This is a genomic window from Streptomyces sp. NPDC086835, assembly GCF_044745705.1.
Lineage (GTDB): Bacteria > Actinomycetota > Actinomycetes > Streptomycetales > Streptomycetaceae > Streptomyces.
This window is the reverse complement of sequence record NZ_JBIVAU010000003.1, coordinates 68,344-126,014: the sequence shown is the minus strand read 5'-3', so window position 1 is coordinate 126,014 and position 57,671 is coordinate 68,344. Positions and strand designations below refer to the sequence as shown.

Genomic DNA, 57,671 nt, shown 5'->3' with positions numbered 1-57,671 from the left:
CCCGGTGACGCCGATCCGGCGCACCGGCAGGCCGTTCGGCTCACCTCCGTCACCCCTGCCGTGGACACGCTGTGCGACCAGCCGGTGCTGGAGGTGACCTGGGCCGCACAGGACGCGCTCACGTTCCCCGTGTGCCTGTCCACCCGCGGCGGCAGGGACTGCGAACCGGTCGCCGACGTGAGCGTGGCGCGCGGCAATGTGACGCTGGTCGACCACGGCCGTTCCCTCACGTTCTGCGGCGGCATCCCACAGACGGTGACGGTGCCCACCGAACCGGCCCTGCTCGGTTCGTGCGATCCGTCCGGCTTCGGCTGCTGGGACGAGGACGCGGGCAACGCGGTCGCCGATCTGATCGGCGCCCGCCTGGACCAGACGCGGCGGGGAGGGTTGCTGACCGCCGGTCAGATACGTGAGCTGTTCGAGGTCGCCGGCGAGGAGGAGACGGGCCGGGCGGGACTCGGTCTCGAACTCGCGGGCCGCCGGCGGGAGAAGGTGGTGCCGGGTACGGCGTACGAGCAGGCGGAGGCGCTCGAGACGCTGCTGGCGCAGCTGGTGTACCCGGGCATCCGGCGCCGGTTCCGTCCGGCGCTGCACCGCTCCCCCGTCGTGCAGGCCGTGCCGTTCCCGCTGTCCGCGCATGTGTCCGCCGGTCAGGCGGACCGGCTCGCCGCCGTCCCGGGACGGGTGCGGCACCGGCTGGTGGAACTGTGGCGCAGCGCCCGTGACTGCGACGGTCTCACCGAGGCGGAGATCGGCGAGTTGACGGTGCTGTTCGGGCTGAGGGTGCTCGAGCGTTTCGAGTTGCGGCGTCATCCGGTGGCGGCGCTGCGGGAGTTGCTGCACCGCAGCGAGCGGCTGCTGGCCGCGAAGCTGCGCCGGCTGGAGGTGCTGACGGCGCGGGCCCGTGCGGGCGCGGTGCTGGACGGCGGCATCGCCTGGGAGGTCGCGCACACCTGGGGCCCGGCGTACGCGTCGGGTCTCCATCCGGACGAGCCGGAGCTGCGCGGCCCGGCCGCCGCGCTGCGGCAGGATCCGCGGGAGGCTCTGCCGGCGGTCAGGGTCGTCGACCGGGACGATGTCTGGTCTCCGCGGCGGGACCTGCTGGGCAGTGGGCCGCGGGAGCGGCACTTCGTCGGCGAGCTGGAGGACGACGGCCGGATCGCGCTGCGGTTCGGCGACGGCCGGCACGGGGCGCGGCCGCGGCCGGGAGCCCGGCTGGAGCTGCACTACCGGCTCGGCGGCGGTACGGCCGGCAATGTCGGCGCGGAGGCCGTCAACCATCTGGTGCTGTGCCGTGAGCCGGACGCGTCGGACTCGGGCGAGGCGATGCCTGTCGCCGGGGTGCGCAATCCGCTGCCGGCGGTGGGCGGCACGGAGCCGGAGCCGCTGGAGCAGGTGCGGCAGCTGGCGCCGCTCGGTCTCAAACGTTCGCGGCTGCGTGCGGTCACCGCCGAGGACTATGCCGCGCTGGCGTCGGCGGTACCGGGTGTGCAGCGGGCGGCGGCGGAGATCCGCTGGACCGGCAGTGTGCAGGAGGCGCATGTGGCGGTCGACGCGTCGGCGGCCGGGGAGCCCGGCCCGAAGCTGCTGGACGCGGTGGCGTACGCCCTGGAGGGCTGCCGGCGTATCGGGCACGACCTGGTGGTGGGTCCGGCGCGCAGTGTGCCGCTGGACGTCGCGATCGAGGTGTGCGCGGCGCCCGGTCATCAGCACGGTCAGATCCTCGCCGAGCTGTACCGGCTGCTGGGGAGCCGGCGCCTGCCCGGCGGGCGGCTCGGCTTCTTCCACCCGGACGCGCTGACCTTCGGCGAACCGGTGCGGCTGAGCCGCCTGGTGGCCACGGTAGCCGCCGTGCAGGGAGTCGAGAGCGTGCGGGTGACACGGCTGCAGCGGCTCTTCGAACCGACCGCTTCGTATCCGGACCACATCGACGACACGGCACTGGAGGCAGGCGTGCTGCGGCTCGGCCCGCTGGAGATCGCGCGTTGCGACAACGACCCCGACCGGCCCGAGAACGGGCGGCTGACCATCGAGCTCGGCGGAGGTGCGCGATGACCGGCGCATGCGGCTGCGGCTGCGGCGGCCACGACGAGCGTCACGCGCCGAGGGCGGTGTACACCCCGCCGGGCCGCAGCGCTCTGGAGTACCGGGTGGGCGAGTACGGCTCGTTCCTGGCGGCCATGCTGGACCGGCTGGCCTCGCCCGCCTACCCGGCGCTGCGCGGCCTGACGGCCCGTACGCCCGACGATCCGGCCATCGGCCTGCTCGACTCGTGGGCGGTGGTCGGTGATCTGCTCACCTTCCACTCGGAGCGGATCGCCGACGAGGCGTATCTGCGGACCGCGAACGAACACCGTTCGCTGGCCCTGCTGGGCCGGCTGGTGGGGCACCGGCCGAGGCCGGGGGTCGCCGCCGACACCCATCTCGCGTACTCGCTCGACCGCGATCCGCGGGACCCGGACGTCTCCGTGGTGATTCCGCGGGGTGCGCGCAGCAACAGCGTGCCGACCACGTCGGGCGAGGACTCGCAGGTCTTCGAGACGAGCGAGGACCTGACGGCGCGGGCGTCGTGGAACACGCTGTCGGTACGCAGGCGCAGGCCGTCGCTGCTGACGCCTCAGGATCTGACACGGCGGTCGGAGATCTTCGTGTCGGGCACGTCCACCGCGCTGACGGCGGGCGACCGGCTGCTGTTCGTCTTCGCGGGCGAGGAGGGCGGGCCCGAGGGGCGGCGGCTGCTGCTGCCGGTGGCCCGGATCCGTACCGACCGCGAAGACGACGTGACGGCGATCGGGCTGCCGCAGTCGGCGCCGCCGATGCTGGCGGAGCTGGTCGACGAGCTGCGCGAGTGGATCACGGAGGACGAGCGGGAGGTCGAGGACGGGGAACCGACGCCGGCCAACCCCAATCCGCGTCCGGTCAGCCGGTACATCGAGGAGTTCGACGCCCAGGTGCTGGCGCCGCTGCGGGCCGACCTGGACGCGATCGGTACGCCCGCCGCGTTCGCCGCGCGTCTCGCGGAGCCGCACGACCGGCTGGCGGAAGCACAGGCGGTGGCCGCCGCCCACGAGGACGTGGCCGCCTGGTTCGAGCAGTTGGAGGCGGTGGTCGGCGAGCTGCGGGAGCGGGCGGCCGGCCTGGAGCCGTCCCGTCCGGCCCCGTCCGACGGGACGCGACCGTCAAAGGGGGCGTCGGCGCTGCGGGCGCTGGGCGCGGTGCTGCCGGCCCTGCGCACCCGCGAGGTACGGCCCGGTGCCGGCCTCCGGCGGGCGGCGGGCCGGCTGCCGGTCGCCGGCTCGGAGCTGGGCGCGCAGTTGCTGGGAGCGCTCGATCCGCGTGTGGCGGACGGAATGTACGCGGCTTGGCGGCAGAGCGCCCCGACGGCGCCCGCGCTGCTGCGTGAGCTTCAGGCGATGCGTTTCACGGGGGCGCCGTTCGGTGCGACGGCACCGCTGCGGCCGGTGCAGGACGACCGGGGCCGGGTGATCCGGCAGGCGGACTGGCCGCTGACGGGCGCGGCGCTCACCACCATGCGCGTGGTGTACGACCCGGCGGGACGGGTGCCGGTGCGCGCCGAGTTCCAGCACACCGAGACCGGTTCGTCGGTGCAGGTGTCGGAGAACCTGCCGTCGGAGAAGTCGTTCGACCTCGGTCCGGGCCGGATCACGCTGCGTACGCGGGCCGCTCAGGACCACGATCTGAGCTGGCTGAGCCGAAGGCCCGCGGACTCGCAGGAGCCCGGGGTCACCGCGCAGTTGTACGACGGTCTGCCGGACCGGACGCTGTTCGTGTCCCGTCCGGGCGAGGACGGCCGGGTCCATGTGGCGGTGAACAACGGTGACACGAAGGCCTGGCACCTGGCTCCCGGTGAGCACCACCAGATCCGGCACGGTGACTTCGAGCTGACGGTGTCCTACACGGTCGGCAGCGAGCCCGCGAACGTCGTCATCGGCATCGCGACGGTGCCGGGGCCCGCGAACCGCCATGTCCTGCCCCTCGACTCGGTCCGGGACTCGATCGCGGTCGGCAGTTGGGTCGCGATCGAGCGTCCCGGCAAGGGCGCCGAAGGCCCGGACGGGATCCCGGGCGACGAGAGGCTGAGGTTCGTCACCACGCGGGTCACCGCGGTGCGTACGGCTGTGTACACCAACTACGGCATCACGGGCCGCGGTACGGAGCTGACACTCGCCGATCCGTGGCTGGACGAACACGATGTGCTGCTGTCCAACATCCGCGACACCACGGTGCACGCCGACGGGCAGCCGCTGCGCCCCGCCGACGAGCCCCTCGGCGAGGACGTGCACGGCGACGAGCTCGAACTCGCCGAGCTGTACGACGGGTTGCGGCCCGGACGGCATCTGATCGTCTCCGGTGAGCGGACGGACGTGCTGCCCGGCTCCCCGGGCGCTTCGGGAGTAGCGGGCACGGAGCTGGTGGTCGTCGCGGGGGTGGAGCAGGTCATCGATCCGCGGCTGCCGGGCGACCACGTGCACACCCGGCTGCGGCTCACCTCGAAGCTGGCGTACCGCTACCGCCGTGACACGGTGCGGGTTCTGGGCAACGTGGTGGCGGCGACGCACGGCGAGAGCCGCGACGAGCCGATCGGCAGCGGGAACGCGGGCCGGCCGAACCAGACGTTCGCCCTGTGGCAGTCCCCGCTGACGTGGCTGCCCGCCGGCAATCCCCTCGGCGCGACACCGGAGCTGGAGATCCGCGTCGACGGGCTGCTGTGGCACGAGGTGGACAGCCTCGCCGGGCGCGGGCCGCGCGACCGTGTGTACGTCACGGGCACCACGGCCGACGGCCGTACGACGGTCACCTTCGGCGACGGGGTGCACGGCGCCCGGCTGCCCACCGGGAGCGAGAACGTGCGGGCCCGCTACCGCTTCGGCACCGGCCGGGCGGCGAACGTGCGGGCGAACCGCATCACCCAGGCGGTCACCCGCCCGCTGGGCGTCACCGGGGTGACCAACCCGCAGGCCGCGACCGGCGGCGCGGACGCCGACGGGCCGGGCCTGACCCGGCGCACGGTCCCGCTCGCCGTGTCGGCGCTCGACCGGCTGGTGTCGGTGAAGGACTACGAGGACTTCGCCCGTTCGCGGGCCGGCATCGGCCGGGCCGTCGCCCGGGAGGTCTTCGACGGCCGTCGCCAGGTGCTGCATGTGACGGTGGCCGGCGTCGACGACATCCCGGTCGCCGGTGACTCCGACGTCCTTCGGGCCCTGCGTTCCTCGCTGGCCCGGTACGGCGACGGGCGGCTGCCCGTGCGGGTCGACGTCCGCGACCTGGTGCTGCTGCTCCTCGCGGCGAAGGTGAAGGTCGCACCCGACCACACCTGGTCGATCGTGGAACCGAGGCTCCGGCAGGCCCTGCTGCGCACGTTCGGCCCTGAAGGCAGGGAGCTCGGCCGTCCGGCACGGCTGTCGGAGGTGATGGCGACGGCCCACCGGGTGCCGGGGGTGGACCACGTCGACATCGACGTGTTCGGCGGCGTCCCGGCCTCCGTCACCGCGGACGGACTGGCCGGCCTGGCGGAGCGCCTCGGCGGGCCGGCGGCCACGGTCCCGGCCCGGCACGCCGAGTACGACGAGGTGGTGCACCGCGTCACCGCCGACGGCGGCGAGACGCTGACGTCGGTCGCGGGCCGCCACGGCATCCCGCTCGCCGAGCTGCTGCGTCTGAACCCGGACATCACCGACACCCGGCGGCTGGAGAAGGGGCGGCGGGTGTTCGTCTTCCGCGGTGTCCGGCCGGCTCAACTCGCCCTGCTGACACCGCAGGTGCCCGACACGCTGATTCTGACGGAGGTCACCGCATGAGCAGGGAACCGGACGGTCTCGCGGAGCTGCTGCCGCAGTGGCACCGGCTGCGCGACGCCGAGCGCGGGGAGCCGCTGCGTGCGCTGCTCGCGGTCATCGCCGAGCAGGTCGATCTGGTGCGGGACGGCGTCGAGCAGGGGTACGAGGACCTGTTCGTGGAGACGGCGGCGCCCTGGGTGCTGCCGTATCTCGGCGACCTGGTGGGCTACACCCCGCTGCCCGGGTACGAGCGGGTTCCGACCGGCGGCCTGGGCGGCGCCGGCGGGGAGGAGTCGCGTCGGCGGCTCGCCGAGGCGCTCGCCCCGCGCCGTGACGTGGCCGCCACCGTCGCCCACCGGCGCCGCAAGGGCACGCTGCACCTGCTGGAGGAGATGGCGCAGGAGATCGCGGGATGGCCCGCCAGGGCCGTCGAGTTCTCCCGGCTGGTCTCCCACCACCAGCCGGTGCGGCTGTACGGGTCGGGGTCGTCCGCGGCCGACTCCCGCCGACTGGAGCGCGGCCGGCTGGCGGACGTACGGGACGGTGCGCAACTCGACCTGGCGGGAACCCCGTTCACCGGAACGGCCCGGTCCGTGGATGTGCGCAGGGCGGGCTCGGCGCGGCGGCAGGGCGGTCCGTCCCCGGCCGGTCTGGGGCTGTTCGTGTGGCGGCTGAAGCCGTATCACGTCACACGGGCCCCGGCGTACTGCATCGACCGTGCGCGCAGCCTGTACACGTTCTCCATCCTCGGCAACGACAGCCCGCTGGTGACGAAGCCGGTGCCCGAGCCGTCGGCGACGCACATCGCGACGATCGACAACGTGCCCGCGTACATCCGGCGCCGGCAGCTCGCCGACCGGCTCGCGGACCTCTACGGTCCGGGCAAGAGCTTCACGATCTGGCGGGACGGGCAGGACGAGCCGGTCCCGATGTCGGACATCGTCGTCGCCGACCTCTCGCAGTGGCGCTACCGGCCGCGGCGTGGCCAGGTGGCGGTCGACCCGGAGCTCGGGCGGATCGCCTTCGGTTCACGTTCCGCGCCGCGGCAGGGCGTGTGGGTCACGTATCACTACGCGTTCGGGGACGACACGGGCGGTGGCGAGTACCCACGCGAGCGGGACACCTCGCCGGCGGCGGAGTTCTACCGGGTGGGACCCGGGCAGCGCTTCCAGAAGATCATGGACGCGTACGAGGAGTGGCGCGGCGACCGGCGGGCCGGCCGTTGCGGCCCCGAGGGCGTCATCGAGATCACGCACAGCGGCGCCTACCAGGAGCAGCTGGACTTCGACCTGGAGCGCGGCGACCGGCTGGAGCTGCGGGCCGCCGAAGGATGCCGTCCGGTGATCCGGCTGCTCGACTGGTACAGCAACCGTCCCGACGCGCTCAACATCCGCGCCCAGGACGACTGCCCGCCGGGACGGGACGCGCCGCGGATCGTCCTCGACGGGCTGCTGGTCGCCGGGCGCGGGCTGAACGTGAGCGGCCCGGTCGGTGCGGTGGTGCTGCGGCACTGCACGCTGGTGCCCGGCTGGTCGCTGGAGCCGGAGTGCGATCCGCACTCGCCCGAGGAGCCCAGCCTGGTCCTGGAGCGGACCACCGCCTGTGTGCAGATCGAGCGGAGCATCCTCGGCACCATCGAGGTGATCGGCGACGAGGTGAACCACGATCCGGTGCCCATCCACATCCGGGACAGTGTCCTCGACGCCACCGGCCACGACCGCGAGGCGCTGTCCGCGCCGGACTGCCGCCTGGCGCACGCCGTGCTGCACGCCCATCGCACGACGGTGATCGGGGAGGTGCACACGCACGCCGTCGAGATCGGCGAGAACAGCGTCTTCACCGGGCAGATGCGGGTGGCCCGGCGCGGTGTCGGCTGCCTGCGGTACTCGTACGTGCCGCCGGGATCCCGCACTCCGCGCAGGCACCGCTGCCAACCTGACCTCTCGGGCGGCGAACCGCTGCGACCGCTGTTCACGAGTGAGCGGTACGGCACACCCGCCTACGGCCGGCTGTCCGACGCGTGCCCGCCCGAGATCCGCCGGGGCGCCGACGACGGCTCCGAGATGGGCGTCTTCCACGATCTGTACGAACCGCAGCGCGAGGACAGCCTGCGGGCCCGGCTCGCCGAGTACACCCCGGCCGGGACGGACGCCGGGATCATCCCCGTCACCTGAGACGACTTCTTCCGAACTACCCGAGGGGGACACCGAACCCATGCACGCTGACATCTCGCGCGACACCTTCCGGCCGGAGCGGCACTACTCGGCGGTGATCGCGCAGCAGGGCCGCGTACAGCTGGACGCCGACGCCAACGAGCAGGCGGCGATCCAGCTCCACCAGGCCCGGACCGCTCTGTCCGACCTGATCGGCACCCACGGCGGGCCGAGCGGCGCGACCGGTTTCGAGGTGCGTTTCCTCGGCGGCAGCCGGGAGCTCGACGACCTGTCCATCGGCGGCGGCCGCTACTACGTGGACGGCATCCTCGTCGACGCGACCCGGCCCGCGCCCGGCGTACCCGTGCCGGACGAGGACGAGGCCGGCGACGCGGCGACGGAGCCGCCCGCCCCGCCGGCCACCTGGACCTACTGGGACCAGCCGGACGGTCACCGCGACCCGGAGCGCCCCGGCGACCGGTTGCCGACCCGATTCCCTTACCTGGCCTGCCTCCAGGTGTGGGAGCGGACGGTCACGGCGGCGGAGGACCCGCTGCTGCGCGAGGTCGCGCTCGGCGCGGCGATGCCGGACACCGCGGCCCGGCGCAAGGTGGTGTGGCAGGTCGTCCCGGTACCCGGCTCCGAGCTGGAGGTCGAGGACGGGGCCACCAAGGACCAGGTCCGCGAGGCCTTCGCCAAGTGGGAGGCGGCACAGGCGCCGACGGCCCGGATGGCGGCACGCAGCGAACGTCCGGACCGGGCGGACGAGGACCCGTGCCTGGTGCGTCCGGACGCCCGCTACCGCGGACCGGAGAACCAGCTCTACCGGGTGGAGATCCATGAGGGCGGCCCGGCCGGTGAGGCGACGTTCAAGTGGTCCAGGGAGAACGGGTCCGTGACCCTCCCGGTCGACGAACTCGACGGCACATGGGTGGAGCTCGGCTCGATCGGCAGCGACGACAAGCTCGGCCTGAACGTGGGCGACTGGGTCGAGTTCGTCGACACCGCCTACACCAGCCGCCGGGAACCGCTGCCGCTGCTGCGGGTCGAGGAGCTCGACCTGCCGGGCCGGCGGGTGCGGCTGTCCGGCGAACCGGACCCGTCGGTGGGCAGGCGGCCCGAACTCGCCCCGTATCTGCGGCGCTGGGACCACCGTCCCGGTTCCCGTCCCGCGGGCTCCGGCCGCTCGAGGACGCCCGCCTCGAAGTCCCGCGGCGGCGCGCTGCGCATCGAGGAAGGGGTCTGGCTGCCCCTGGAGGACGGGGTGTTCGTGTACTTCGAAGCAGGCAGGACCTACCGCTCCGGCGACTTCTGGACGGTACCCGCGCGCACGGCGACCGGCTCCGTCGAGTGGCCGGTGGACACCGCCCGGCGTCCGCTGCTGCGCTCCCCGCACGGGGTGCGGGTGCACCGCGCGCCGCTCGCCTGGGTCCTCGGCGAGGGCTCGGTGGCCGATCTCCGGCTGGCCTTCGGGCCGTTGGCCGCTCCGCTGCCCGCCGCGGACGCGGAGGCGCTCGCCGCGGAGGAGAGCGCGGAGCAGGAGGCCGTCGCCGCGGAGCGTGCCGCGGCGGGCGGTTCGACGGACCCCGCAGGCGGGAAAAACGATCAGGGACGGTCCGAGAACTGACGGTCCGCCGGGAAGGAGCACCACGATGGCAACGCCGCTGTCCGCCGACAAACTGCTCAGAGCCTTACGCAACGAAGGACTGCGTGTCGTCGAGCACCGAAGCTGGCGCACGCACAACCGCAACCACAAGGGCCCCTGGGGGCCGGTGAACGGTGTGATGATCCATCACACCGTGACCTCCGGCACCTCGAGTTCCGTCGAGCTCTGCTACAACGGCCACTCCAGTCTGCCCGGCCCGCTGTGCCACGGGGTGATCGCCAAGGACGGGACGGTCTATCTGGTCGGCAACGGCCGGGCCAACCACGCCGGCCTCGGCGACGACGACGTCCTGCGCGCCGTGATCAACGAGTCGGCGACGCTGCCCGCCGACAACGAGGCCAACACCGACGGCAACCGCCACTTCTACGGCTTCGAATGCGTCAACCTCGGGGACGGCAAGGACCCGTGGCCGGCGGCGCAGCTGGAGGCGATCGAGAAGGCCGCGGCGGCGATCTGCCGTGCTCACGGCTGGTCGCAGCGGTCGGTCATCGGGCACAAGGAGTGGCAGCCGGGAAAGGTCGACCCGCGCGGCTTCACCATGGACGCGATGCGCAGCCGCATCAAGGAACGGCTCGGCGGCAGACCGCCGGGGCCGACGACACCGCCCGCACCGACCTACGAGCCGTTCCCCGGGGCGGCGTTCTTCCAGGTCGGCAGACGCAGCGCCATCATCACGGCGATGGGCAGACGCCTGGTCGCCGAGGGCTGCGGCCGCTACGAGGTGGGCCCAGGCCCCGAGTGGTCGGAAGCGGACCGCAAGTCGTACGCGGCATGGCAGCGCAAGCTCGGCTATTCGGGCAGCGACGCGGACGGCATTCCGGGCAGGACGAGCTGGGACAAGCTCAAGGTCCCCAACGTCTGACCGGCGTGTCCGCCGCGGCTCGCAGACGGCCCCGTGCAAAAGGCACGGGGCCGTCCGCCGTTCGCGATTCTGTGACCACCCGGGTCACACGTCGTGCCCGTGGGCGGCCAGCCACCGGTGGACTGCCGCCTTGTCGGCGACGCTGACCCGCGCGGGGGCGTCGGGAGCGGGACCCTTGTCCGTGTTGAAGCCCGTGTCGGTGACCCGGGCGGTGACCCAGTCGGCCAGTTCGCGCGCGGACTCCTCGGACAGGGCGCGCCGCTCCCATTCGTATCTGGCCCGCTCCGCCGCGCCGGCGTCGTTACGGGTGGCTTCCGCCAGCCAGACGGGGATGAGGCGCATCGCCACCTCCTCGTCGGACGGGGCGTGGGACCGGGTGTGTGCGGAATCGTTCATACGGCGTCACCCTCACAGTTCGCGCAGCGCGGGCAGCAGTGTGCTCCGCGCCCATTCGAGGAACGGCTCCTGCTGGTCGCCGCCGACCTGGACGAGGGCGACCTCGGTGAAGCCCGCGTCGACGTACGCGCGGACCGCGTCGACGAAGGCGCCGACGTCGTCACCGCACGGCACGGTCCGTGCGACGTCGTCCTCCGTGACGAGCTCGGTGGCCTGCTCGAAGGACTTCGGGCCCGGGAGTTCCGCGTTGACCCGCCAGCCGCCGACGGCCCAGCGGAACTGGTCGTGCGCACGTTTCACCGCGGCGTCCCGGTCGGTGTCGTAGCAGACGGGAAGCTGGCCGACACGGGGTTTGCCCGTGCCGCCGTGGCGGTCGAAGGCGTCGAGGAGTTCCTTCTTCGGCTCGGTGGCGATGACCAGGTCGGCGGTTCGCCCCGCGACGGCGCAGGACTTGTCGCCGGAGACGGCGACACCGATCGGCACACGCTCGGCGGGTAGGTCCCACAGCTTGGCGTCGACGACGTCGAAATGGGCGCCGTGGTGGGTGACATGCTCGCCGTCGAGGAGCCGGCGGATGATCCCTGCTGCTTCCTCCAGCATCTCCAGGCGTACGTGCGCGGCGGGCCAGTCACCGCCCACGACATGCTCGTTGAGGTTCTCGCCGGAGCCCAGTCCGAGGCGGAAGCGCCCCTCGGACAGCAGTTGCACCGTCGCTGCCTTCTGCGCCACGACGGCCGGGTGGTAACGGGTGGTCGGGCAGGTCACGTACGTCATCAGCGGGATCCGCGAGGTGGCCTGGGCCGCGGCTCCGAGGACGCTCCAGGCGTAGGGGGCGTGGCCCTGCGAGGCCAACCAGGGAAAGTAATGGTCGGAGATGACGGAGAAGTCGAATCCGGCCTCCTCCGCACCGACCACATGGCCGACCAGCTCTCGCGGTCCGGCCTGCTCGGTCATCATCGTGTATCCGAACTGCACCATGGTCTACTTCTCCGTCTCCTCGCCGTGCCACAGGGTCGTGACGTTGCAGAACTCCCGGATGCCGTGCCCGGACAGCTCGCGTCCGTAGCCGGACCGCTTGACGCCGCCGAACGGCAGCGCCGGGTGGGAGGCGGTCATGCCGTTGAAGAACACGCCGCCCGCCTCGAGGTCCCGGGAGAAGAGCTCCACCTCCGACTCGTCGCGCGTCCAGGCGTTGGAACTGAGCCCGAAAGGGCTGTCGTTGGCGACGGCCAGTGCCTGATTCGCGTCGGCGACCTGGTAGACGGACGCCACCGGTCCGAACGCCTCCTCCCGGTGGATGCGCATCCGGTCGGACACATCGGTGAGGACGGTGGGCTCGTAGTACCAGCCGCGGTCGAGGTGGGCGGGACGGCGGCCTCCGCAGCGTGCCGTGGCGCCGTGGCTCACGGCGTCCTCGACGAGTTCCTCCAGATCGGCCCGGCCCCGCTCGCTCGCCAGCGGCCCGACGTCGGTGGACTCGTCCATGGGGTCGCCGACGGTGAGCTCCTTCATGGCGGCCGTGAACCGGTCGCAGAACTCGTCGTACACGTCCGTGTGCACGATGAAGCGCTTGGCGGCGATGCAGGACTGGCCGTTGTTCTGGACGCGGGCCGTCACGGCGGTGCCGACGGCGCGGCCGAGGTCGGCGGACGGCATGACGATGTACGCGTCGCTGCCGCCGAGTTCCAGCACGGTCTTCTTGACCTCGTCGCCGGCGACGGAGGCGACGGCCCGCCCGGCGCCCTCGCTGCCGGTCAGCGTCGCCGCCGCCACGCGGCTGTCGCGCAGGACGGGCTCGATCGCGTCGGAGCCGACGAGCAGCGTCTGGAAGCACCCTTCCGGGAATCCGGCGCGGGTGAAGAGGTCCTCCAGGTACAGCGCGGTCCGGGGCACATTGGACGCGTGCTTGAGCAGTCCGACGTTGCCCGCCATCAGGGCCGGGGCGGCGAAGCGGACGACCTGCCAGAGCGGGAAGTTCCACGGCATGACGGCGAGGACGACGCCGAGCGGCCGGTACCGGACCGTGGCCCGTACGGCTCCGGAGTCCTCGACGTCACCGGCCGCCGGGTGCTCGTCCGCCAGCAGCTCCTCCGCGCGGGCCGCGTACCAGCGCATGGCCTTGGCGCACTTGGCCGCCTCCGCGCGGGCGGCCCCGATCGGCTTGCCCATCTCCGTCGTCATCACCCGGGCGATGTCGTGCTGTTCCTCCGCCAGCAGGTCCGCGGCCCGGTTCAGCAGGGCGGCGCGCTCGTCGAAGGACCGGGTGCGGTGCCGGCCGAAGGCGGCGCGGGCAAGGTCGAGCTTGCGCTCGATCTCGTCGGGGCCCAGCGCATCGAACGTCTCGAGTGTCTCGCCGGTCGCGGGGTTGACCGTGGCGATGGGCATGAAGGCCTCCTCCTCAAGCTCTCGTGCGGCGGGACGCCGCTGTCAGATCTCTTCCTGGTGGACGCCGCTGTTGAGGAGCAGCTGGACGTCCTTCTCCTGGTCGCCGGCCGCCATGCCCTCCTCCACCAGGTCGAAGGCGGCGGCGAGCGCCACCTGCATCTGGTCCACCGCCCAGTAGCCGCCCTGCAGCTCGGCCGTGACGGGTGCCGCGAGTCGGACCGGCTCCGCGGGATCGCGTGTGGCGGCCACGTCGAAGGTCGCGGTCCACACGGTCGCGTGGCCCTCCGAGACGTACTGGGGTGTGTCGTCGGCCGCGCGGTCCGATTCGAAGGACCTGCTCAGGGCCCGGAAGACCGCGTCGGCGTCCTCCCGCGAGCAGCCACTGAGCGTCACCACGACGGAGGTCGCGGATTCCTGTGCACTGTTCACCGTTGTTCCTGTCTGTCGGGACGTGTCCCCCGTGCGTGCTGCTCCTGCTTCCCGGCGCGCCGCCGGGCACTCGTCGTCCCCTTGCCGGCGCACCCGACGGTCCGCGCGGCGGCGGGGGCGGTCCGGCGGCGGGTCCGTGCCGTCACGCCCGTGGCTCTTCCTCCAGCGCGTCGCCGTCATGGCGTCCGGCCCCGGCCGGGTCCTTCTCCAGCGTGACCCGGGGGCCCGGGGGGTGCGACCGGGCCTGGGCCGGATGCCCCTTCCGGCGCACGGGGCGGTGCGGGACGCCGGGTACCCCGGTGCCGCCGACCGGAACATCGACGCGACGCGCAGACCCCGGAATACCGGGTCCGGTGAGAAGGTTCACTATGCACACACTTGGCGGCGGGCACCTTGTCCCGCCGCCGTCAGCTGACGGAGCGCCGGGACGGACCCCCGGCGCTCCGTCACGACCGCCGCCCGGAGGCCGCACGTATGCCGCAGTCGACAGCCGATCAGCCCCCGGGGGCTTTTGCGGAGGGCCATGTCGATGGTCGTGGCCGGCCTGTGCGTCGCCCCGCTGGGCGTCGCCATGATGTTCGTGGCCCCCTTGTACGCGCGGATCTCCGCCCGGCGGGGCACGAAGGTCTCGCTGATGCTGGGCCTTGTGGTCATCGCCGCCGGTTACGGCGCCGGAATGTGGATGATGAGCGCGGCCTGGCAGACGGTGGTCGTCTCCGTGGTGGTGGGCGCGGGCATCGGACTGGCCTACTCCTCGCTCCCCACGCTCATCATGGGCGCCGTCGACCCGTCGGAGACGGGTGCGGCCAACGGGCTGAACACGCTGATGCGTTCGATCGGCACGTCGGTGTCCAGCGCGGTGATCGGCATGGTGCTCGCCCACACCTCGGTGCGCTTCGGCACGGTAGAGGTGCCCAGCATGCTGGGCTTCCGCATCGCGTTCCTGATCGCCACCGCGGCGGTACTCGCCGGTCTGGTGCTGGCCGCGTTCCTGCCGTCACGTGCCAGCACGAAGCGGCCGGTGCTGCTGGCCTCCGGCGGGGACGCCCCGGACCGGCGGGCGGCGCTCACCGTCCGACCGGCAGGCGGGCCCGCGCTAGGGACCGGACAGCGGCCCGGCCGGCCGGCCTCGTAGCACCCAGGCGAACAGCACGACAGAGGCGACGGCCGCGACCGCGCACCAGGTGGAGACGAACGCCGCGCGCCACAGCACCGCGCACACCACCGCACCGGCCGCCACCAGCACCCCGAGGATCCGCAGCGCCCGGTCGCCGGAGAGCAGCAGGGAGCCCACGGTGGCCAGCACATACGCGGCGATCAGCAGCGGCGCGTACGGGAGGCCGACCGCGTACCGCACCGTGTGACGGCGGACCTCGGCGGTCACCGTCGTGGTCCCGAGCCGCACGGCGAGGGCGACGGCGATCACGACGCCGAGGGCGGTGGGGACGCGCAGCCTTCCGCGGGCCAGCGGGGTCGCCGCCAGGAGCACACCGGCGGGTACCCACACGGCGAGCAGCGGCAGGGCGATGACGGCCCAGGCGGTGACGGCGGGCCCCGTTCCGCCGTCGGAGCGCCACACCACCGATTCGACGACCTGATGGGCGCCGAGCAGCAGCGGCAATGCGGCGAGGGGCAGATCGCGTGGCCGCCCCCTGCACAGGGTGACCGCGACACCCGCCGCGCCGACGGCCGCGATGACGCCGCCTCCCACGAGATCGGCCGTCGCGCTCCAGCACATGCCGTTCACGCTACGACGGTCGGGATCCGGACACCCGCGGGCGCTGGGCGAACAGGAGTGATTGAGGCATAAAGGAGTGACGGCTCCTCACCTCGGCCGCTCCGGCGGTGCGCCCGCCGGCGCCGAAGGCGGCCCGGCGCGCCGCCGGATGAGCACCGCGCACCGGCTCCGAAGGCGGGGCGCGCGGGCGGCCGGGATGTGCGGGAGCCACTGCAACGCCGCCACGGCCCGACTGAAACGTTGCAGTGGGCAATGCCGGGCGGGGGGAACCCTGGCACGTCACCCGTGGAACACACCCCATCGACACTGAGCAGCCAAAATGGCGCGCACCATTCCGCTTATTGCACGGGAGCGCTCCCCTTCGCGCCGCCGCTCCGCGCGGAGACCCCGCACTTCTGACGGGCGGTCAGCAAATGGTTCGCAGCGTTTGCTCTCCCGCCGGACGCGGCCGCGCGCCCCGTACCGTCCCGGGCCGTCCGGCAGCGGGGCCGGGGGCCGAACCGGGCGCCGGCGCGGCGGCCGCCGCCGGCACGACGGACGGACGCGCGTAGAGCGGCCGAAAGGCGATCTTGCCGCGCAACTGCCGGGAGCCGGAGGATTCCTTCCGCGGCGGTTGTCAGGCTCATGACGTTGAACGTTCCGTCACGGTCCGGCAGCCGGCGTTGGACGGGCCCGCCCACCCAGCGGGCCCCGGAATCCCCCACCGGAGGATGTAGTGAAGATCAAGCGCTTCGCCCCCCTCACCGGCGTCTCGAGAGCCGCACGGCTGACCGCCGTCGCCGCCGCACTCGTGGCCGCCTCCGCGCTTGCGGCCCCGTCCGCGCTGGCCGACCCGGCCGACTCCGCGCGGGCCACCACGGCTCAGCTCGCCCAGGCCGACGACGCGGTACTCGGCGCCGACGTGCCCGGCACCGCCTGGTACACCGACAAGGAGACCGGCAAGGTCGTCGTCACGGCGGACTCCACCGTCTCCGCCGCCGAGATCGCCAAGATCAAGAAGGCGGCGGGCGAGCGCGCCGGCGTCCTCGAGATCAAGCGCACCCCCGGCACCTTCAGCAAGCTCATCGCGGGCGGTCAGGCCATCTACGCGGGCGGCGGACGCTGCTCCCTCGGCTTCAACGTCCGCAGCGGCAGCACCTACTACGCCCTGACGGCCGGTCACTGCACCAACATCGGCTCCACCTGGTACACCAACTCCGGCAACACCACGGTGCTCGGCACCCGGACCGGTTCCAGCTTCCCGAACAACGACTACGGCATCATCCGCCACTCCAACGCCTCGGCGGCGGACGGCCGGGTCTACCTCTACAACGGCAGCTACCGCGACATCACCGGCGCCGGCAACGCCTACGTCGGCCAGACGGTCCAGCGCAGCGGCAGCACCACCGGTCTGCGCAGCGGCCGGGTCACCGGCCTCAACGCGACCGTCAACTACGGCAACGGCGACGTGGTCTACGGCATGATCCAGACCAACGTCTGCGCCGAGCCCGGCGACAGCGGTGGCGCCCTGTTCGCCGGCAGCACGGCTCTCGGCCTGACATCCGGCGGCAGCGGCAACTGCTCCTCGGGCGGCACCACGTTCTTCCAGCCCGTCACCGAGGCGCTGAGCGCGTACGGCGTGAGCGTCTTCTAGGCCTCCCCCCACGGCCCTTCGGCCGGCGGTCCGCCACCCCTGGGCGGACCGCCGGCCTCCGTCGTTGTCAGTGGCTCGGTGGATGCTTGACGGTCCGACACCTCAAGGAGGGGAACCGCGAGATGAACGATTCCGAGATCGCCGCCGCGCAGGCGTACGTGCGCCTGCTCCAGACCACCAGGGCCGTGCTCGCCGACCCGCAGCAGGCGCCGCTCGCGGTCCCGCTGCTGACGGTTCCGATGGCGGAGGCCGACGACGCCCTGCGCGCGGTCGGCCTCGCGGGCAACGAGGCGGACTTCTTCCGGCTTCTCGCGACGCTGCACCCCGCGGAACGGGAGGGCAGGAGGGCCGCGTGAACGGCGGCGGCCCCCGCCCGGGTACGGATACCCGGGCGGGGGCCCTCACCCGGTGCACCGGCGCCGGGTCCGAGGCAGGTTTGCCGGCACAGCGGCTCCCGTGGCGAAGAACGGGTCGCGTGCCCGGCACGACCGGCCGCTCGAGGACGACCGGCTGCTTCAAGGACCTCGAAGTCGCTGCGGAGTCCGGACCGGCGACCTGAGCGCCCCGCCGTCAGCGACGGCCGGGGACGGCACGCGGTCCGACCCGTCCGGTACGCCGGGCCCCCTGCCTTCATGGGCAGGGCCGCGTCACGGGCAAGGCCCATGGCCGTGAGGCACGGCGCGGGGCAGGTCCGGCACACACACGGACCGTTCGCGCGGCACCGACGGTCTCCGGCGGCCGTGCCGCGGCGGACACCCGGCGGTGTCCGGGGGCGTCCGAGCAGTACGGAACATCCGTGTGTCACCGCCCTGCGGACACGGCGAGGGCGGGCGCCTCGAACGGCTCAGGGGGAACCGCCTCCAGCGGCAGCGGCCGGAACTCCCGGACCGGCGGCTGGGGCACGTGCGGACCGGACTGGACGCGCTGGGGCTCCTTGACGCGCCGGCTGAACCAGATCACCTTGCCGTGCTCGGTGGCACAGGTGCCCCAGCTGTCGCTGAGCATCGCCACCCTGGCGAGTCCGCCCTTGGCGGGGGACGAGGTGTGCAGCCGCGGAAGGGTGCTGTCTCGGTCGGAGACGGACGTGTTGAGATGGCGCCCGGCCCAACGCAGCTCCACCACACATGTCTTGTCGCCCTCGACATGCTGGACGACATTGCCGACGAGTTCGTCGACGGCGCTGCAGACCGGCATGACATGGGCGTCGAGGCCCCAGTACTTCAGATGCGCTGCGAGAATGCGCCGGATCTGAGGAATGCGCTCTGGGGAGGCCGGTACTTCGATTCTGTACTGGCAGGCAACCGGAACGTTCATGACCGTGGCTCCTCACCGCGACGGCCCGTCATTCGCATGTGGCCCCCGAGTACGAAGAGTGAGCCTGTGTCGCTTCTGGGTAACCATCAGAGTGCACCGGCCACCCGTTCACCGCAACACGCGACATCAACGGCCCGTTGGGAGCCCGGGACTCCTGGCGACGGATCCTGCGGTCCCCCGGAGGCGGCCGCAGGGCGCAGAACGGTGCATATCGCTAGAATTCGAACATGGCAGAGCGGCCTGGCACGCCGACTGCGCCCGCACTCGTCATGGAGACCGACACCGGCTCCACGGTGATGGATCCGACCCGGGCGTACCACGTCGGGCGTGATCCCCTGAGCGACATCGTCATCGACGACCCGCGCGTCTCCTGGCACCACGCCGTGCTACGGGCCGACGACGACCACTGGACGGTGGCGGACGAGCACAGCACCAACGGCACGTACACCGAGGGCCGTCGGATCCACGTGCGGGTGGTGGGCCCCGGCAGCGTCATCCGCTTCGGGAGCGCCGCCGACGGCCCGCGGGCCGTACTCGCCGACCCGGCACCGCCGGCCGTCGAACCACCGGCCGTCGAGCCTCCGGCCGGCCGTCCACCGGCTCACGGACCTCGGGCCGCGGAACCCGGACCGCCGCCCGTGGTGTCGGTGCCCGCCGCGACCGGGACCTTCCGCAGGCCGACCAGTGTGCGGCCGCTGCCCGCCCGCACCGTACGCATCGGCAGGTCGGCCGACAACGAGCTCGTCGTCGACGACCTGGTGGTCTCCCGCCGGCACGCGGAACTGCGCACACGACCCGACGGCACTTACGAGATCGTCGACCTCGGCAGCCACAACGGCACCTACCTCAACGGCATGCCCGTCGACCGGGCCCCGGTACGGGCCGGCGACATCGTCGGCGTGGGGCACTCCGCGTTCGTGCTGGTCGGCGACGAACTCCAGGAGTTCGTCGACACCGGCGAGGTATCGCTCGACGTCCAGGACCTGACGGTATCCGTGGACGGGGGCCGCAAGACCCTCCTGGACCATGTCTCCTTCCCGGTCGGCGAGAAGTGCCTGCTCGCCGTGGTCGGGCCGAGCGGCGCGGGAAAGTCCACGCTGCTGAACGCCCTCACCGGGCTGCGCCCCGCGCAGCGGGGCACCGTCCTGTACGACGGACGCGACCTCTACCGCGACTACGCGGAGCTGCGCCGGCGCATCGGACTCGTGCCGCAGGACGACATCCTGCACGCCCAGCTGACCGTCCGCCGCGCCCTCTCCTACGCCGCCGAACTGCGCTTCCCCCAGGACACAGAACGGTCGGAGCGGGAGGCCCGGGTGGCGGAGGTGATCCGCGAGCTCGGGCTCGAGCAGCGGGCGGGCCAGCCGATCCACTCGCTCTCCGGCGGCCAGCGCAAGCGGGTCAGCGTCGCGCTCGAGCTGCTGACCAAACCCTCCCTGCTCTTCCTCGACGAACCGACGTCCGGCCTCGACCCCGGCATGGACCGCTCCGTGATGCACATGCTCCGCGGCCTGGCCGACGACGGGCGTACGGTCGTCGTGGTGACGCACAGCGTGCTCAGCCTGGACGTCTGCGACCGGCTGCTCGTCCTCGCGCCCGGCGGCAGGATCGCCTACTACGGGCCGCCGGGACAGGCCCTCGGCTTCTTCGGCTTCGCCGAATGGCCCGAGGCGTTCGAGGCCTTCGAGAGCGACCGGGGCAGGGACTGGGCGGAGATGTACCGCGAATCCCGCTTCAACGCGCAGTACATCGCCGGCGCCACCGCCCAGCCGCGCCTGCCCGCCGGGCCGGCGCCCGGGCCCGTACCGCCGCCGCCCAAGACGCAGAGCTGGAGTGCCCAGCTGCTGACGCTGGTGCGGCGGTACACGGCCGCGCTGAGCGCGGACCGCACGTTCCTCGTCATCATGATCGCGTTGCCGTTCGTCATGGGTGCGATGGCCCGCGCTCTGGCCGGCAGCCGGCTCGACCGGGAGACGGCTCTGAACGCCCTCCTCATCCTGTGCGTCGGGGCCGTGCTGACGGGCGCGGCGAACGCGGTGCGTGAGCTCGTCAAGGAACGGCCGATCTACCAGCGGGAACGGGCCGTCGGACTGTCCAGGTCCGCGTATCTGATGTCCAAGGTGGTGGTCCTCGGGGCGATCACGGTGCTCCAGGCGGTCGTGCTGACCCTCGTCGCCCTGGCCGGGATCGACCTCGGCGCACCCGGCGGCGAGGGCGTGCTGCTGCCACCTCTGCCGGAGATCGCACTGGCCGTCGCGCTGCTGTCGTTCACCGCGATGATGCTGGGCCTGCTGATCTCCGCCCTGGTGCGCAAGGAGGAGGTCACCATGCCGCTGCTGGTGCTCCTCGCGATCGTGCAGGTCGTATTCTGCGGCGCGCTGCTGAAGCTGGACGGCGTGGCGGTGATCGAGCAACTGGCGTGGCTGGTCCCGTCCCGGTGGGCCCTCGGCGCGATGGCGGGAACGATCGGGCTGGGCCGCATCGTCCCCGGTGAGTTGACGGCCGATCCGCTCTTCCAGCACTCGGCGGGCGTGTGGCTGCTCGACATGGGGATGCTGCTGGTGCTGTCGGTGCTCTTCGGTTACCTGGTCGCCCGCCTGCTGCGGCGGCACGAGCCCGCAGTGATGCGGAAGTAGGCCGGGACCGCCATGGCCGCCTGGGAGTTCCGCGCCACGCATGTCGTGCCGCCGTGGGGCATGCCCGCGTGGGAGGCGCCGGACGTGTCCCGGCCCACGACACCGCTCGATCCGCTGCTGCCGGTCCAGCTGGCCGAGCGGCGCGGCGACTGGGGGCAGATCGTGTGCGCGAACGGCTGGTCCGCATGGGTCGACGGACGTCTGCTGGTCGCCGTGCCGCAGGAGCCGCCGGCCGCCGGCCGGCCCCTGGCCCGGACCGCGGACCCCCGGCCGCTACTGGCCCGGGTCGCAGAGACGCTGGCCCGCTACCGGCGTGCCGCCGACGACCTGGCGGACGGGCTGTCCGACGGCGAGACCTTCCGTGGACGTACCAGAGGGCTGCGGGCGGGCCTGGTCGTGGACGGCGAGGCGGTGTGGCTGTACGACGCGGAACACGAGCGGTGGGTGTACTGCGACGGACTCGGGCTGAGCACGTTCGCGGCCTCGTCCGGCCCGGCGTCGCACGCGGCGGCGCCCCCGGACCCCGGCGCGAACGTGGACGCGGGCGGCGGTTCCGGAGCATTCGGCTCCGGCCCGGCTCCGGCGGAGCCGACGCAGGTGATCGCGACGGGGTCGCCCGGCCCGGACGCCACCCAGGTCGTCGACCACCCCGAAGCACCTGACGCCACCCGCGTCGTGGACCACCCCGAAGGGCCCGACGCCACCCGCGTCGTGGACCACCCCGAAGCACCCGACGCCACCCAGGTCGTCGACCACCCCGAAGCACCCGACGCCACCCGCGTCGTCGACCACCCCGAAGGGCCGTCCGCCCGTGGTGGTGATCCCTGATGCCGCCGCTTCCCGGGATGCCCGGCGGCAGGCCGTCCGAGCTGGTCGGCAAGGAGGTGGCCAGCTATCTGGTGGAGCGGGAGATCGGCCGGGGCGGCATGGCGGTGGTCTATCGCGCGCGGGACCTGCGCCTCGACCGCACCGTCGCCCTGAAGCTGCTCGCTCCCGAACTGGCCCGCAACGACACGTTCCGCAAACGGTTCACCCACGAGTCGCGCGTCGCCGCCTCGATCGACCATCCGCACATCGTGCCGATCTTCGAGGCGGGCGAGACGGACGGCCTGCTCTACATCGCCATGCGCTACGTCGCCGGGCAGGATCTGCGGGTGCTGCTCGACCGCATGGGCCCATTGCCCGCCGTCGCGGCGGGCCGCATCGCCGCGCAGGTGGCGTCCGCGCTGGACGCGGCGCACGCCCACGACCTGGTGCACAGGGACGTCAAACCTGGCAACATCCTGGTCGCCGAGGGCACGGACAGCGACCACCCCGAGCATGTCTATCTGACCGACTTCGGTCTGACGAAGAAGTCCCTGTCGCTGACCGGGTTCACCACCGTGGGGCAGTTCGTCGGCACGCTCGACTACGTGGCTCCGGAGCAGATCTCCGGCCGGCCGGTCGACGGGCGGTGCGACGTCTACAGCCTCGGCTGCGTCGTGTTCGAGACGCTGGCCGGCGGCCCGCCGTTCAAGCGTGACGACGACATGGCCCTGTTGTGGGCGCACCAGTTCGATCCGGCGCCGCCGCTGACCGGGGAGCGGCCCGATCTCCCCGCAGCAGTCGACGATGTCATGGCCAGGGCGCTCGCCAAGAGTCCGGACGACCGCTACGACTCGTGCGGCGAGTTCGTGGCGGCCCTGCGTGCGGCGACGGCCGCGGCGTCCGGTGGCCCGGGCGAGGGCGGCCGTCCGGCGGTGGTGGTGGGCGGGCACGGTTCGCTCGCGCCGCACGGGACCACTCCCCCGCCGGACCCGCCGCGGTGGGCGCTGCCCGTCTTCCCCGGCTCTGGCGGGGCCGGTCGTCAGTGACGTGGGGCGTCGGCCTGGCCGCGCCGGTGGACGCGCGACGCCAGCAGCCCGCCGATCACTCCGGTGACCAGTCCCCATCCGGCGGCGAGACCGAGGGCGAGCCAGAGGTTCGGACGCAGCGCCACCTCGCCGGCGAGGTCTCCGCCGAGGTCGCCGATGCCGAGCAGGGACAGGCCGTAGTGCGCGTAGAGCCTGACGAGCAGACAGACGGTCAGCACGGTCAGCACGAGGGCGACGGCCATGTGGACGGCGTGCTGCCAGAGTCGCGTCGTGGCCGGTGAACGGACGGCCATCAGGAAGGCCGCCGCCGGCACGAGCACCGCGGCGACCACCAGCAGCCACCAGGCACGGCTGTCGCGTTCGACGAGCGCCGAAAGGTCGAGGGTCGACATGTCGCCGGTGCGCAGCACCTCGTCGAGCAGCTTCGGCATCGGCAGGCCGAAGGGGCCCTCGACCTTGCCCTCCCAGGAGGCACCGAGGCCGAGGGTGAAGGCCAGCCAGACGAGGTTGGGCAGCCCGAGGAAGATCACGGCGAAGGTGTCGGCGGTGCTGTCACGGGTCAGCGCCACGACGACGGCGATGACCACGCCGACCGCCACGTACGTGAGCAGCAGGGCGACCATGGCGTACGCGGCGGGCCGCACCGACTCCTGGAAACGCAGCAGCCGGGCGGGGAGCGGGCTGCCGCGCGACACGACCACCGCGAGGGCCAGGACGCCGGCCAGCCAGAGCAGACCGAACAGGAGGGTGAGCGGGACGTCGGTGCGGAACCCCACGCGGGGGGTGACGTCCAGGAACTCCTCGAGGAATCCACCCGTGGGGTCCTCGACCGGGATGGTGAAGGTGTGGCGGGCGAGCGCGCCGAGGCCGATGAGAGCGAGCAGCCAGAGGAAGGCCAGCCGGGCGGCCCAGCCCACCAGTTCGCCGGCGGACGCGACGGCCCTGTGGCGCAGCGGCCGCAGAAAGCCGGCTGCCACGGTGAGTGCTCCGGCCAGTGCCACGGAGAGGGGCAGGGCCGTGAGTCCGGCCCTGGTCTCCGCGATCACTCCGGCGTCCCCGGCGACCTCCACGGTGCCGCCGGCCGCCATCACGACGACGGCCGCGACGACCGGCAGGAACCCGCCGTCGGGCAGGTCCGCCGCGCCCGCCGCCCACAGACCCAGGGTCGCGGTGACGGCCATGACGACGAGGCCGGCGACTACCGCGGCGAGCGCATGGACCCAGCCGTGGGGCGGCCGGGTCGCGGCGCCGGGGCTGCTCGATGCCTGCTGACTCACGCTGCCACGCTATGCACGGCGGCTGCGGCGCGCTCCCCGGACGGGGCCGACCGCGTCGGCTTGCGGGCCTCACGGGTACCGGGCAGACAATAGGCACATCAAGTGACAGAACGGAATGAATCGCCTTTCCGTCTTCCTACGCCCGGGAAGAAGAGCTTGTGAGTGCCGAACCACCGTCCCCCGGCCGCCCGACAGGCCCGCCTCCGGGTCCGCTCTCCGGCCCCTCGCAGCCGGGCGGCCCCACGCCGCCGCCCCCGCCAGGTGGTCCCACGGGCAGCAGCCCTTCGGGCGGCGCCGCCGGTCCGCCGAGCGGTCCTGGCGGTCCGGGGCCCGGGGGTGGTGGCCCCGCCGGTTCGCACGAGGGCCCGGGCCGGCCCTGGTGGCGGTCCGTCCCCCGCATCGCGACCGTCGCCGTCGCGCTGGTGGCCGCCGTGGTGCTCGCCGTCGTGCTGACCCGCCCGGGCGGCGGGTCCGGCGCGTCCGGCGGCGGTGGCGGAAGCGAGGTCTTCCTCCAGGCCGCCGGGTCGACCGGGCCCGATCCGTTCACCGAGTCGACGGCGAAGGAGAGTTCGCCGCCCGCGTCGACGCCGGCCGCCGAGCCGGACGGAGCCGGGACCGCGTCGCCCAATGTGACCCGCAGCGTCGAGGGGTCGGCACCGGGGCTGTACGGGGGCAACCGCAAGGCGGCCAGCTGCGACGTCGAGAAGCAGATCACCGCGCTCGGCGCGGACCCCGCCAAGAACCGGGCCTTCGCGCAGGTCCATCGGATCGAACCGTCCCGCGTCCCGGACTTTCTGCGCTCGCTCACCCCGGTGCAGCTGCGGATGGACACCCGGGTGACGAACCACGGCTTCAAGGACGGCGGGCCGAGGGCCTATCAGGCCGTGCTGCAGGCGGGCACCGCGGTGCTGGTCGACGACCGCGGGGTGCCGAGGGTGCGCTGCGCCTGCGGCAATCCGCTGCTCCCGCCCGTCGCGCAGAAGGACACTCCTCGTGCCGTCGGCGACGCCTGGCCCGGCTACCGGCCCTCGAACGTCGTCGTCGTCGCTCCGGCGGACAAGCCCGTCAAGGACTTCGTGATCCGCGACGGTGACAAGTGGATCAAGCGGCCGGCCGGCGACACGGGCACCCACGACAAGGAGACCGAGCCGCCCTCCCGCGAGCCCTCCCCCTCCAAGGACGCCGCCCCGTCGGACGGTGGCAGGCCGCCGTCGGAGAAGCCCAAGGCACCGCCCCCGCCCGAGCCCCCTTCGCAGGAGTCGCCGCCGGCACCGCCGCCCGAGTCGGAACCGCCACCCGAAGCCCCGCCGTCGGAGCCTCAGGAACCCCCCTTGGAACCGGCTCCCGAGTCGGGCGCCGACTCCCCGGACGGACCGGCTCCCGACGAGCCGGAGCAGCCGGAGCAGCCGGAGCAGCCGGAGGAGCCGGCCCCGCAGCAGCCCGGCGGTACGAGCGGCCTCGCCCCCGGCCCGCCGGACGCCGCACGCGCGCCGGTCGTCCTCGGATCGGTGCTCATCTAGCAGCCGGACGCCCGCCGGCGCAAGAGTGCGCGAACCGCCGTCGGCGGGCGCGGCTATGGGTGGCGTCACCATTCCTCGGCGTACGGGCCGTTCCTACTGTGACCGGAATCGTCTCGTCGCCTGTGGGAGGTCCGGATGCCGCTGTGTGGAAGCACGCCCGAGCCGGTGCGCGTACGGACCGTCCACCGGCTGCGCCGGACCGCCGGGCGGCTGGGCGCGGCGCTCGCCGTTGTCGCGGGCGGACTGCTGCTCTCCCCCGTCCCCGCCGCGCACGCCGCCGTCACCCTCGAGCACGTGGCGGACTTCGGTGCCGATCCGGGCAATCTGAACATGTACGTGTACCGGCCGGCGTCGCTCGCGCCGGAACCGGCCGTCGTGGTCGCCCTGCACGGCTGCACACAGAGCCCGCAGGTCTACGCCGACAACTCGGGGCTGACGACCCTCGCCGACCGGCACGGCTTCCTGGTGGTCTTCGCGGGCACCACGTCCGCCAACAACCCCAACAGCTGCTTCAACTGGTTCCAGACGTCGGACAACCGGCGCGGACAGGGCGAGGCCGCCTCCGTACGGCAGATGGTCGCCCACACCGAGTCCGCGTACGGCGCCGACGCGGGTCGCACCTTCGTCACCGGCCTCTCCGCGGGCGGCGCGATGACGTCGGTCATGCTCGCCGCCTACCCGGACGTCTTCGAGGCGGGCGCCGTGATCGCCGGCATGCCGTACGACTGCACCCGGGACACCGGCCCGTTCGTCTGCATGAATCCGGGTACGGACCGTACGCCGGCCGTGTGGGCACAGCGGGTCCGCGACGCCTACCCGTCGTACACGGGACCGTGGCCGCGGGTGGCCGTGTGGCACGGCGACAACGACTCCACGGTCGCCCCGATGAACGCGGCCGAGCTGAGGGACCAGTGGACCGCCGTGCACGGGCTAGGCCAGACCCCGGACAGGACGTCGACGATCGGGCCCGACGGCACCCGCAGGGAGCAGTACCTGGACGGGAGCGGGCAGGTCGCCGTCGAGGTGGACCGGGTGCCGTCGATCGGGCACGGGACGCCCGTCGACCCGGGCAGCGGCCCCGAGCAGTGCGGCCGTACGGGCACTCCGCACTTCATCGACTCGATCTGCTCCAGCCACTGGGTGACCGGGTTCTTCGGACTGACAGGCGGCGGTGACCCGGATCCCGGCGGCCTGCCCGCCCCGGCCGGACTCGCGGTGACCGGCAGCGACGACACCTCGATCTCCCTGGCCTGGCAGGTGGTGGACGGCGCCACGGACTACGCCGTGTACCGCGACGGGGCCCGGGTCGCCGCTCCCCGGGGCACCTCGTTCACCGATACCTCTCTGGCCTCGGGCTCCACGCACACCTACCAGGTCGCCGCCCGTGACGCGGCCGGGGCGGAGGGCGCCCGGTCGGCCCAGATCACCGCGTCCACCACGGGGGCGGCGGCGGTCTGCTGGACGGGCAGCAACTACGCGCATGTCCGGGCGGGCCGGGCGACGACCACCGGCGGCTACACGTACGCCAAGGGTTCCGGCCAGAACATGGGCCTCTACAACACCTTCGTCACGCACACGCTCAAGGAGTCACCGGCCGGGCACTACGTCATCGCCGACGGCAACTGCCCCTGAACTCCGCCGCCTTGACCGTCCCGGCACACGGGTGCCCCGGACGTCCGCCCTTACCGCCACTCACCTCAGGAGGCCCTTCCGTGCCGTTCGTCCTGCCGCCAGGCATCTCATCCGAGCACCGCGGCGTGTCCGGCCCGCTCGGCCGTGCCGTACGGGTCGTCGCAGGGGCCGCGCTGCTGCTCGGCCTGACCGCCGTCCCCGCCGCGGAGGCCCGGGAGCCGGGCCACTGCGCACGGCAGCAGACGCTGCGGGTGCCCGGCGCCGGACACCAAGAGCTCTCCTGCCTCGCGGAGTTGACGACGGCGGGGACGATCGCGTCCGGTCACACGGACCAGGCGGACTGGGCGGGGCTCACCCCGGCCGGGCTGGCCACGCCCAGCGGTGTGCCGGGCATCCAGATCGACGGCTACTTCCCCGACGACTCGGCGGGCAACACCAACCACGGCTGGAATCACGACTCCCAGTTCGTCATCCGGCTCCCCGACCGGTGGAACGGCGGCCTGGTCGTCGCAGGCTCCCCCGGCGTACGTGAGCAGTACGCCAACGACCGTGCCATCTCCGACTGGGTGCTGTCCCGCGGCTACGCCTTCGCCGCGACCGACAAAGGCAACACCGGGGTGGCGTTCCACCGGGACGGCCGACGGCCCGGGGACGCCGTCGCCGAGTGGAACGACCGGGTCACCCAGCTGACCCGGGCCGCCCGTGCGGTCGTGGCCCAGCGCTACCACCGGCCGCCGCGGCACACGCTTGCGACCGGCATGTCGAACGGCGGCTATCTGGTGCGCTGGCAGCTGGAGAACCACCCCGAGCTGTACGACGGCGGGGTGGACTGGGAGGGCACGCTGTGGCGCACGGAGGGCCCGAACCTGCTGACGTTCCTGCCGCCCGCGCTGCGTGGCTATCCGGTGTACGCGGCCGGCGGAGCCGGCGCCGCGCAGGCGCACCGGGAGATGGTGGCGGCCGGGTACCCGGCGGGCTCGGAGTTCCTGTGGCCCTTCCACCACCAGTACTACTGGGACCTGACGCAGCGGATCTACCGCGAGGAAGTGGACCCCGCCTTCGACGGTGCCACGCAGGCCGGGACGCCGTTCTGCGCTCCGGGGACACCGGCGTGCGACGCCGACTACGACTACGCCTCCCGGCCGCCCGAGGTGCACAGGGCCGTCGACCGGATCGCGCTGACGGGCCGGATCGGGAAGCCGCTCATCACACTGCACGGCACGCTGGACGTGCTGCTGCCCATCGGTGAGGGGTCCGACGTCTACGCGCGCATGGTGCGCGAAGCCGGCCGTGACAGCCTCTTCCGCTACTACCGCGTCGAAGGCGGCACCCACGTCGACTCTCTGTACGACGCGTTCCCCGACCGGCTCCGGCCGCTGACGCCCTGTCACCGTTCGGCGTTCACGGCGATGGAGGAGTGGATCGGGCAGGACAAGGAGCCGGCCGCCGGTCACACCGTGGCCATGCCCGGCGCCGGCCGCGACCCGCTGACGGAGTGCTCCCTCGGCCGCCGCTAGGACCTCTTCCGGTATGCCCGACGGCCCCGCCGGCCCGCCCGAGGAGGGGGGCCGGGGGGCCGTCGCGACGTGGTTTCCCGCGCCGAACGGTCAGGCGCGGACCAGCCGCAGCGTGACCAGCTCGAACGGCCGCAGACTCAAGGGCACGCCACCGTCGACGAGTTCGGGGGCGGTCACGTCGTCGAGGGTCCGCTCCAGCAGGTCCGTGGCCGAGACCTGGGCGGCCGGGAAGCCGGGCGTCACCCGCGTCCGGGCCCGCCCGCCCGTCGCCTCGTACAGCCGCACCACCACGTCGCCGCTGCCGTCGTCGGCGAGCTTGACCGCGCTGACGACGACCGCGTCGTTGTCGACGGTGACCAGCGGCGCGACCTCGGCGTCACCGGCGACGCGGCGCTCGGGAAGGTTGATGCGGTAGCCCTCCCGTACCGCGTCACCGATGGAGGCGCCGGGCACGAGGGCGTGGCGGAAACGGTGCACGCCCTGGTCGGTCTCCGGGTCGGGGAAACGCGGCGCGCGCAGCAGGGACACGCGCAGCGTGGTCGTGGTCCCGGCGTCGGAGGTGCGGACGGTGCGCGTGACGTCGTGCCCGTAGGTCGAGTCGTTGACGAGGGCGACACCCCAACCCGGCTCCTCCATGTGGACGAAGCGGTGGTTGCACGCCTCGAACTTCGCGGCCTCCCAGCTGGTGTTGGTGTGCGTGGCCCGGTGGAAGTGGCCGAACTGGGTCTCGGAGGCGTACCGCTCGGCGTGGACGTCCAGCGGGAAGGACGCCTTGAGGAACTTCTCCGTCTCGTGCCAGTCGACCTCCGTGTCGATGTCGAGGCGCTTGGCGCCCGCCGCGAGGGCGATCAGCTGGGTGACCTTCGAGTCGCCGAAGGAGCGGACCACGCGGACCGCCGCGGCCGTTCCCGAGCCGGCGGCGGTGACCTCGTCGGCGTCCGTGAGGTCGGTGACGGTGTTGCGGTAGAAGGCGTCGACGTCCCAGGCGTCCCACATGTTGGGGAAGTCGGGGTGGATCTGGAGCAGGTTGGCGGCGCTGCCCGGTGCCACGGTCTCCCGCTCCGCGCCGATGTCGTAGACGGAGACCACCAGGCCGCGGCCGTCGATCTCGACCTGGAGGAGACCGTTGTCGAGCACGAAGCCGCCGCCGTCGCGCTCGGAGAGCTGGGCGGTGCCGCCTTCCGCGGCGCGGGCCGCGCCGCCGGCGGCGACGCCGTGCCGCTCGTGCGGGGCGGCGTTGAACACCAGCTCGCCGCCTGCGGCCGCGTCACCGGCGAGGGCACGCTGGGCCGCGCCGACGATGTCGTTCAGCTCGGCCGCGACGGCCGCGTACGTCTTCTCCGCCTCGCGGTGAACCCAGGCGATGGACGAGCCGGGCAGGATGTCGTGGAACTGGTGCAGCAGCACCGTCTTCCAGATCCGGTCCAGCTGCTCGTACGGGTAGTCGAAGCCGGTGCGGACGGCCGCGGTCGCCGCCCACAGTTCGGCCTCGCGCAGCAGATGCTCGCTGCGCCGGTTGCCCTGCTTGGTCTTCGCCTGGCTGGTGAGGGTGGCGCGGTGCAGCTCGAGGTAGAGCTCGCCGACCCACACCGGCGGGTGGGCGTACTCGGCCTCCGCCTTCGTGAAGAACTCCGCGGGGGTCTCCCACGTCACCGTCGCCGAGCCCTCGAGGTCGCGCAGGCGGGCCGCCTTGGCGACCATCTCGCGGGTGGTGCCGCCGCCTCCGTCGCCCCAGCCGGTCGGCGCGAGCGAGTGCCTGGCCATCCCCTTGTCCTTGAAGTTCCTCTCCGCGTGGGCGATCTCGCTGCCCTTCATGGAGCAGTTGTAGGTGTCGACGGGCGGGAAGTGGGTGAAGATCCGCGTGCCGTCGATGCCCTCCCACTGGAAGGTGTGGTGCGGGAACTTGTTCGTCTGCGACCAGGAGATCTTCTGCGTCAGCAGCCACTTGGAGCCCGCCGCCTTGATGATCTGCGGCAGCCCGGCGGCGAAGCCGAAGGTGTCGGGCAGCCAGGCCTCGTCGTTCTCGATGCCGAACTCGTCGAGGAAGAACCGTTTGCCGTGCACGAACTGACGGGCCATCGCCTCGGAGCCGGGCATGTTGGTGTCGGACTCGACCCACATCCCGCCGGCGGGGACGAACCTGCCGTCGGTGACCGCCTTCTTGACCTTGGCGTAGACCTCCGGGCGGTGTTCCTTGATCCAGGCGAACTGCTGCGCCTGGGACATGGCGAAGACGAAGTCCGGCTCGTCCTCCAGCAGGGCCGTCATGTTGGCCGTCGTACGGGCTACCTTGCGCACGGTCTCCCGCAGCGGCCACAGCCAGGCGGAGTCGATGTGGGCATGGCCGACGGCGCTGAGGCGGTGCGCCGAGGGCCGGGCGGGCGTGGCGAGGACGCCGGCGAGCTCGGCGCGGGCGGCGGCCGCGCCGGCGCCCACGTCCTGGAGGTCGACGCGGTCGAGGGCGCGGCCGACGGCGCGCAGGATGTCGTGGCGGCGGGCGCCGTCCACAGGCAGTTCGTGCATCAGCTCGCCGAGCACCTCGAGGTCGAGGACGAGGTGCCACACGGTCTCGTCGAAGACGGCGAGGTCCATGCGGGCGAGCCGGTACTGCGGCGCGCTGCCCGCGGTCTCCTTGTCGCCGAGCTGCGTCGGAAGGAAGGGGTGGTAGTCGAGGATGACGGGGTTCGACGCGGCCTCGATGTGCAGGCGGACCTCCTCCCCGCCCTCGGCCGGTGCCGCGACGCGGACCCACTGGTTGCGCGGGTTGAGGCCCTTCACCGGGGTGCCGTCGGGACGGTAGACGAGGCCTTCGCACTGGAAGCCGGGCATGTTCTCGTCGAAGCCCAGGTCGAGGACCGCCTCGACGGTGCGGCCCGCCCACCGGCCGGGCACCGTGCCGGTGACGGTGAACCAGCTGGTGCCCCACGGAGCACCCCACATGTCGCCCACCGCGACCGGTTCCGGCGTGGCGGCGAGTCCCTCCGCGACGGGGACGGGCTCGCCCGGCGCGTTCCACACGGCCACGTCGAGCGGCACGGACTCGGGGTACACGGCGGGGCGGATGCGTTCGTCGAGGACGCGCCTGAGGCGGGCTTCGACGAGGGTGCGGTCGTCATGCATGAGGGGTGCTCCGGGGTTGTCGGGGGTGGGGCGTGTTACCAGGGACGGACGGCGGTCGCGGGGGCGGACGTGGTGTAGAGCTCCCCCACGGCACGCACTTCGAACCGGGCCGATCGCTCGCCCGGTTCGGGCCGGAGGTCACGGGCGAAGAAGGCGCGCTGGCAGGTGGCGCCGAGGAAGCGCCGTCTGCCGTCGGGCAGCAGCCGGTGCAGGGTGTACTGGCGTACTGCGCCGGGCGCGGCCTGCCAGACGAACCGCATGCCCTCGTCCGTCGCGTCGGTGATCCGCAGTGCGACGGGCGCGGCCGGTATCTGCTCGCCACCGCTGTGCACCGCGAGCGCGCCGAGGCGCCAGCGCACGGGGCCGCCGTCACCGGTGAGCCGGACGCCGAGGGCGTGCACGGTCCCGGACAGGCCGCTCAGCCGTACGGTCCGGGTGGTCCACCCGTCCTCGGCCGTCCCGACGGGGAGGTAGGTGTACGGGTGCGGTTCGCCGGGTGCGGCGGGTTCCGACGTGGCGACCGCGAGTTCGACGGTGACCCGGCCCGCGTCGGCCCGGTGGGTGAACTCGACGACCGTGTCCGGCCCGAGCGGCAGCCGGGTGGCGTACAGGTCGACGGTGACGGGGTCGTCGGGGGAACCGTCGACGAGGAGGCTGCTGCCGCCGTGCCAGGCGTCGGCGAAGTCGAAGGCGACCCGGGGCCGGCTGCCCTCGGTCCGCACGACCCATTGGCGTGAGGGCATCCGGTCCTGGAGCCCGAGGTGGTTCCATCCGGTGTCGGAGACCGCCTTGCCCTCCTCGTACCAGCGCAGTCCGTGGCCGGTGTTGAAGACGGTCGCGAAGGGCAGGCCGGAGACGGTGGAGCGGTCGGCCACGGCGAGCGCCGGGGCGCGCCAGGTGTCGGAGGTGTCGGGCCGCGACGGGTCGAGCGACCGGCCGCTCCAGAAGTGGTCGTCGGCCGCGTGGAACTGTTCCGGCGTGCGCCCCGCGGGCAGATGGTTGCGGGTCCATTCCGGGCGGTAGAGGCCCAGCGAGACGATGTCGTCGCCGCTCTCGGGAAGGATGGCGTCCCAGTCGACGGACTTGTTCCAGCCGCTCGCCTCCACGTCGACCCCCGCCCACAACTCGTACCGGCTGCGCCCGAGTCGGCCGGCGAGTTGCCCGGAGGATGCGAGGGTGGAGCGTGACCAGCGGAAGTCGACGAACATGGAGTCGGCCGCTTCGAAGAAGGGACGGTTGCGCTCGTTGAGCGCCCCTTGCCAGCTCACGGAGCCGCTCACGGTCATCGAGTCGTACCAGGTGACCCGCAGGCCCTTCGCCGTGCCGAGACGCCTCAGTTCCGCGAGGAAGCCCCGCATGTCGGCGGCGAGGGCGCTGTCGCCGCCGCCGGTCTCCGCGTTGACGAACCAGCCGTCGAAGCCGTACGCGACGGCGACGGCGACGAGTTGCGCGGCGAGCGGGTAGCGGCCGAAGGAGTCCTTCTGCACGAGGTCCCGGGTCCAGCGCAGATCGCCGCCGTAGGCCACGGGCGGCAGGAAGACGTTGCCGAGCACCGGCACACCGTGTCGGTGGGCGGCGTCGACGACGGGGGCGTTGGGCGCGAGGACCAGGCCCTCGCCCGAGGAGCCGCCCCAGAAGACCAGTTCGTCGACATAACCCCAGTGCGTGGTGGCGTAGTAGTCGGCGGTGGGTGCGCCCTGGGACGGGTTCGAGGCCGTGGGCGCGAAGGAGACGAGGGACTGGATCCGGGCCTGGCCCGCGCGGGCCGTGTCATTGACCGGGGTCGGGGTGAACCGGCGCGCGAGCGGGACCGCCGCCCTGTTGAACGGAAGGTCGGCGTCGTCCTCCGCGCGCCAGGTCTTCAGGCTGCGCCAGGTGATGCCCTCCCCGGGGCTGCCGGAAGGCAGCGAGTCCGGGTACCAGTAGGAGGCGTACGGCGCGCCGAGCGCTTTCCGCTTCGCGGCCGCGGCCGTGCCCGGTGCGAGGGCGGGGACGAGGGCTGCCGCGGCGGATGCCACGAGGACGGCTCGTCTGCTGAGGTGGGGGTCCATGTCGTGTGCTCCGTATCGTGTCGTGGACGGCTTACGGTGCGGTGCGGGCGGCCGGTCCCCGGGGGAGACCGGCCTGTTCGGGGGTGACGACCTCGGTGATGCCGCGGGCGGCGAGGTGGTCCGTGTCATCGGCACGGCTCGCGAGGACGGTGGTGGGGCGGGCGCCGTCGGCGGTGAGCCGTGCGAAGGCCTCGAAGACGGGGCCGCCGGGAGCGCAGACCGAACGCCGGGGTGCGCTCTCGTCGTCACCGGCGTCGACGACGAGGGCACAGGTGCGCGGGGCGGGCCGGTGTTCGCGGCGACGCCATTCCTCGGCGATCCGGGCGACGGCCCGCCCGGCGGGTTTGACGCGGCGGTCGTTGGTCAGCAGGCCGAGGCCGTACTCGAGTTCGGGGAAGTCGGCGAGCGAGCGGGACACGTCGTGGGAGCACCACCAGGTGACGCCCCACAGGTCCGGGCAGTCGAGGGCGTTCGCGACGGTGGCGGCGGTGAACGCGGCGGCGTGCTCGGGCGGGATGTGCGGGGCGGGCGCACCGACCTCCTGGAGCCACACCGGGCGGTGCGGCTCCAGCGCCCAGGCCTTCGACAGTTCGACGAGGTAGGCGGCGTGGTGCTCGGTGGCCGTGGCGGTGGCGCCGTGCCGCTGCGCGGTGCCGTTGAACACCCAGGAGTGCACGGCGGTGACCGCGCCGGTCCGGGCGGCGTGGGCGGGGGTGAAGGGCTGGTCGTCCTGGTACCAGGAGGCGTCGTACTCGGCGTGCAGGTGCATCCGGCCGGGCGCGCCCTCCTCGCAGGCGGCCAGCATGCGGTCGAGCCAGCTGCCGGCCTGTGCGGGGGTGATGCGGTCGGGGTCGGGGTGCGGTGCCGCGGCGAACTGCGCGATCTCGTTGCCGATGGTCATGCCGATGAAGTTGGGCCGGTCGGCGAGGGCCGCGGCCAGGGTCCTGAGGTACTCGGCCTGTCCGGCGACGACGTCCGGGTCGGTGAAGATGTTCCGCCGGTGCCAGGTCCGCGTCCAGGCGGGCAGGAAGTCGAAGCTGGAGAGATGGCCCTGGAGGCCGTCGACGTTGACGTCCAGGCCCCGCTGGGCCGCGGCGTCGGCGAGCTGCACGAGTTGTTCGACGGCGCGGGGGCGGACGAAGGTGCGGTTGGGCTGGAACAGCGGCCAGAGCGGGAAGATCCGGATGTGGTCGAGACCGAGGCCGGCGATCGAGTCGAGGTCGGCGCGCACGTCGTCGAGGTCGAAGTCCAGCCAGTGGTGGAACCAGCCTTGGCTGGGCGTGTAGTTGGCGCCGAAGCGCGGCGGGGCAAAGCTCATGAGGCGGCGACGTCCAAAGTCTCGTGGGGTGTCGGTCGGGTGGGCGGCACGGCCGCGCGGTGCGCCCGGGGGGCCAGGGTTCGCGCGGCGCCCGGTGTCAGCCCTTGACGGCGCCTTCGCCGACGCCGCGGAAGAAGAACCGCTGGAGGCAGGCGAAGAGGACGATCAGCGGGAGCACGGCGATGATCGTGCCCGCGGCGACCAGGCGTTCGTCGTTGGCGAAGGTGCCGTGGAGGTAGTTGAGGCCGATGGTGAGGGTGAAGTTCTCCGGGTCGCTGAGCACGATCAGCGGCCACAGGAAGTCGTCCCAGGCACCCATGAACGCGAAGATCGCGACGACGGCGAGGGTGCCCTTGACCGAGGGCAGGGCGATCCGCAGGAACCGCTGCCAGACGTTCGCCCCGTCCACGTACGCCGCTTCCTCGACCTCGTCGGGCAGGTTCAGGAAGGCGTTGCGCATCAACAGGACGTTCATGGCCCCGATGGAGCCGGGCAGCAGCACTCCGAGGAGCGTGTTGTTGAGGCCGAGGTCCCGCATGGTGGTGAACTGGGCGATGATGATGCCCTCGACGGGGACGAGCATGGCGAGGATGAAGGCCAGCGTGGCGGCCCTGCGGCCCCGGTAGCGCATCCGGGCCAGCGCGTAGCCGGCGAGGGCGGCTCCCACACAGTTGGTGACGACGTTGGCGGTGGCGACCTTCAGCGAGTTGAGCGCGTAGTCCCAGACGGGGATGGTCTGCGCGACGCGTGTGTAGTTGTCGAGGGTCGGCTCGCCCGGCAGGAACTTCGGCGGGGAGCTGAAGATGTCCTCGTGCGGGCCCTTGAGCGAGGTGGACAGCTGCCACAGGAACGGGCCGACGGTCAGCGCCAGCACGGCGAGCAGCAGCAGGTAACGCAGTACGAGCTGGCTGGCGGGGATCCGCTTGCCGTCGGCGTCGGTGACGTTGATGACGCTCACACGTCCTCCTTGCGGTCGGCGCGCAGCACGAGCAGCATCAGCGCGACGGTGACGACGAAGACGACGACGGAGATGGCGGAGGCGTAGCCGACGCGGCCCGAGAGGCCGGTGCCGACGCGCTGGACGAGCATCACCAGCGTGGTGTCCTCGCCGGCCGGTCCGCCGGAGGGACCTGCCATCAGATAGACCTCGGAGAACACCTTGAACGCGGCGACCGAGGACAGGGCTCCGACGAGGACCATGGTGGAGCGGACGGCGGGGACGGTGACGGTGAAGAACCGGCGTACGGGCCCGGCGCCGTCGACGGCGGCTGCCTCGTGCAGTTCGCGCGGTACGTTCGCCAGCGCCGCCAGATAGATGATCATGTAGTAGCCGAGGCCCTTCCACACCGTGACGCCCATCGCGCTCAGGAGCAGGAGCCACTGGTCGCTCAGGAATCCGACGCGGCCGACCCCCACCGCCTCCAGCACCGAGTTGACCAGGCCCCGGTCGTCGAGCATCCAGACCCAGATCAGCCCGACCACGACGATCGAGGCGACGACCGGGGTGTAGAACGCGGAGCGGAAGAAGGTGATGCCGGGGATCTGGCGCTGGACCAGCATGGCCAGCAGCAGCGGCAGGATCACCAGCGCGGGGACGACTCCGAGCACGTACAGGCTGCTGTTGCGCAGGCCGATCCAGAACATCTCGTCGTCGAGCAGCTCACGGAAGTTCGCCAGACCCACGAACTCCCCGGGGACGAGCGTGCGGCGGTCGGTGAACGCGTTGACGAGGGTGCTCAGGAACGGGTACAGGCTGAACGCGCCGACGACGAGCAGTCCAGGTGCCGCGAACAGCCAAGGGCTGTAGGGCAGATGGCGCCGGATGCCGCGGGGCGGGCGGAGCCCCTCGGAGCCCGGCCCGGGGCCGTGGACCCGCGGGCCCGCCGGGGCGGGGTCGGAGGTGATCGTGCCGGAGGCGGTGGAAGTCTTCATGGCAGGTGATCAGCTCTGCCGGAGCAGCCGGTCGCAGGCCTTGACAGCGTTGTCAAGCGCTTCTTCGGGGCTCTGCTTCCCTTGCAGCGCCCGGGCCACCGCGTTGCGCAGCTCGGTCTTCATCTGCTCGCTGAACAGCACGGGCGTGTAGTTGACCGCCGTCTTCAGGGACTGGGCGGCCGCGATCCTGACCCTGGTCTCGTCGGTCCCGTCCTCCTCGGTGAAGTAGGGGTCGTCGAGGGAGCCCGCGGTGCTCGGGAAGATGGCCACCTTCTTGGCGAACTCCATCTGGCGGGTGGCGTCGGTGACGAAGTGGGCGAAGGCCACGGCGGCGGGCTTCTGCTTGCTCTGCGCGTTCACCATGACGCCCATGACGTACATGTTGGCCTTGCCGGTGCTGGTGATCTGGTCGGTGATGCCGATGTTCTTGTAGAGGCTCGGGGCCTGCTTCTTGAAGTTGGCGAGGTCGAGCGCGCTGCCCGGATTCATGGCCACGGACTCGGTGAGGAACTTGTGCCCCGAGGACTCGGGGGTGGCCGTGAGCGCCTGCGGGTCGAGCGCCTTGGCGTCGTACAACTCCTTGTAGCGGGTGAGCAGTTCCACGCCCTTGGGGTCGTTGAAGGAGAAGGCGGTGCCTTCCTCGTTCATGAGCGGGACACCGTAGCGGCCGAAGTCCTCGATGGTGGGCACGTTGGCGAGGGCGGCGACCTTGCCCTTGCTCTGCCGCGCCATCTTCAGCCCGGCGTCGAAGACCTCGTCGTACGTCGTCGGCGGCTTCTCGGGGTCGAGGCCGGCGTCCTTCAGAAGACGCTTGTTGTAGAACAGGGGGCCGGTGTTGAGGTACCAGGGGAAGGCGTAGGTGCCCTCCGCCCCCGGTATGCGGTGCGCGTCCCAGGCGCCCGGCAGGTACTCCTTCTTGTACTGCGAGGCGGCCTTGTCGAGGTCGAGTGCGAGGCCGGCCTTGGCCAGCGGCGCGACGAGGTCAGGCGAGACGTTCACGACGTCCGGCAGGGTGCCGCCGGCCGCGTCGGCGCTGATCTTGTCCGCGTAGCCCTCGGCCGGGCGGTCGACCCACTTCACATCGGTGCCGGGGTGCTGCTTCTCGAAGTCGGCGATGAGGCCGTTGAAGTAGTCCTTGAAGTTGGCCTGGAGGTTCCAGGTCTGGAAGGTGATCTTGCCTTCCACCTTGCCGGAGGCGTCGGTGGAACCCGCCTCGGAGCCGCCGCAGGCACTCAGCGGCAGGACGACGGCGATGGCGGCGGCAGCGGCGACTGCCCTGCGGTTGATGCGCACGGTGAACGGCTCCTTTGCTCGGTCCAGACGCGTGACGGGCAGCGGCGGCCGGTGTCGCGAAGCGGGCGGCGGCCGTTTGCCCAGCAGACCTTGCATTGCACCGCCGGAGAAAGTCAACAGATTCGACGATGAAATCCCTTTACCCGACCATCACCCCAGGTCAGATGCCATGGATCGGCCCCCTTGCATTGATCGACTAATGCGCTTTAGGCTGCTACGACTCAAGCGCATTAGTCCCGGGCGCCGACCGTTCGACCTTGCCCGGCGCAGGCCATAGGATGCCCCCGGCCCGGTCGACCGACGGGCCGGGGGACCACGGGAAGGGGGTCCGGGTGACTGCCAGCACCCCGTCCGCCAAGGACACTCCGCCTAGCAGACGCGCACCCGCGCGGCGGCCGACGATGAAGGACATCGCCCGGCGCGCCGGCGTCTCGGAGAGCGCTGTCTCCTTCGCGCTCAACGACCGTCCCGGGGTCTCCGAGATCACCCGCGACCGGGTCCGCCGGGTCGCCGAGCAGCTGGGCTGGCGGCCGAGCACCGCCGCCCGCGCACTGTCCGGGGAAGGCGCGGCGACGGTCGGACTGGTCCTCGCGCGGCCGGCCACGACCCTGGGCGTGGACTCGTTCTTCCTCCAGCTGATCTCCGGCATCCAGGAGGTCCTCTCGGAACGCCAACTCGGCCTGCTGTTCCAAGTGGTGGAGGACGTGGACGCCGAATGCGCCGTCTACCGGCGCTGGTGGGCGGAGCACCGGGTCGACGGCGTTCTCGTCGTCGACCCCCGCACCGACGACCCCCGGCCCGCGCTGCTGGACGAACTCGGCCTGCCCGGCGTCGTCATCGGCGGTCTCCCGGAGGAACACCCGAACCTGTCGCAGGTGCGTGCCGACGACACCGGGGCCATGGCCCACGTGGTGGGCCGGCTGCACGAGCTCGGCCACCGCCGGATCGTGCACATCGCCGGCCTGTCCTCGCTCGCCCACACCGACCGGCGTATCCGCTCGCTGCGCGCGGAGGCCGAGCACCGGGGCCTGGCCGAGGTCCGCTCGGTGCCCACCGACTACTCCGACACCGAGGGCGCGGCGGTGACCCGCCGGGTCCTCACCTCCGGCAGCCGGCCGACGGCGCTGGTGTACGACAACGACGTGATGGCGGCCGCCGGTGCGGCGGTCGTCACCGGCCTCGGTCTCTCGGTCCCCGGCGATGTGTCGGTCGTGTCGTGGGAGGACTCCGTGCTGTGCCGCATGGTCCATCCCTTCCTCACTGCACTCTCCCGTGACCCGGTGACCTTCGGGCGGATCGCCGCCCAGGAGCTGACCGCCCTGCTGGACGGCGGCGCCGCCCGCTCCGTCCACGTGCCGCTGCCGGAGCTGATCGAGCGGGAGAGCACTGCGGCGCCCCGCTGATCCGTCAGGGGCGCCGCATAGGATGCGCCGCATGGAACAGCGGGTATTGGGCAGGACCGGCAGGAACGTCTCCGTGGTGGGACTCGGCACCTGGCAGCTGGGCGCCGACTGGGGCGACGTCGCCGACGAGGACGCGATCACCGTCCTCGACGCGGCCGTCGAGTCGGGCGTCACCTTCTTCGACACGGCCGATGTGTACGGCGACGGGCGCAGCGAGCAGCTCATCGGCCGGTATCTGAGCGAGCGGCCGGACGCCGACGTGTTCGTGGCGACCAAGATGGGCCGGCGCGTCGACCAGCTCCCGGAGAACTACGTCCTGGACAACTTCCGCGCCTGGAACGACCGTTCACGCAAGAACCTGGGCGTGGACACCCTCGACCTGGTCCAGCTGCACTGCCCGCCCACCGCCGTCTACTCGTCGGACGAGGTCTTCGACGCCCTGGACACGCTCGTCGCCGAACAGCGGATCGCCGCGTACGGCGTGAGCGTGGAGACCTGCGAGGAGGCGCTCACCGCCATCGCCAGGCCCGGCACCGCGAGCGTCCAGATCATCCTCAACCCGTTCCGGCTGAAGCCGCTCGAAGAGGTCCTCCCCGCGGCGGCCGAGGCGGGCGTGGGCATCATCGCGCGGGTGCCGCTCGCGTCCGGGCTGCTGTCGGGCAAGTACACCAAGGACACCGTCTTCGCCGCCGACGACCACCGCACGTACAACCGGCACGGCGAGGCGTTCGACCAGGGCGAGACCTTCTCCGGTGTCGACTTCGCGACGGGCGTCGAGGCCGCCGCCGAGTTCGCGGCGCTCGCGGGGCCGGACAGCACACCGGCGCGCACGGCGCTGCGCTGGATCATCCAGCAGCCGGGCGTGACGAGCGTGATCCCCGGAGCGCGCTCCGCCGGACAGGCCCGTGCCAACGCGGCGGCGGCGGACGAGCCTCCGCTGCCCGGAGGCACGCTGGAGGCGGTCCGCGATCTGTACGACCGGCGGATCCGCGCCCAGGTGCACGGCCGCTGGTAGCGACGGCGGAGGCGTGACCGGACGGCCGGCTACGGCGGACGCCGCAGGCGCCGCGCAGGTACCGCGTGCGCGGTAGCCGGCCGCTGGTCCCCCAGGGGGACTCGCACCCCGGCGCCACCCGGCTAAGGTGCGCGCATGATTACCCTGCGGCCCGGTGTCCGGGCCGGTGTCACAGACTGGGCGATCGCCGTCGGCGTGGCGGCGACGCTGCTGGTCACCGGGTTGTCCGGGCAGCACTCCGCCTCGGGCCTCGACCCGCTCGGCTACGCGCTGCTGACGGCCGGCGGCCTGGCGCTGGCAGCGCGCCGCCGGGCTCCGGTCCCCGTCCTGGCCGTCACCGGGCTGTGCGCGGTGGGATACCAGGCGGCCGGTTTCGACGTACCGGCCGTCGCGTACCTGTTCGCGGTGTACGCGGCCGTACGGGCGGGACACCGCACCCTCACGGTGGTGGCGAGCGTGGCCGTACTGGCCTGCCTTCCCCTCGCGGCCCTGGCCTCCGGCCTGCCCGCGGGCGAGGCGTTCGCGCAGGCCCGGGGCGCCCTCGAGATCGCCTGGCTGGTCGCCGCCGGCGCCGCGGGTGAGGCGCTGCGGCAGGCCGAGCGGCGGGCGGACGAGGCCGAGCGCACCCGCGAGGAGACCGCCCGGCGCCGTGCCGACGAGGAGCGGCTGCACATCGCGCGGGAGCTCCACGATTCGCTCACCCACCAGATCTCGATCATCAAGGTGCAGGCAGAGGTCGCCGTCCATGTGGCCCGCAAGCGCGGTGAAAAGGTGCCGGAAGCCCTGCTCGCGATCCAGGAGGCCGGACGTGAGGCGACCCGGGAGCTGCGCGCGACCCTGGAGGCGCTGCGCGACGACGACACGGCCCCGCCGCGGGGGCTCGACCACGTCACGGAACTGGTCGAACGGGCCCGTGCCACCGGCCTGGACGCGACCCTGACGATCGAGGGACAACGGCCCGACGTGCCCGCCGCGGTGGACCGGACTGTCTACCGGATCGTTCAGGAGTCGCTCACCAACATCGCCCGGCATGCCGCCGCCGGCACGGCGTCGGTCAGGATCGACTGCCGTCCAAACGCCCTGGCGATCCGCATCGACGACGACGGCAAGGCCGCACCGGGCGCCGCACCGGTGCCCGGCGTCGGGCTGCTCGGCATGCGCGAACGGGTCACCGCCCTCGGCGGCCGGCTGCGCGCCGAACCCCGCGGCGAGGGCGGTTTCACCGTCCAGGCCGAACTCCCCGTGGAGCAGACGTCATGATCCGTGTCCTGCTGGTCGACGACCAGCGGCTCCTGCGCAGCGGCTTTCGCGCGCTGCTCGACCTCGAGGACGACATCGAGGTGGTCGGCGAGGCCGGCGACGGGCTGGAGGGCCTGGCTCTGGCCAGGGAACACCTGCCGGACATCGCTCTCGTCGACATCCAGATGCCGGTCGTCGACGGCATCGAGGCGACCCGTCGCATCGCCGCGGACCCGGCCCTGGCCGGCGTGCACGTCGTCATCCTGACCAACTACGGCTTCGACGAATACGTCTTCGAGGCGCTGCGCGCCGGCGCGGCCGGGTTCCTCGTCAAGGACATCCTGCCGGAGGACTTCCTCCACGCCGTACGGGTCGCGGCCCGCGGCGACGCCCTGCTCGCACCCTCGATCACCCGCAAGCTGATCAACCGGTACGTCAACCAGCCGCTCCGGACCGGCACCGACACGGGGCTGGAGGAGCTGACGAACCGCGAACGCGAGGCCGTCGCCCTGGTGGCGCAGGGCCTGTCCAACGACCAGATCGCGAACCACATGGTGATCAGCCCGCTCACCGCGAAGACCCACATCAACCGGGCCATGGCCAAGCTCCACGCCCGTGACCGCGCCCAACTCGTGATCCTCGCCTACGAATCCGGCCTGGTCGCCCCGCGCGGCCGCTGACCCTCGACGGCCTTCGGGCCGGGTCGCGGGGCGACACGACCACCGTCACACCCTCGAACGCGAGTTCGCCTCCACCGCCACAGGTGGGGCATCGGCCGCGGGACGAGGAGACTGGAGCGGGGACCTCGCAGCCGCGTGGCGACAGGGAGGTGAAGGGCGATGGCCAGAGCGATGTGGACAGGGGTGCTCAGCTTCGGACTGGTCACCCTGCCCTTGGGCCTGTTCACCGCGAGGGACGACCATACCGTCCACTTCCACCGGCTCCAGCGCGGCACCGGCGACCGCATCCGCAACAAGCGCGTGAACGAACGCACCGGCCGTGAGGTCAAGGGCGAAAACATCGTCAAGGGTTACGAGGTGGGCGACGGCCAGTACGTCGTCGTCGAACCGGAGGAACTCGACGACATCTCCCCCGGCCGTTCCAAGGTCGTCGACATCAGCGGATTCGTGGACCTGGCCGACATCGAGCCCGTCCACTTCGCCCGTACGTACTGTCTCGCCCCGCGCGGCAAGGAGTACTTCAAGGTCTACGAGCTGCTCCGCAGCGCCCTGCACCGTTCCCGGCAAAGCGAGCGGCCGCGAGGGCGCCGCCAGGAAGCAGGACCTGGCCGCGCTCAGCAAGAAGGATCTCTACGCCCGTGCCACCGACCTCGGCATCGCCGGCCGGTCCTCGATGAGCCGGGACGAACTGCTTCAGGCCCTCACCGGCGCGGGCAACGCCGCCGCCTGAGAAGAAGGTCCATTCCGGGGGTCCGGCCGCTCACCGGCGGTGATACCGATGAGATTGGGTACCCGGTAGACATGGTCACTTTCAACGAGCCGGCGGGGGACGTCGCCACTGTCCTCGCCGCCGGAGAGGGAGCACCCGCGGTCATCGTGTTCGGACTGATCGTGGTCGGTCTTCTCGTACTGCTCGTCTATGTGGTCTGGCAGGTCGGCGCGCGAAGGCGGCGCGACGCCCCGCCGGGGCCCGAGGAGCAGCCGGTGCGGCCCGATCACCAGACCCATTACGAGAGCCGCCTGGAGCCCGACGAGTTCGATCTCTCCGAAGGACACGAGGTGCCGGGGCGACTGACACCTCACGAGCTCCACGGCTACGGCAACATGGGCTCCCGGCCCGCACCCGAGAGCAAGCCGCCCCGTGACTCCGACGAGAGCGGCGGTGCCTTCGGCAGTGGCGGTCACGGGGGCTGAGATCGGCAGCGACGAGTACCGCCGGCCCCGTCAGGGCCGGCGGTACTCGTCGCGGTCCGGGCGCGCCTCCGGTGGCCCGTGCCGTGGCGTCTTCGAGGCGTCCTGGCCACTCGGCCCGGCCGGCGACGCGGGACTGCTCCCGCGACGCATCAGGGCCGCCGGCACCAGCCAGCACACGGTCAGGCCCCCGACGACGGCCACGTCCAGGATCAGCGCGGTACTGTCGCTGAGCGCGGTCACGCTGCGCAGCACGAGCAGCAGGCCCAGCGCCACCATGCACAGCAGGATCGCCAGCCCGGCGATGGTGAACCGCGAGGCCCAGGTGACCGCCTCGTACTTCAGCCCTCGGCCGGTGACCATGCGGTGGATGCTCACCGGCGCCGTCAGCAGGCCGGTGGCGGCCGCCCCGAGGAGCAGGCACGCCACGTACATGAGCCTGTCGCTCTCGCCGAGACGCGGGAAGAGCGGGGTGAAGGCGACGGCGAGCAGAAAGACGAAAAGCAGCTGGACACCGGCGAGGGCGACCCTCACCTCACGGAGAAGTTCGCCCCACAGCCGGTCCAGTCGTTGTTGAGGGGTCTCCCGGCGCTTGCCGGGACCGGTCCTCGCTATCCCCATGGCCGGCCACCGATCACGGCGGTCCCGCGCGCCGGCGGCCCCGGGCACGACTGCGCCGCGCAAGCCGCTGGGACCAACGGCAGAGGAGCGTGAGCAGTCCGACCAGGGTCAGGGCCCATGTGGCGGCGAACGCCCAGATCAGGACGGGCTTGGACGTGGATGCCGCCATCGCGAGCAGGACGAACGTCAGCGCCGCCAGCACACCCACGGCGGCAGCGAGCACGTGCGACCGGAATCGGTGGGTCATACGCGCGAGCGGCGGTCCGGGACTCATGGTCCGCAGCCGTCGGTCCAGGAATTCGTCGGCCCGCAGGTCCTGTTCGATCTGCGCGAGGATCAGCCTTTCCGGTTCGGAGAGTCCGGATCCGTCCATGGCTGGCGCCTCCGTACGCTGTAAGACGGTCGGTTCAGTCCTCGCCCCGGAAGATGTTCGTTTCCGGGTCGCTCTCCACCTGTCGGTCGGATTCGCGTCCTGACAGGACCGCGGGCCTGCAGGTGCGTATGCGTTCCCTCTCTGGAATGTGACCGGTGGCTCTTTCGGTGTCGGCCCGGGTGTCCACGGCTGACACCTCCCTGTTCGATCGGTACCGGCAGGATTCGTGGCGCCGGATTTCTGTTCTCGCGGGTACCCCGTCCGCCCCCGCTCAGTCACCCCCGCCGAGAGCGGACAGGCTTCACCGGCCCGTTGCCGGGCACCCGGACCGCATGTCGCACGAATCTCATGTCACGCACACGGCCGGGGCCACGCACCCGCGCACGACGGATTCGCACTGGATACGCACCACCGCCGCCACCGACTTCGCTCCGCTCGCCGACGACATCACCGTCGACGTGGCCGTGGTGGGCGGCGGCATCGCCGGGCTGAGCACGGCGTGGGAACTGACGCGGGAGGGCGGCCGCTCCGTCGCGGTGCTGGAGGCCGACCGCATCGCGACGGGTGTCACGGGGTTCACCACGGCGAAGGTGACGGCACAGCACGGGCTGATCTACGACCGGCTGCGCCGGACCAGGGGGCCCGAGGGGGCCCGGCTCTACGCCCGCTCGCAGCAGGCGGCGGTGGAACGCGTCGCCGAGGTCTCCTCCGCGCTCGGCATCGCGTGCGAGTTCGAGCGCGGCCCTTCGTACGTCTACTCCCGGGACGGCGCTCAGCGCTCCGCGCTCGAAGCAGAGGCCGAGGCAGCGGCGGAGGCGGGCCTGCAGGCCGAGTACGTCGAGGACACGGGGCTGCCCTTCGATGTCGCCGGGGCGGTGCGGATGGAGGAGCAGGCACAGTTCCATCCGCGCAAGTACCTCCTCGGTCTGGCGCGGGACCTCACGGCCTACGGCAACAAGATCTACGAGCGTACCCGGGTCACCGGCCTGCACGAAGGCTCGCCCTGCCGGCTCACCACGGAGGGCGGCCGGACGGTGACCGCACGCGATGTCGTGATCGCCACGCACTTCCCGGTGTTCGACCGGGCGCTGCTGTTCGCCCGGATGTCACCGCACCGTGAGCTGGTGGTGGCGGCGGCGCTGCCGGCCGACCGGGACCCGGCCGGGATGTACATCTGCGAGGAAGGCGCCAAACGGTCGGTGCGCACGGCCCCGCTCGGCGACGGCCGCCGGCTGCTGATCGTGACCGGGGAGACCTTCACCCCCGGCACCGTGAACGTCCCCGAGCGGATCGAGCGCCTCGACGAGTGGATGCACACGCACTTCCCGGTGGAGGAGACCATGTACCGCTGGGCGGCGCAGGACAACGACGCGAGCGACACCGTGCCGCTGATCGGGCCCTTCCATCCGGGCGCCCGGCACACCTATGTCGCCACCGGCTTCGGCGGCTGGGGCATGAGCAGCGGCGTGCTGGCGGGGCGACTGCTGGCCGGCCTGATCTGCGCCGTCAAGGCTCCCTGGGCGGACCTCTACGATCCCCGGCGGATCTGGAGCACGCTGCGGGAGGCCCCCACCCTGCTCTCCCAGCAGGCCGAGGTCGGCAAGCACTTCGTCGGGGACCGGCTGCGCACCACCCATGTGGACTCCGCCTCCGACATCGCACCGGGCACGGGCGCGGTCGTACGCCTGAACGGGCAGCGCTGCGCCGTGTACCGCGACGACGAAGGGGTGTGCCACGCGGTGTCCGCCCGCTGCACCCACCTGGGCTGCATGGTGGCGTTCAACGAAGCGGAGCGCAGCTGGGACTGCCCCTGCCACGGCTCCCGGTTCGGTGTCGACGGCTCCGTACTGCAGGGCCCCGCGGTGCGGCCCCTCGAACGGCGGAACGTGGAGGGGCCGGAGGGCTCGTGAGCGGCCGAACCGCGCATCTCGCCGCAGGCTGGTAGGAAGTAGAGCGAACCATGTCATCCGACGGGAAAGGGCTGCGGCGTGGAACCGACCAGCCGACCGGAGACCGCGGGCGCCACGACCATCGCGGGCGCCCATCGCTCCGCGGTCACACTGCACGTCAACGGCGTCAGTCACACGCTGACACTCGACCACCGCACCACGGTCCTGGACACCCTGCGCGAGCACCTGGACCTGACGGGTCCGAAGAAGGGGTGCGACCACGGCCAGTGCGGCTCCTGCACCGTCATCGCCGACGGGCGGCGGGTGAACAGCTGTCTGATGCCGGCCGTGTCCCACGACGGGGCGCACATCACCACGGCCGAAGGTCTCGCCCCCGGCGGCGAACTGCATCCCGTGCAGGAGGCGTTCGTGGCCAGGGACGCCCTTCAGTGCGGCTACTGCACCCCCGGGCAGGTCTGCTCGGCGGTGGCAATGCTGGCGGAGGCGGCCGACGGCCGTCCGTCGCTGGTGACCGGGCGGCGGGAGGGGGCGGACGGAGCCGTCACCCTCACTCCCGGTGAGATCCGTGAGCGCATGAGCGGCAATCTGTGCCGCTGCGGCGCCTACCCCAACATCGTGGCGGCCATCGAGGACGTGACACCGTGAAGCCCTTCGCCTATGTCCGACCCGGCACGGCCGCAGAAGCCGTCGCCGCGTACGCCGCGCACACCGGGGCGCAGTACCTCGCGGGTGGCACGAACCTCGTCGACCTGATGAAGCTGGGCGTCGCGACGCCCGACGTGCTCATCGACGTGAGCCGGCTGCCGCTCGCCACGGTCGAGGGCGTGCCGGGAGGCGGGCTCCTCATCGGCGCCGCCGTGCGCAACAGCGACCTCGCGGCCCATCCGGCCGTCCGGACACGTTACTTCGCGCTGTCGCAGGCGCTGCTCTCCGGGGCCTCCGGGCAGTTGAGGAACGCGGCCACCACCGGCGGGAACCTGCTCCAGCGCACCCGCTGCACGTACTTCCAGGACATCTCCAAGCCCTGCAACAAGCGTGCGCCGGGCACCGGCTGCCCCGCCCGGGAGGGTGTCCACCGCGACCTCGCCGTGCTGGGCCACTCGGAGCACTGCGTCGCCACGCACCCCTCCGACATGGCGGTCGCGCTCGCCGCGTTCGACGCCACGGTTCATCTGCACTCCACCGAAGGGGACCGGTCGCTGGCGGTCAGCGACTTCCACCGGCTGCCCGGTGACCGGCCCGAGGTGGACACCGAGCTGCGGGCCGGCGAACTGATCACAGGCGTGGAGCTGCCCCCCGTGACCGCCGGCGCGCGGTCCGCGTACCGCAAGGCCCGCGACCGTGCCTCGTACGCCTTCGCCCTGGTCTCCGTCGCCGCGGTCCTCTCCGTCGAGGACGGCCGGGTCCGGCACGTGGGGCTGGCGTTCGGCGGCATCGCCCACCGGCCGTGGCGGGCCCGCAGGGCGGAGGAACTGCTCGTCGGCGGGCCGGCCGGCCGCGAGGCCTTCGCCGCCGCGGCCGAGGCGGAGCTCGCTGCGGCACAGCCGCTGCGGGACAACGCGTTCAAGGTGCGGCTCGCGCGGAATCTCGCCGTCGACGTCCTCTCCAAGCTCGCGGACGGCGACGACGGCAGCGAGGAGCAGTCATGAGCAGGCCGCCCGCCGTGCTGGGCGCGCCCGCCGTCCGGCGGGAGGCGCGCGAGAAGGCCGTCGGCGCGGCACGCTACGCCGCCGAACACACCCCGTCCGGCTGCGTGTACGGCTGGCCGGTGCCCGCCGCGATCCCCCGCGGCCGTGTCACGTCGCTCGGCACGGCCGAGGTGTTGGACATGCCCGGTGTGCTGGCGGTGCTCACCCACGAGAACGCCCCCCGCCTCGGGCAGCCGGACGACCCGACCCTCCGTCTCCTCCAGGACGACCGCGTACCGCACAGGGGCTGGTACGTCGCCCTGGTCGTGGCCGACACCCTCGAGAACGCCCGCGCCGGCGCCGCCGCCCTGCGCGTCGGTTACGAGACCGAGGAACACGACGTACGGCTCACCGACGTCCATCCGGACATCTACACGCCCGAGGAGGCCAACGGGGGCCACCCCGCGGTGCGCGAGAGGGGCGACTTCGAGGGCGCGTACGCGGCGGCCGACGTCCGCGTCGACACCTCCTACCGGCTCCCCGCGCTGCACAACCATCCGATGGAGCCGCACGCGGCCACCGCCCACTGGGACGAGGGCCGGCTGACGGTCCGGGACTCGAGCCAGGGTTCCGGCCCGGTCAGGGACGCCCTGGCCCAGCTGTTCGGGCTGGACAGGAAGCAGGTCACCGCGGTGTCCGAGCACGTCGGCGGCGGCTTCGGATCGAAGGGGACGCCCCGGCCGCCGGTGGTGCTGGCCGCGATGGCCGCACGCCACACCGGCCGCCCCGTGAAAGTGGCCCTGCCGCGCCGTCAGCTGCCCGCCGTCGTGGGCCACCGGGCGCCGACCCTGCACCATGTCCGCCTGGGCGCCGGCGCCGACGGCCGGATCACGGCTCTCGCCCACTACGTGGTCACCCAGACCTCGCGGGTGAGGGAGTTCGTGGAGCAGGCCGCCGTCCCGGCCCGGGTCATGTACGTCTCCCCCAACAGCCGCACCGTGCACCGGGTGGTGGCCCTCGACGTGCCGACCCCGTCGTGGATGCGCGCCCCCGGTGAGGCGCCAGGAATGTACGCCCTGGAGTCGGCGATGGACGAACTCGCCGTCGCCACCGGGCTGGACCCGGTCGAGCTGCGGCTGCGCAACGAACCGGCGACCGAGCCCGACTCGGGGCTTCCGTTCAGCAGCAGGAACCTCGCCGCCTGCCTCCGCCGTGGCGCCGACGTCTTCGGCTGGCAGGACCGTGACCCGCGTCCGGGCGTCACCCGGGAAGGCGATCTGCTGATCGGCACCGGCGTCGCGGCGAGCACCTACCCCGTGCTGATCGCCCCCTCCACGGCCAGCGCCCACCTCGGGCACGACGGCGTCCACCGGATCCGGATCAACGCCACCGACATCGGCACCGGCGCCAGGACCGTGCTCGCGCAGATCGCCGCGGAGGCGCTGGACACGCCGCTGGAGACGGTGACCGTCGACATCGGCAGCTCCGACCTGCCGGCGGCGCCGCTGGCCGGAGGATCGTCCGGAACGGCCTCCTGGGGCTGGGCCGTCCACAAGGCCTGCACCCTCCTGGCCAAGCGCCTCGCGGACCTCCGTGGCCCTCTGCCGGCGGAGGGCGTGACCGTGTCGGCCGACACCAGGGAGGAGACCGGCCAGGAGCCCGCCCACGCGCGGCACGCCTTCGGCGCCGTCTTCTGCGAGGCGCAGGTGGACACCGTGACGGGCGAGGTGGCGGTGCGCCGGATGCTCGGCGTGTTCGCTGCGGGGCGCATCCTCAACGCCCGTACCGCGCGCTCCCAGTTCATCGGCGGGATGACGATGGGCATCGGCATGGCGCTGATGGAGGGCAGCACCATGGACGAGCGCTTCGGGGACTACGCGGAGTGCGATCTCGCCTCGTACCACGTGCCCGTCTGCGCCGACGTGCACTCCGTCGAGGCGCAGTGGATCGAGGAGGACGACCCGTACCTCAATCCGATGGGCAGCAAGGGCATCGGTGAGATCGGCATCGTCGGCACGGCGGCGGCGGTGGCGAACGCGGTGCACCACGCGACGGGCGTCCGGCTGAGGGAACTGCCGCTGACCCCCGACAAGATGCTGCACGCGCTCGAGGGGGCGCCGGCTCTCAGCGGCCGGAGCCGCTGACGCCGGCGGCGTCGCGGAGCACGTCGACGAGCATCCGGAAGGTCATCAGCCGGGTGGAGACGTTGCGCCTGCTGGGGTGGTAGCTCCCGAGCAGATGCAGCTCCGACCGGTCGCCGTCGCCCGGCAGGACGACATGGGCGCCGTGCCCGAACGCGGGGCGCGGCCTGGGCAGTCGGCGTCCGGTGGCTTCGAGGACGGGCAGCAGGGCCTGCCACCCGAAACCGCCGAGGACGACGATCGCCCGCAGGTTCGTCAGCAGCGACAGCTCGGTCGCAAGCCAGGAGCGGCAGGTGTCCCGCTCGGTGGTCGTCGGCCTGTTCTGCGGCGGAGCGCAGTGGACGGGCGCGGTGACGCGTACGCCGTGCAGGACCAGGCCGTCCCCGCGGTGCGTGGACGTGGGCTGTGAGGCGAGGCCGACGGCGTGGAGAGCGGCGAACAGCAGGTCGCCGGAGTCGTCCCCGGTGAACATGCGGCCGGTGCGGTTCCCGCCGTGGGCGGCGGGGGCGAGGCCGACGACGGCGAGCGACGCGTCGGCGGGGCCGAAGCCCGGCACCGGCCGGCCCCAGTACTCCCAGCCGGAGAAGGCCGCACGCCGGTCGGTGGCCACCTGCTCCCGCCAGGCGACGAGTCTCGGGCAGGCACGGCACCGGCTGACGGCCTCGTCCAGTTCGCCGAGCCCGCCGCACCGGGGCGCCGTCCGCGCCGGAAAGCCGGGGTCTTCGGTCCGTGGGCCGGTCGTGTCGTGCCTGTCCATGGGACCACGTTAGTCCGGGGCGGCGGGGAGGCCGGGGTGAGTGAGCGCAGGTCGTGACGGCCGGCCGTGACGGCCTCGCCGTCACGGGGTGGAGCCGCCGCCCCTCGTTCCGGCGGTCTGTGACCACCGTGCGGCGAGCAGCAGGGCGATGTCGTCGGGGCGGTCGGGCGTCTGGCGGGCCTCGTTGATGAGTCGGTCGGCGGTGTCCGACAGCGGGGCGTATCCCAGTTCGGAGAACGTGTGCCGCAGTCTTTCGATGCCCAGGTCGATGTCGACCCCGGGCTGTTCGACGAGGCCGTCGGTGAACAGGGCGAGCACCGCGCCGGGCTCCAGGGCCAGTTCGGTGACGGGGTAGACGGCGCGGGCGTCCACCCCGAGGACCACTCCGCCCGGCAGGGCGAGCACGTCCGTGCGCCCGTCCGGGTGCCGCAGCAAGGGCTGGAGATGGCCGGCGCGGACGGCGTCGGCGCGGCCGGTGGCCGGGTCGAGCACGATGTAGCAGCAGCTGGCGAAGAGGCCCGGGTCGAGGTCGATGAGCAGCCGGTTGGTGCCGGTGACCACTTCCACGGGCGTGTGACCGCTGACGGCGAGGGCCCTTACCGCACTGCGCAGTTGCCCCATGGTGGCGGCCGCCTGGACGCCGTGGCCCTGTACGTCCCCGATGATGAGCGCCATCCCCCGGCCGGTGTCGATGACGTCGTACCAGTCGCCGCCGACCTCCATGCCCTGGGTGCCCGGCAGGTGCCGGGCCACCGTGTCGAGCCCCTCGACGGCGGGCAGCCGGTGCGGCAGCAGGGCGTCCTGAAGACCGCGGGCGAGCGCCGCCTCCGAGTCGTACCGGCGAGCCCGTTCGAGGGCCTGGGCGATGAGTCCGGCGAGCGCCGTGAGGACGGTGCGCTCCTCGGGGCTGAACCCGCGGGGCTGGTCGAAGCCGAGGATGCAGGATCCGACGGGGCGGCCGGAGGCGATCAGCGGCAGAAAGGCCCGGGCGCCGACGTGCGCGTCCATGGGGATGCCGGGGTAGGCCGCGGCGAGGTTCTGCATCGACTCGAAGAACAGGGGCCGGCCGGAGGTGAGGGTCTCGACGCCGGGCAGTTTCGTGTCGAGGCCCACTCCGTCGAAGCGGTTGAGGAAGCCCCTCGGGAACCCCGTCTCCCAGGCCAGGTACAGATGACGGTTGCTGAGCATATAGATCGCCAGCTGGCGGCCGCCGAACGCGGGCAGCAGTTCCTCGGTGACCACGGCGGAGACCTGCCGGGCCGTGACCGCCTCGGTGAGCGCGATGGCGAGGGCGACCGGACGGTACAGGGCCACGGCCCGGTCCGCCGGTGAACCGAGACCGGCGCCGGGTGCGGCCAACGATCCCGGGGCGTAGGTGGGCTGTTCGCCCGCGTCAAGGGTGATGGTGAGACCGTCGAGGCTCGAGTAGAGGGTGACGGACAGCCATTCGCCGGTTCCCCTGACCAGGAAGTGGACCGGGTCGGGCGAGAGCAGTGCCGCCCGGTAGTGGTCCTCATGGGCGGCCTGCCCGAAGGCGTCGACGGCCTCCCACAGAACCCGACCGATCAGATCGGCGCGCGGCTGTCCGAGAAGCCTCTCCGCGTGCTCGTTCACGTACAGGATGCGTCCGAGGCGGTCGACGGAGCAGATGCCCACCGGGAGCCGGTCGGCGGCCTCGGGGACGACCGGTCCGGCGCCGAGGTCGACCAGGTACCCGGTCAGGTGGGTGGCCGTCGAGTCGTCCGTGGGGCGTCTGCGGCGGCCGGTGAGTTCGAGCAGGTGAGGCCGGCCGTCGGCGCCCTGGAGGCGCAGCCTGCGGGTGACCGGCCGGTCCGACTCGGCGGACCGGCGGGCCAGGGCCCACAGACCGTAGGCGTCCTCCGGTTCGATCCGCGCGGCCACCGCCTCCGCGGTGAGCGGCAGTTTCGAGGGATCGGTGCCGAGGATGGCGCACCAGCCCTCGTCGCCGGTCACGGTGCCCGCCTCGAGGTTCCAGTCGTACGCCCCGATGCGCAGGGGCGGCGCGGTCAGCGACTGGAGGGTCACGGCCAGCGGTTCGGCGTCCCACTCGATGGGCGGCCGGTTCGGCGCCATGGCGGCCAGCGTGGCGCCGAGCCGGTCACCCACTTCGTGGATGCGCCGCCGGTCGGCCTCGGAGACCGGCTGGCCGGGGGTGGCCGGACGCAGCACGCCGAGGACGCCGAAGCATTCGCGGTCGTGGGAGATCGGCACGTAGAGCGACCCGAAGGGGAACGGCAGGCCGGCCATGAGCTGGGGGTAGCGGCGCATCGCCTCCTCGGCGTCGCCGAGGTAGACGGGCTGACCGGTGCGGTAGACGTCCGAGTGCGGGAAGGGGCGGTTCACATGCATGCCCCACCAGTGCCGGAACAGCTTCGACGGCAGTCCGGCGATCACCGCCAGGCGCAGCAGTTCGGGTGCGGCGGACCTCAGGTAGAGGCCGCCCGCGAAGCCCCCGACGGCCTCGATGGCGCTCACCTCGGCCTGGGCGAGGACCATGGCGAGCTCGTCCGCCTGTGGGTCGCGGCCGTGGGTGTGCACCGGGTCCGGGCCTTCCTGGGCGGGGGCCTCGGGCACGTCTTCGCCGTACCGGGTCACCCTGCCAGCATGCTCCCGGCCGTGCGGGCGGCGCATCTCCTCGACGCGGGGCGGCGGTGGGCCGGCGCCCCGCGTGGACGGTCACCCTGACCGGCGCGGCCGGTGGGCTATGTTGAGCAGGAGTTGGACATAGAAGGGGGCACACCGGTGCCATCAGGGCAGCAGGAACGTGCGCAGGCCGCCGCGATCACCCCGGGCGGACCGCCCGAGGAGCAGCAGCCCGCTCCCGCCGAGCGGGTGCTCGCACTGCTCGGCGGCCACCGCCTCTCCCCTGGTCAGCGACGCATCGCGCAGTACATCATCGACCACCTGACCGAGGCCGCCTTCCTGTCGATCACCGACCTCGCGGAGCGGGTCGGGGTCAGCCAGCCGTCGGTGACCCGGTTCGCGACGTCCCTCGGCTACAGCGGCTACCCGGCGCTGCGGGAGGCGCTGCAGCCGATCGCGCTGAGCGCGGTGGCCGGTTCGCCGGAGACCCGTGCGGAGATCCGCCGCAACGAGCTCCAGGCGGCCGTCGACGCCGAGATCCAGAACCTCGAGAACCTGCGGCGGGTGCTGGCGGACACCGACCGGGTGCTCGGCATCGGCCGGGAGCTGGCTTTCTCGATGCCGCTGACGGTTCTGGGGCTGCGGATCTCCGTCTCGCTCGCGGAGTACTTCGCGTACGCGGCGCGCCGTATCCACCCGGACGTGCGGCTGGTGACCCGTGGCGGCAGCGTGGCCTACGACGCGCTGCTGCAGTCCCGGGAGGCGGGCGGGACCTGGGTGCTGGCCTTCGCGATGCCCCGGCACGCCAACGAGACGCTGGCGGCGCTGCGGGCGGCCCGCCGCACCGGTCTGCGGGTCGCGCTGATCACGGATCTGACGCTGGGACCCCTGGTGGACGAGGCCGATGTGACGCTGACCGCGGGGACGGGGTCACGGCTGGTGTTCGACTCGTACGCGGCTCCCGGGGTGCTGTCCGCCGCGGTGCTGCAGGCCATGGCGGACGCCGATCCGGAGCGGACGCAGGTGCGGCTGGAGGGCTACGAGCAGGTGGCGGATCAGCACGACTTCTTCCTGGACGACTGAGCCGCCTGGCTTTCGGTGCTCGAACCGGTCTCTTACCGGTATTTTTCATGCCCAGCGGTGCATGAAATTTTTCATACCCTTGCGTACTCGACGGTATATATATTTACTGCTCCTGGCGCCGGTGTCCTCCGTAGCCATGAGGGCCGCACCCGAGCCCTCACCAACCGAACACCGGGTACGGCGCTCCCTCCTCGCGCCGTCCTCCGGTGTTCAATCCGGGCTCCGCATTCCGCCGCGGACGCCCTCGGCGGTCCCGGTCAACCCCTGGGCCGGGACCGCCGCACATCTCTCGACCAGAGTTCATCGGCACCACCCGGAGCGACGACGAATGTCCCGAACCCTCTCCCCGGTCGATCCGGACTGGCCCTGCCAGGTGAAGGCCCCCGGCAGCCACGACTGGGAGCGGACCGCCGCCCGCTGGCTGCGCGATCTTCTGCCCGCCCGTTACGCCGGCTACTCGACGCTCAACAGGCACCCCGTCCTGCTCGCCCGGCACGCGCAGCTCCAGGTACAGCACGAGATGCGGGCGGTACGGGCCGCCCTGCAGACCTCGCGGTGCGAACTGCCGCCGCTGGGCGTGGCGGAGAGCGTCATCGAGAACACCATCCGGCTGTACGCGGTCGAGCTCGAGCAGCTCGGCCGGCTGGCGCGCGGGGTCAGGCTCGTCGGCGACGCCCTCGTCACGGGCGGCGGCGGCACGCACCGCAGGCGGTAGCCCACGCGCCGCGGGCCCGCTGCTCCCCGCTCACGCCAGCTGCCGCCGTACCAGCCCGTGGAGCCGGCCGCCCGCGTCGGCGAGCAGGTCGGCGGGCCGGCCCTCCTCGACGACCCGGCCCTCCTCCATCACGATCACCCGGTCCGCGTCCATCACGGTGGACAGCCGGTGGGCGATCACGACCCTGGTCGCGTCCAGCCGGCGGGTGCTCTCGATGACGACGCGCTGCGTCTCGTTGTCGAGGGCGCTGGTGGCCTCGTCGAAGAAGAGGATGCGCGGCCGGCGCACCAGGGCCTGGGCGATCATCAGCCGCTGCCGCTGACCGCCGGAGATCGCGCCGCCGGACGAGATCAGGGTGTGCAGGCCCATCGGCATCCGCCTGATGTCCTCCGCCAGCCCCGCCATCTCCGCGGCCTCCCAGACCTCGTCCTGCGAGAAGGTCTCCGCGCCGCAGATGCAGTCGAGGATCGAGCCGGTGAGCGGCTGGGCGTTCTGGAGCACCACACCGCACTGCCGGCGCACGGCGGCGGGGTCCAGCGCGGCCAGGTCCTGGCCGTCGTAGAGGACCGTGCCGGAGGCGGGCCGGTCGAAGCCGATGAGCAGCCGCAGCAGTGTCGACTTGCCGCATCCGCTCGGGCCGACGATCGCCACGAACTCGCCCTGCCGCACCTGGAGCGACACGTCGTCGAGGACCGGCGGGCCGTCGTCGGCGTACCGGAAGGTGAGCTTCCTGGCCTCGATCGCGCCCGACAGGGTGCCGGGCTGCGCGCTCGCTCCGCGCACCTCGGGGGCCTCGTCGAGGATGGGGCGCACCTGCTCGAACATGGGCAGTGCGGCGGCGGCCGACACCAGCACGCCGGTGAGCTGGGTGACGGACGTCAGCAGCATGGTGACCGCGGTGCTGAAGGTGAGGAACTCGGCCGCCGACATGGAGCCGCGCGCCGGTCCCGCGAGCAGCATGAACATGATGAGCGAGCAGAGCGGCAGATAGACCGCGTCCAGCACGGTGGTCAGGTTCTTGATCCGGCCGACCCGCTGCTGGAGTTCGCGGGAGCGGGCGAACTGCCGCGCCCAGGCCGCGTAGGCGAAGCTCTCCGCCGCGGCGACACGCAGCTTGGGCAGGCCGCGCAGGGTCTGGAACGCCTGGTTGTTGAGCTTGTTGGAGAGTTCCACCAGCTTGCGCTGCCAGCGGACCTGCCACAGCCCCATGCCGAGGAACACCGCGCCGATGACGAGCAGCATGCCGATGGCCGCGAGCGCCAGCGGAACGCTGTACCACAGGAGCAGCACGACGTTCATCGCACCGACGGTGGTGGACTGAAGGGCCACGGGGCCGATACCGGACAGGACGCGGCGCATCGAGCTGATGCCCATGGCCGCGCTCGCCAGCTCTCCGGTCGACCGTTCGGCGAAGAACTTGGTCGGCAGCCGCAGGAGCCGGTCCCAGACGGCGGGTTGGAGGGTGCTCTCGATCCGGCCCTCCATCCGCAGGACGGTGAGGTTCTGCAGCAGCATGAACGCGGCGGAGACGATGCTCGTGACCATGAGGGCGAGCGAGACCTGCACGATCAGGCCGCTCTCCGCCTTGGGCACGTAGACACCCAGGATCTGTCCGGTCGTGATCGGCACCAGCGCGCCGAGCCCGACGGTGACGAGGCCGGCGACGGCCAGGTTCCGCAGGTCCTTGCGGCTGCCGCGGATGCTGAAGCGGGCCAGTCGCCAGATGCTCGCGGGCCGCTCGGGCAGCGGCCGGTAGAACATGACGGCGCGTTCCTCGAACTCGTCCGC

42 protein-coding genes and 1 pseudogene (2 of these 43 only partly in view) are annotated in these 57,671 nt (G+C 72.6%); 25 read left to right on the top strand and 18 right to left on the bottom strand.

Features of this window, described 5'->3' with window-relative positions:
* The 5 genes in view from ACIPJI_RS12105 to ACIPJI_RS12085 are tightly spaced (at most 40 nt apart) and all read left to right on the top strand, a layout consistent with a single transcriptional unit that may run on beyond the window.
* On the top strand, nucleotides 1-2,055 hold the 3' portion of the coding sequence (locus ACIPJI_RS12105; RefSeq protein WP_402245934.1) for a putative baseplate assembly protein. Its footprint begins 1,146 nt before the window's first position; 2,055 of the gene's 3,201 nt are visible here — the last part of the coding sequence; its start codon lies off the left edge, out of view; the stop codon is at nucleotides 2,053-2,055.
* Complete coding sequence (locus ACIPJI_RS12100; RefSeq protein WP_402245932.1) at nucleotides 2,052-5,819, top strand: putative baseplate assembly protein; 3,768 nt, start codon at nucleotides 2,052-2,054, stop codon at nucleotides 5,817-5,819. Before ACIPJI_RS12105 ends, ACIPJI_RS12100 begins: the two co-directional genes overlap by 4 nt.
* Nucleotides 5,816-7,972: a hypothetical protein gene (locus tag ACIPJI_RS12095; RefSeq protein ID WP_402245930.1), complete on the top strand. Its 2,157-nt coding sequence runs from the start codon at nucleotides 5,816-5,818 to the stop codon at nucleotides 7,970-7,972. Before ACIPJI_RS12100 ends, ACIPJI_RS12095 begins: the two co-directional genes overlap by 4 nt.
* A gap of 40 nt (nucleotides 7,973-8,012) precedes the next feature.
* Nucleotides 8,013-9,578, top strand: coding sequence for a DUF6519 domain-containing protein (locus ACIPJI_RS12090; RefSeq protein WP_356623847.1), 1,566 nt, complete (start codon nucleotides 8,013-8,015; stop codon nucleotides 9,576-9,578).
* 25 nt (nucleotides 9,579-9,603) lie between these two features.
* Nucleotides 9,604-10,479, top strand: a complete 876-nt coding sequence (locus ACIPJI_RS12085) for a peptidoglycan-binding protein (protein ID WP_307704823.1) — start codon at nucleotides 9,604-9,606, stop codon at nucleotides 10,477-10,479.
* Between the two features lie 84 nt (nucleotides 10,480-10,563).
* On the opposite strand, the gene ACIPJI_RS12080 is transcribed toward ACIPJI_RS12085, so the two are convergent.
* The 4 genes from ACIPJI_RS12080 to ACIPJI_RS12065 are packed head-to-tail and all read right to left on the bottom strand — an operon-like array spanning nucleotide 10,564 to nucleotide 13,689.
* Entirely contained in the window at nucleotides 10,564-10,875 is a 312-nt protein-coding gene (locus ACIPJI_RS12080; protein ID WP_356623845.1) for a hypothetical protein, read from the bottom strand.
* Nucleotides 10,876-10,887: 12 nt separating this feature from the next.
* Nucleotides 10,888-11,853, bottom strand: coding sequence for an LLM class F420-dependent oxidoreductase (locus ACIPJI_RS12075; protein WP_402245927.1), 966 nt, complete (start codon nucleotides 11,851-11,853; stop codon nucleotides 10,888-10,890).
* A gap of 3 nt (nucleotides 11,854-11,856) precedes the next feature.
* Nucleotides 11,857-13,260: an NADP-dependent succinic semialdehyde dehydrogenase gene (locus ACIPJI_RS12070; protein ID WP_402245924.1), complete on the bottom strand. Its 1,404-nt coding sequence runs from the start codon at nucleotides 13,258-13,260 to the stop codon at nucleotides 11,857-11,859.
* A 42-nt stretch (nucleotides 13,261-13,302) separates the two neighbouring features.
* Nucleotides 13,303-13,689, bottom strand: a complete 387-nt coding sequence (locus ACIPJI_RS12065; RefSeq protein WP_307704827.1) for a hypothetical protein — start codon at nucleotides 13,687-13,689, stop codon at nucleotides 13,303-13,305.
* Between the two features lie 526 nt (nucleotides 13,690-14,215).
* Between ACIPJI_RS12065 and ACIPJI_RS12060 the strand changes: the two are divergent.
* Nucleotides 14,216-14,824 (top strand): annotated as a pseudogene (locus tag ACIPJI_RS12060) (MFS transporter); the annotation flags it as partial.
* Here the strand turns inward: ACIPJI_RS12060 and ACIPJI_RS12055 are convergent.
* On the bottom strand, nucleotides 14,786-15,427 hold the full coding sequence (locus ACIPJI_RS12055; RefSeq protein ID WP_402245923.1) for a DUF6629 family protein: 642 nt from the start codon (nucleotides 15,425-15,427) through the stop codon (nucleotides 14,786-14,788). The pseudogene ACIPJI_RS12060 and the gene ACIPJI_RS12055 sit on opposite strands and share 39 nt — an antisense overlap.
* 715 nt (nucleotides 15,428-16,142) lie before the next feature.
* Here ACIPJI_RS12055 and ACIPJI_RS12050 point away from each other — a divergent pair.
* Both ACIPJI_RS12050 and ACIPJI_RS12045 read left to right on the top strand, forming a co-directional pair.
* On the top strand, nucleotides 16,143-17,060 hold the full coding sequence (locus ACIPJI_RS12050) for a S1 family peptidase (protein ID WP_356622694.1): 918 nt from the start codon (nucleotides 16,143-16,145) through the stop codon (nucleotides 17,058-17,060).
* 122 nt (nucleotides 17,061-17,182) lie between these two features.
* Nucleotides 17,183-17,416, top strand: a complete 234-nt coding sequence (locus tag ACIPJI_RS12045; protein ID WP_053557612.1) for a hypothetical protein — start codon at nucleotides 17,183-17,185, stop codon at nucleotides 17,414-17,416.
* Between the two features lie 445 nt (nucleotides 17,417-17,861).
* Here ACIPJI_RS12045 and ACIPJI_RS12040 read toward each other — a convergent pair whose 3' ends face one another.
* A complete protein-coding gene (locus ACIPJI_RS12040; RefSeq protein WP_307704831.1) occupies nucleotides 17,862-18,374 on the bottom strand; it encodes an ATP-binding protein in 513 nt (170 codons plus the stop codon).
* A 227-nt stretch (nucleotides 18,375-18,601) separates the two neighbouring features.
* Between ACIPJI_RS12040 and ACIPJI_RS12035 the strand changes: the two genes are divergently transcribed.
* Genes ACIPJI_RS12035 through ACIPJI_RS12025 form a run of 3 tightly spaced genes read left to right on the top strand, consistent with a single transcriptional unit; the run spans nucleotide 18,602 to nucleotide 22,863 of the window.
* Nucleotides 18,602-21,010 (top strand): FHA domain-containing protein, encoded by a 2,409-nt coding sequence (locus ACIPJI_RS12035; protein WP_402245920.1) that lies wholly within the window; start codon nucleotides 18,602-18,604, stop codon nucleotides 21,008-21,010.
* A 12-nt stretch (nucleotides 21,011-21,022) separates the two neighbouring features.
* Nucleotides 21,023-21,838 (top strand): hypothetical protein, encoded by an 816-nt coding sequence (locus ACIPJI_RS12030; protein WP_402245918.1) that lies wholly within the window; start codon nucleotides 21,023-21,025, stop codon nucleotides 21,836-21,838.
* Nucleotides 21,838-22,863 (top strand): serine/threonine-protein kinase, encoded by a 1,026-nt coding sequence (locus ACIPJI_RS12025; RefSeq protein WP_356622698.1) that lies wholly within the window; start codon nucleotides 21,838-21,840, stop codon nucleotides 22,861-22,863. Before ACIPJI_RS12030 ends, ACIPJI_RS12025 begins: the two co-directional genes overlap by 1 nt.
* Here the strand turns inward: ACIPJI_RS12025 and ACIPJI_RS12020 are convergent.
* Entirely contained in the window at nucleotides 22,857-24,140 is a 1,284-nt protein-coding gene (locus tag ACIPJI_RS12020; RefSeq protein WP_402245916.1) for a streptophobe family protein, read from the bottom strand. The genes ACIPJI_RS12025 and ACIPJI_RS12020 overlap by 7 nt on opposite strands.
* Before the next feature lie 158 nt (nucleotides 24,141-24,298).
* On the opposite strand from ACIPJI_RS12020, the gene ACIPJI_RS12015 reads away from it, so the two are divergent.
* The 3 genes from ACIPJI_RS12015 to ACIPJI_RS12005 all read left to right on the top strand — a co-directional run bounded on the left by ACIPJI_RS12015 (nucleotide 24,299) and on the right by ACIPJI_RS12005 (nucleotide 28,809).
* Nucleotides 24,299-25,660, top strand: a complete 1,362-nt coding sequence (locus tag ACIPJI_RS12015; RefSeq protein ID WP_402245915.1) for a DUF6777 domain-containing protein — start codon at nucleotides 24,299-24,301, stop codon at nucleotides 25,658-25,660.
* A 135-nt stretch (nucleotides 25,661-25,795) separates the two neighbouring features.
* Complete coding sequence (locus ACIPJI_RS12010; RefSeq protein WP_402245912.1) at nucleotides 25,796-27,292, top strand: PHB depolymerase family esterase; 1,497 nt, start codon at nucleotides 25,796-25,798, stop codon at nucleotides 27,290-27,292.
* A 125-nt stretch (nucleotides 27,293-27,417) separates the two neighbouring features.
* Nucleotides 27,418-28,809 carry a tannase/feruloyl esterase family alpha/beta hydrolase gene (locus tag ACIPJI_RS12005; RefSeq protein ID WP_402246585.1) on the top strand — a complete coding sequence of 464 codons (1,392 nt, stop codon included), beginning with the start codon at nucleotides 27,418-27,420 and terminating at the stop codon, nucleotides 28,807-28,809.
* A gap of 90 nt (nucleotides 28,810-28,899) precedes the next feature.
* Here ACIPJI_RS12005 and ACIPJI_RS12000 read toward each other — a convergent pair whose 3' ends face one another.
* The 6 genes from ACIPJI_RS12000 to ACIPJI_RS11975 form a co-directional block, all read right to left on the bottom strand.
* Entirely contained in the window at nucleotides 28,900-31,929 is a 3,030-nt protein-coding gene (locus ACIPJI_RS12000; RefSeq protein ID WP_402245911.1) for an alpha-mannosidase, read from the bottom strand.
* A gap of 35 nt (nucleotides 31,930-31,964) precedes the next feature.
* Nucleotides 31,965-33,980 (bottom strand): endo-beta-N-acetylglucosaminidase, encoded by a 2,016-nt coding sequence (locus ACIPJI_RS11995; RefSeq protein ID WP_402245909.1) that lies wholly within the window; start codon nucleotides 33,978-33,980, stop codon nucleotides 31,965-31,967.
* A gap of 31 nt (nucleotides 33,981-34,011) precedes the next feature.
* Nucleotides 34,012-35,298 carry a glycosyl hydrolase gene (locus ACIPJI_RS11990; protein WP_402245907.1) on the bottom strand — a complete coding sequence of 429 codons (1,287 nt, stop codon included), beginning with the start codon at nucleotides 35,296-35,298 and terminating at the stop codon, nucleotides 34,012-34,014.
* A 97-nt stretch (nucleotides 35,299-35,395) separates the two neighbouring features.
* Nucleotides 35,396-36,256 carry a carbohydrate ABC transporter permease gene (locus tag ACIPJI_RS11985; protein ID WP_402245905.1) on the bottom strand — a complete coding sequence of 287 codons (861 nt, stop codon included), beginning with the start codon at nucleotides 36,254-36,256 and terminating at the stop codon, nucleotides 35,396-35,398.
* On the bottom strand, nucleotides 36,253-37,230 hold the full coding sequence (locus tag ACIPJI_RS11980; RefSeq protein WP_402245904.1) for a carbohydrate ABC transporter permease: 978 nt from the start codon (nucleotides 37,228-37,230) through the stop codon (nucleotides 36,253-36,255). Before ACIPJI_RS11980 ends, ACIPJI_RS11985 begins: the two co-directional genes overlap by 4 nt.
* Nucleotides 37,231-37,239: 9 nt before the next feature.
* Nucleotides 37,240-38,523, bottom strand: a complete 1,284-nt coding sequence (locus ACIPJI_RS11975; protein ID WP_402245902.1) for an ABC transporter substrate-binding protein — start codon at nucleotides 38,521-38,523, stop codon at nucleotides 37,240-37,242.
* Nucleotides 38,524-38,924: 401 nt separating this feature from the next.
* Here ACIPJI_RS11975 and ACIPJI_RS11970 point away from each other — a divergent pair, with 401 nt between their 5' ends.
* The 5 genes from ACIPJI_RS11970 (at nucleotide 38,925) to ACIPJI_RS11950 (ending at nucleotide 44,054) form a co-directional block, all read left to right on the top strand.
* Nucleotides 38,925-39,926 (top strand): LacI family DNA-binding transcriptional regulator, encoded by a 1,002-nt coding sequence (locus ACIPJI_RS11970; RefSeq protein ID WP_307710243.1) that lies wholly within the window; start codon nucleotides 38,925-38,927, stop codon nucleotides 39,924-39,926.
* A 22-nt stretch (nucleotides 39,927-39,948) separates the two neighbouring features.
* Nucleotides 39,949-40,941 carry an aldo/keto reductase gene (locus tag ACIPJI_RS11965; protein ID WP_402245901.1) on the top strand — a complete coding sequence of 331 codons (993 nt, stop codon included), beginning with the start codon at nucleotides 39,949-39,951 and terminating at the stop codon, nucleotides 40,939-40,941.
* A gap of 135 nt (nucleotides 40,942-41,076) precedes the next feature.
* Nucleotides 41,077-42,201, top strand: coding sequence for a sensor histidine kinase (locus ACIPJI_RS11960; protein WP_402245899.1), 1,125 nt, complete (start codon nucleotides 41,077-41,079; stop codon nucleotides 42,199-42,201).
* On the top strand, nucleotides 42,198-42,860 hold the full coding sequence (locus ACIPJI_RS11955; RefSeq protein ID WP_356622710.1) for a response regulator transcription factor: 663 nt from the start codon (nucleotides 42,198-42,200) through the stop codon (nucleotides 42,858-42,860). The genes ACIPJI_RS11960 and ACIPJI_RS11955 overlap by 4 nt, the downstream gene beginning before the upstream one ends.
* 159 nt (nucleotides 42,861-43,019) lie before the next feature.
* Nucleotides 43,020-44,054: a DUF6479 family protein gene (locus ACIPJI_RS11950; RefSeq protein WP_402245897.1), complete on the top strand. Its 1,035-nt coding sequence runs from the start codon at nucleotides 43,020-43,022 to the stop codon at nucleotides 44,052-44,054.
* Nucleotides 44,055-44,084: 30 nt separating this feature from the next.
* Here the strand turns inward: ACIPJI_RS11950 and ACIPJI_RS11945 are convergent, their stop codons facing one another.
* A complete protein-coding gene (locus ACIPJI_RS11945; RefSeq protein WP_402245895.1) occupies nucleotides 44,085-44,672 on the bottom strand; it encodes a DUF6328 family protein in 588 nt (195 codons plus the stop codon).
* A 13-nt stretch (nucleotides 44,673-44,685) separates the two neighbouring features.
* Nucleotides 44,686-45,045, bottom strand: a complete 360-nt coding sequence (locus tag ACIPJI_RS11940) for a DUF3040 domain-containing protein (RefSeq protein ID WP_402245893.1) — start codon at nucleotides 45,043-45,045, stop codon at nucleotides 44,686-44,688.
* Between the two features lie 332 nt (nucleotides 45,046-45,377).
* Between ACIPJI_RS11940 and ACIPJI_RS11935 the strand changes: the two genes are divergently transcribed.
* From ACIPJI_RS11935 to ACIPJI_RS11920, 4 genes are all read left to right on the top strand, one after another.
* Nucleotides 45,378-46,955: an FAD-dependent oxidoreductase gene (locus ACIPJI_RS11935; RefSeq protein ID WP_402245891.1), complete on the top strand. Its 1,578-nt coding sequence runs from the start codon at nucleotides 45,378-45,380 to the stop codon at nucleotides 46,953-46,955.
* A gap of 78 nt (nucleotides 46,956-47,033) precedes the next feature.
* Complete coding sequence (locus ACIPJI_RS11930; RefSeq protein ID WP_307704853.1) at nucleotides 47,034-47,600, top strand: (2Fe-2S)-binding protein; 567 nt, start codon at nucleotides 47,034-47,036, stop codon at nucleotides 47,598-47,600.
* Nucleotides 47,597-48,604, top strand: a complete 1,008-nt coding sequence (locus ACIPJI_RS11925) for an FAD binding domain-containing protein (RefSeq protein ID WP_402245889.1) — start codon at nucleotides 47,597-47,599, stop codon at nucleotides 48,602-48,604. The genes ACIPJI_RS11930 and ACIPJI_RS11925 overlap by 4 nt, the downstream gene beginning before the upstream one ends.
* On the top strand, nucleotides 48,601-50,727 hold the full coding sequence (locus ACIPJI_RS11920; protein WP_402245887.1) for a xanthine dehydrogenase family protein molybdopterin-binding subunit: 2,127 nt from the start codon (nucleotides 48,601-48,603) through the stop codon (nucleotides 50,725-50,727). The genes ACIPJI_RS11925 and ACIPJI_RS11920 overlap by 4 nt, the downstream gene beginning before the upstream one ends.
* Here ACIPJI_RS11920 and ACIPJI_RS11915 read toward each other — a convergent pair.
* Both ACIPJI_RS11915 and ACIPJI_RS11910 read right to left on the bottom strand, forming a co-directional pair.
* Nucleotides 50,708-51,481 carry a uracil-DNA glycosylase gene (locus ACIPJI_RS11915; protein WP_356622717.1) on the bottom strand — a complete coding sequence of 258 codons (774 nt, stop codon included), beginning with the start codon at nucleotides 51,479-51,481 and terminating at the stop codon, nucleotides 50,708-50,710. The genes ACIPJI_RS11920 and ACIPJI_RS11915 overlap by 20 nt on opposite strands.
* Nucleotides 51,482-51,562: 81 nt before the next feature.
* The gene (locus ACIPJI_RS11910; RefSeq protein ID WP_402245885.1) at nucleotides 51,563-54,133 is read right to left on the bottom strand and encodes a SpoIIE family protein phosphatase; all 2,571 of its coding nucleotides are present in this window, start codon (nucleotides 54,131-54,133) and stop codon (nucleotides 51,563-51,565) included.
* A gap of 111 nt (nucleotides 54,134-54,244) precedes the next feature.
* Here ACIPJI_RS11910 and ACIPJI_RS11905 point away from each other — a divergent pair, with 111 nt between their 5' ends.
* Nucleotides 54,245-55,168 carry a MurR/RpiR family transcriptional regulator gene (locus ACIPJI_RS11905; RefSeq protein WP_307704857.1) on the top strand — a complete coding sequence of 308 codons (924 nt, stop codon included), beginning with the start codon at nucleotides 54,245-54,247 and terminating at the stop codon, nucleotides 55,166-55,168.
* A gap of 328 nt (nucleotides 55,169-55,496) precedes the next feature.
* Complete coding sequence (locus tag ACIPJI_RS11900) at nucleotides 55,497-55,883, top strand: hypothetical protein (protein WP_307704858.1); 387 nt, start codon at nucleotides 55,497-55,499, stop codon at nucleotides 55,881-55,883.
* 30 nt (nucleotides 55,884-55,913) lie between these two features.
* Here ACIPJI_RS11900 and ACIPJI_RS11895 read toward each other — a convergent pair whose 3' ends face one another.
* A protein-coding gene (locus tag ACIPJI_RS11895) for an NHLP bacteriocin export ABC transporter permease/ATPase subunit (RefSeq protein ID WP_402245883.1) crosses the window boundary here: on the bottom strand, nucleotides 55,914-57,671 show its 3' portion. The gene runs 1,095 nt beyond the window's last position; only the last 1,758 of its 2,853 coding nucleotides appear in the window; its start codon lies off the right edge, out of view; its stop codon occupies nucleotides 55,914-55,916.

Coding starts and splice junctions, on each gene's coding strand:
- ACIPJI_RS12100 (WP_402245932.1), top strand. CDS start 2,052: ATGACCGGCGCATGCGGCTGCGGCTGCGGCGGCCACGACGAGCGTCAC.
- ACIPJI_RS12095 (WP_402245930.1), top strand. CDS start 5,816: ATGAGCAGGGAACCGGACGGTCTCGCGGAGCTGCTGCCGCAGTGGCAC.
- ACIPJI_RS12090 (WP_356623847.1), top strand. CDS start 8,013: ATGCACGCTGACATCTCGCGCGACACCTTCCGGCCGGAGCGGCACTAC.
- ACIPJI_RS12085 (WP_307704823.1), top strand. CDS start 9,604: ATGGCAACGCCGCTGTCCGCCGACAAACTGCTCAGAGCCTTACGCAAC.
- ACIPJI_RS12080 (WP_356623845.1), bottom strand. CDS start 10,875: ATGAACGATTCCGCACACACCCGGTCCCACGCCCCGTCCGACGAGGAG.
- ACIPJI_RS12075 (WP_402245927.1), bottom strand. CDS start 11,853: ATGGTGCAGTTCGGATACACGATGATGACCGAGCAGGCCGGACCGCGA.
- ACIPJI_RS12070 (WP_402245924.1), bottom strand. CDS start 13,260: ATGCCCATCGCCACGGTCAACCCCGCGACCGGCGAGACACTCGAGACG.
- ACIPJI_RS12055 (WP_402245923.1), bottom strand. CDS start 15,427: ATGTGCTGGAGCGCGACGGCCGATCTCGTGGGAGGCGGCGTCATCGCG.
- ACIPJI_RS12045 (WP_053557612.1), top strand. CDS start 17,183: ATGAACGATTCCGAGATCGCCGCCGCGCAGGCGTACGTGCGCCTGCTC.
- ACIPJI_RS12040 (WP_307704831.1), bottom strand. CDS start 18,374: ATGAACGTTCCGGTTGCCTGCCAGTACAGAATCGAAGTACCGGCCTCC.
- ACIPJI_RS12035 (WP_402245920.1), top strand. CDS start 18,602: ATGGCAGAGCGGCCTGGCACGCCGACTGCGCCCGCACTCGTCATGGAG.
- ACIPJI_RS12030 (WP_402245918.1), top strand. CDS start 21,023: ATGGCCGCCTGGGAGTTCCGCGCCACGCATGTCGTGCCGCCGTGGGGC.
- ACIPJI_RS12025 (WP_356622698.1), top strand. CDS start 21,838: ATGCCGCCGCTTCCCGGGATGCCCGGCGGCAGGCCGTCCGAGCTGGTC.
- ACIPJI_RS12010 (WP_402245912.1), top strand. CDS start 25,796: ATGCCGCTGTGTGGAAGCACGCCCGAGCCGGTGCGCGTACGGACCGTC.
- ACIPJI_RS12000 (WP_402245911.1), bottom strand. CDS start 31,929: ATGCATGACGACCGCACCCTCGTCGAAGCCCGCCTCAGGCGCGTCCTC.
- ACIPJI_RS11995 (WP_402245909.1), bottom strand. CDS start 33,980: ATGGACCCCCACCTCAGCAGACGAGCCGTCCTCGTGGCATCCGCCGCG.
- ACIPJI_RS11990 (WP_402245907.1), bottom strand. CDS start 35,298: ATGAGCTTTGCCCCGCCGCGCTTCGGCGCCAACTACACGCCCAGCCAA.
- ACIPJI_RS11980 (WP_402245904.1), bottom strand. CDS start 37,230: ATGAAGACTTCCACCGCCTCCGGCACGATCACCTCCGACCCCGCCCCG.
- ACIPJI_RS11970 (WP_307710243.1), top strand. CDS start 38,925: ATGAAGGACATCGCCCGGCGCGCCGGCGTCTCGGAGAGCGCTGTCTCC.
- ACIPJI_RS11965 (WP_402245901.1), top strand. CDS start 39,949: ATGCGCCGCATGGAACAGCGGGTATTGGGCAGGACCGGCAGGAACGTC.
- ACIPJI_RS11960 (WP_402245899.1), top strand. CDS start 41,077: ATGATTACCCTGCGGCCCGGTGTCCGGGCCGGTGTCACAGACTGGGCG.
- ACIPJI_RS11955 (WP_356622710.1), top strand. CDS start 42,198: ATGATCCGTGTCCTGCTGGTCGACGACCAGCGGCTCCTGCGCAGCGGC.
- ACIPJI_RS11950 (WP_402245897.1), top strand. CDS start 43,020: ATGGCCAGAGCGATGTGGACAGGGGTGCTCAGCTTCGGACTGGTCACC.
- ACIPJI_RS11945 (WP_402245895.1), bottom strand. CDS start 44,672: ATGGGGATAGCGAGGACCGGTCCCGGCAAGCGCCGGGAGACCCCTCAA.
- ACIPJI_RS11940 (WP_402245893.1), bottom strand. CDS start 45,045: ATGGACGGATCCGGACTCTCCGAACCGGAAAGGCTGATCCTCGCGCAG.
- ACIPJI_RS11935 (WP_402245891.1), top strand. CDS start 45,378: ATGTCGCACGAATCTCATGTCACGCACACGGCCGGGGCCACGCACCCG.
- ACIPJI_RS11920 (WP_402245887.1), top strand. CDS start 48,601: ATGAGCAGGCCGCCCGCCGTGCTGGGCGCGCCCGCCGTCCGGCGGGAG.
- ACIPJI_RS11915 (WP_356622717.1), bottom strand. CDS start 51,481: ATGGACAGGCACGACACGACCGGCCCACGGACCGAAGACCCCGGCTTT.
- ACIPJI_RS11910 (WP_402245885.1), bottom strand. CDS start 54,133: ATGCGCCGCCCGCACGGCCGGGAGCATGCTGGCAGGGTGACCCGGTAC.
- ACIPJI_RS11900 (WP_307704858.1), top strand. CDS start 55,497: ATGTCCCGAACCCTCTCCCCGGTCGATCCGGACTGGCCCTGCCAGGTG.